The sequence below is a fragment of the Roseisalinus antarcticus genome, assembly GCF_900172355.1.
GTDB lineage: Bacteria > Pseudomonadota > Alphaproteobacteria > Rhodobacterales > Rhodobacteraceae > Oceanicola > Oceanicola antarcticus_A.
This window is the reverse complement of the sequence record NZ_FWFZ01000005.1, coordinates 55,205-109,214: the sequence shown is the minus strand read 5'-3', so window position 1 is coordinate 109,214 and position 54,010 is coordinate 55,205. Positions and strand designations below refer to the sequence as shown.

Genomic DNA, 54,010 nt, shown 5'->3' with positions numbered 1-54,010 from the left:
GGGCCCAACCGCCCACGCCCGCCGCCTCGCACAGGGCCAGCTTGCGCTCGCGCAGCGCGGCATCGCCCAGGTCGGAGCGGTTGAGGGCAAGCAGCGCCTCGGCCAGCGCCGCGTCCGGCCCGCGGTTGCCGTGGCCGACGGGGACAAGCGCTTCCGTCAGCTCGGGCGGCAGGCCGAGCGGGGTCAGCAGGGCGCCGCCCGGGCCGCGGGGATCGGTTTGCGCCTCTTCGAGGGGCAGGGTTTGGACGGGCAGGGGGTCGAGGGCACCGGCGATCTCGGCGGCCACGGCCGTGAGGTCGGCCGCCCCGCGAAGGGTCTCGGCGAACTCGTCCCACCCGGCCGTCAGCCGCTGGCCGATCAGGTGGTGCCGCCACGCGCTCCAGAGCCAGCTTTCGGGGGCGCGTGTCGTGTAGATCAGCGTTGGGACATGGCCGGGGAACCGCTCTGCCAGATAGCCGGTCAGATAGCTGGCGGCGATCCGGGCGGCGCCGTAATCCGCGACGCCGGGCCAGCCGGGCAGGTGCCCCGACAGCCCCTCGCAGGTCAGCAGGATGTGCTTGTCTTCGGGTGTCTCGACGAGCGCGGCATTCAGCGCCTCGACCAGGTCGAGCAGCAGCAAGGGGTTGCCCGTGCGCGAAAACCCCATGCAAAGCTTGGCGGCATCGCGCAGATGGCGCAGCTGGTAGATCGTCACATGCGGCGCCAGAAGGGCGCGGTTGCGCCACAGCAGATGCTGGGCAGAGCTGGTTCCGGTCTTGTGGAAACCGGGGTGAAGCAGCAGCCGAGGCATCCTATCCGTGCGCCTTGCCCATCGCGGCCTTGGCCTGCGCAAGGGCGGGGCGGTCGCGGGTCTTCCTGTTCATGCTCAGATAGGCGGCCCGCAAGTCCGCCCCGTCGCCGCGATTGGTGACCGGCGCGCGGGGCAGCGCCGCCAGCCGCGCCTCGGGCAACCCCGCGATCATCAGCGCGGGGCCGGCCGGCCCCAGCCTGTGCCGGGCGGCCTCCTCCAGCATGATCTCGTGGACCGGGACCGGCAGGCCGGCCAGCAGGGCCGCAAGCGTCGGGCCGAGCGGGGCGAGGCGGTGGCGGAACCGCGCCTCATCCTCGGTCAGCCTGCGCGAGCGCAGGATATGACCATGCACGGACCGCGCCCAGGACGCCTGGTCCCGGGTGGTGTAGAGAAAGCTGACGCGGGTTTCGGGCCCGATCCCGCGCAGGGCCGCGTTCAGGATGGCCCGCGCCATGGGCAAGGCCATGCCATAGGTCCGGACGGTCCGGCCAAGGGCATCGCGGTGACCCGGCATCAGGCCGGCGAAACCCTCCCAACTCATGAACAGGGGACGGCCGTCGCGCGGCTGGCAGGCGAACCAGGCCGCCAGGGCCCGGCCAAAACGCCGACGGCGCCACGCCAGAGGGGCGCGGCCACAGGCCAGCCCGGCCGCGACCGGGCCCGCCATGTCCTCGGGCAGGGCGATGCGAAGATCGGCGGCAAGGCGGGCGCGGTGACGGCGCAGATAATCCTGAAGGCTCGACGTGCCGGTCTTGTGGAACCCGGCATGAACGAAGACCTCGCTCATGCGCCCCCGTCCGAAAAGAGCCCCTCCGGCGGGTCCGCGACGATCCGCCCGGCGGCAAGGTCGACGGTGGGCACGGCCGACCTGGTGAAGGGCACCAGCACCGTGGCGCTGCCCTGCGGCAGCTCGACCTCGAGCAGGTCGCCCGCGCCGTGGTCATGCACAGCCTTGACCCGGCCCAGCAGGGCGCCCCCGGTGTCATGCACCGGCAGGCCGATCAGGTCGGCATGGTAGAATTCATCGTCCGGAAGCGACGGCAGCCGGTCCCGGTCGGCATAAAGCACGGTGCCCTTCAGGGCGTCGGCCTGTTCTTTCGTGGTGATCGCGTCGACCCGGGCTGTGAACGCGCCCTTGGCCTCTCCGGTCAGGACGATCTGGGCGAAGATGCCGCCATCCTCGGTGAAGAGCGGGGCATAATCGGCGATCGCGGCGGGATCCGCGCAGAAACTCTTGAGCCGCACCTCTCCGTGGACGCCGAACGCCCCTCCGAGAGAGCCCACAACAACACGCGCCGCCATGGCAGAGCCTCCTGCATTACTTCGATGCGGCGCGGGGGCGGCCGCGGAGAGACCAGGGGGTCCCGGTCCGCGGCTACGCCCCGACCGGCAAGGGCCGGCCCGGGCGGGCCGGCCAGGGGGCGCAGCCTTACTCGGCGGTCTCTTCGGCCGGGGCGGCAGCGGCCTCTTCGGCGGCCTTGGCCTTTTCGGCGCGGGCGGTCGCGCGTTCCTGCGCGGCCTTGCCGGGGACGGCCTTCTTGGGGTTGGAGCGCTCTTTCTTCTCGACGACGCCGGCGGCCTCGAGGAAGCGGGCGACGCGGTCGGTCGGCAGGGCGCCCTGGCTCAGCCAGTATTGCACACGCTCGATGTCCATCTTGATCCGGTCTTCGCTGTCCTTGGCCAGCAGCGGGTTGTAGGTGCCCAGCTTCTCGATGAAGCGGCCGTCACGGGGCATCCGGCTGTCGGCGGCGACGATGGAATAAAACGGGCGCTTCTTGGAGCCGCCGCGTGCGAGACGAAGTTTCATGGCCATTTTGGTATCTCCTTTGAATGGCAGGGGTGACGGACCCAGGGGGCCGTCAGGATTTGATCTGTTCGTGGTGCTTGATGACTTCCTGGATAATGAAGCCCAGGAATTTCTTGGCAAACTCCGGGTCGAGATCGGCCCGGCGCGCAAGGTCGGTGAGCCGCGCGATCTGGCTTTCCTCGCGGATCGGATCGGCGGGGGGCAGGTCGTGTTCGGCCTTCAGTCGGCCCACGGCCTGGGTGTGCTTGAACCGCTCGCCCAGGGTGTAGACGAGGATCGCGTCGAGCCTGTCGATGCTTTCGCGGTGCTCGCGCAGCACGTCGGCGGCGCGGGTGGCGATGTCGGTCATTGCACGATCTCCTTGGGGGCCCCGGCCGGCGCCGGGTGGCGCCAGATGCCGAGGCGGCCATAGACGGGATGGTCGAATTCGCCCTCGAGGGTGCAGCCAAGCCGCTGCGCCAGCCGGACGGAGCGACTGTTGGACGGGGCCACGGCGCTCATCACCCGGGACCAGCCGAGCGTGCCGAATACATGGGCCCGCACCGCTATCGCGGCCTCCTGCGCGATGCCGCGCCCCTCGGCGCCATCGAACACGGTCCAGGCGATTTCGGGCTCGGGCCAGCCGTCGGGATAATGCAACCCGGCGAGGCCCAGGGCGGCGTCGCTCTCCCGGTCGGCGATGATCCAGCGCCCGAAGCCGCGCAACTGCCACTGGCCGGCAATGGCGCAGAGCCGAAAGTACGCCTCCTCGCGTGAGAACGGGCCACCGACCGTGGCGGACCGGTCCGAGGCGCAATAGGCCACGTAGGCGTCCAGGTCCCGCGCCTCGGGCGCACGCAGACGCAGGCGGGCGGTCTCGAGGACCGGCACCCGGAGCGGGCTCTCCGCCCGGCCCGTCGAGGTCTGGGGCGCGGTGCGAGCGGTCAGGTTCATCGCGCACCCTCCGGCCGGGGGTGGCGATAGACCAGGCAGGGCCGGTCCGGATGGGGCTGCGGCGCCTCCGGATCGAGTGTCGCGCCCAGCTTCTCGGCCAGCCGGACAGAGCGCGTGTTGCCCTTGGCGATGTAGCTGACGACCGTCTGCCAGCCGAGTGTCCGGAAGGCGTGGTCGACGGCGGCGCGGGCCGCTTCGGTGGCGATGCCGGAGCCTTCCAGATCCGGGTCCCAGATCATCCAGCCCACTTCGGTCTCGGGCCAGTCCGCCGGGTGCCATGGCCCGATCAGGCCGAGGGCGGTATCGTCGCCCGACCGCGTGACGGCCCACATCCCGTAGCCGCGAATCTGCCAATGCCCGAGCTCGGACGCGAAGATCCGCCAGGCCGTGCCTTCGGAATGGGGGCCGCCGACGCCGGCGGAGCGCTCTGACATGAAAAAGCCGCGCGCGGCCTCCCAATCGCCCGGGGCAGGGCGCCGCAGGACAAGGCGCTCGGTCGCAATCCAGTCCATCACGCGCCCTCCGGGTCGGGATGCCGCCAGACATCGAGAACGGTGCCCGCGGGCGTCGTCCAGGCCCCGTCGCGCAGCGCACCCAGCCGCCCGGCCAGGCGCGACGCCCGCCGGTTGGCCGCCGAGATGTAGCTGACGGCCGACCGCCAGCCGAGCACCCAATGGGCGAAGGCCCGCGCCGCGACGGTCGCTTCGAAGCCATAGCCGCGGCCCTCGTGCACCGGGTCCCAGATCATGAAGGCGATCTCGGGGTCGGGCTGGCTGTCGATATTCCAGGGCCCGAACACGCCGATCGCCTCGCCGCCGGCCTTCCTGACGGCCACGAACGGGCCATAGCCCAACAGCTCGTGGTGATTGAGCAGCGCGTCGAAATGGTCGGTCGCCTGCTCGGCCATGGCGACGTTGGATCGCGGCGACGCGCAGAACCCGTCGTGGGCGGCCTTGTGCGCGGCCCCGGGCAGCACGAGCCGCAGGCGCGGCGTCTCTGGCGGAAGTCGGGTCATGCGCGGGCCCCCCGCGATCCGGGTGCGCTGTGGCGATAGATCCGCGCGGGCACGGACTCGGGCTCGTGAAAGGGCGAGCCTGGCCGGTTGGCCACGCCTTCCGCCTCCGGATCGCGCACCGCGCCCAGCCGTTCGGCCACCCGCGCCGACCGCAGATTGTCGTCGTCGATCACCGAAATGGCCGAGCGCAGGCCGAGCGTCTCCCAGGACCACGGGATCAGGCGGTCCATCGCCTCGGCGACATAGCCCTGGCCCTCGTCGGCGCCGTCCCAGAGCGTCCAGGCGAATTCCGGCTCCGGCCAATCCATCGGATACCAGGCGCCGAAGAGCCCGATCGCCCGACCACTCTCCTTCAATGTTCCGACGAAAGAGGAATATCCGCGCAGAACCCAAAGCCCGGCGCAATGCCCGAAAGCCCGCGACACCGCCCGGCCGGTCATCGGACCGCCCAGGAAACGCGACCGCTCGCTCTCGAGAAACGCCCGGAACGGTCCCACGTCCTCGGCCCGCGGCGCCCGAAACACCAGCCGATCCGTCTCGAGATCCGGGATCGACAAGGTCAGCACGACACACCTCCGCAGGACCGGGCCAGGGGCTGCTCTTCATCTTGGCAGACAAACTCCGGGGGAGTCGCCCCGCAGGGCGACGGGGGCAGCGCCCCCGGCACGATATGACACCGGGCGAGGCTCATTTCTTCTTGCCGAACCCCGACAGCCCGGGCGGCAGACCGCCGCCCCCGCCCATACCGGGAAGATTGCCCATGCCCGGGGGCATGCCGCCCATCCGGCCCATCTCTGCCTGCGCCGCGGCCATGTCGGAATCCGACGGGCCGCCTTTGCCCATCATCCCCTTCATCATCTGGCGCAAGGCGCCGCCTTTGCCCATCTTGCCGATCTTCTTCATCATGTCCGACATCTGCCGATGCTGCTTCAGAAGCTTGTTCAGCTCGGACACTTCCAGCCCGGCCCCGGCCGCGATCCGCTTCTTGCGGCTCGCCTGCAGGATCTGCGGGTTGGCCCGCTCCACCTTGGTCATGGAATTGATCAGCGCGACCTGGCGGCGGATGATGCTGTCGTCTACCCCGGCCTCGGACATCTGCTTCTGCATCTTCTGGGCGCCCGGCATCATCGCCATCATGCCCTCCATGCCGCCCATCTTGACCATCTGTTCCAGCTGCATCTTCAGGTCGTTCATGTTGAACTGACCCTTCTGGAAGCGCTTCATCATCCGCTCGGCCTGCTCGGCCTCAAGAGTCTGCTGCGCCTTCTCCACAAGCGACACGATGTCGCCCATCCCGAGGATCCGGCCGGCGATCCGCTCAGCATGGAACTCCTCGATGGCGTCCATCTTCTCGCCGAGACCGACGAAGCGGATCGGCTTGCCCGTCACCGCCCGCATCGACAGCGCGGCGCCGCCGCGGCCGTCCCCGTCCATCCGCGTCAGCACGACGCCCGAGACCCCGATCTTGTCGTCGAACTCCTCGGCGACGTTCACCGCGTCCTGGCCGGTGAGGCCGTCCACCACCAGCAGCGTCTCGCGCGGGTTCGCCACATCGCGCACGGCGGCGGCCTGGGCAATCAGCTCGGCATCGATATGCAAACGGCCGGCGGTGTCCAGCATATAGACGTCATACCCGCCCAGCGAGGCCTGCGTCCGGGCGCGCCTGGCGATCGCCACCGGGTCCTCGCCCTTTACGATCGGCAGGGTATCGACCCCGATCTGCACCCCGAGGATCGCCAGCTGCTCCATCGCGGCGGGGCGGTTCACGTCGAGCGATGCCATCAGCACCCGCTTGCCCTCGCGGTCCTTCAGGCGCTTGGCGAGCTTGGCGGTCGTCGTCGTCTTGCCCGAGCCCTGCAGGCCGACCATCAGGATCGGCGCCGGCGGATTGTCGATCTTCAGCTTGCCGGGGTCCTCGCTGCCGGTCAGCACGTGCACCAGCTCGTCATGGACGATCTTGACCACCTGCTGGCCCGGCGTGACCGACTTGGTCACCGACTGGCCTGTCGCCTTCTTTTCCACCGCCTTGATGAAGTCCCGCGCCACCGGCAACGACACGTCCGCCTCCAGCAGCGCGACCCGGACCTCGCGCAGCGCGGTCGAGACGTCCTCGGCGGACAGGGCCCCCTGCTTGGTCAGCCGGTCAAAGACCCCAGAGAGGCGTTCTGAGAGATTTTCGAACATCGCGGCTCCTCGCGGCTGTGACTGGACAGGTCCGGTCTAGGGACCGGCGGACAAAACGACAAATGCCCCCGTGGGCGAACACTCGCTGACGGGGGGCGATCCCGGACAATCCGGGACCGGAAGCATGCGCACTTCCGGATTGCGCGTCCGATACAGCGCGACCGCCGCCCTGTCAATCCATCGCCCGGCGTGGCGCGACCGGCCGCGCACCCGACCGCGCCTGCGGCCAGACACCACGCCATGGGCCGTCCGCTGCAATCCTCGCGAAATGCCCCCGCGAGATATTGCAATATCGAACAGAAAGTGCATCTCTCCGCGTAGATGTGTCTCGGCGCACATAAGAAGGGAATGACCATGGTGAATTGGGATGAAATCCGCACAGCCTACCAGGTGGCCCGCCTCGGCACGGTCAGCGGCGCCGCCGAAGTGCTCGGCGTCCACCATGCCACGGTCATCCGCCATATCGACGCGCTCGAAGGGCGGCTGGGCGTCAAGCTCTTCCAGCGGCACGCGCGCGGCTACACGGCGACCGAGGCGGGGCAGGATCTGCTGATCGTGGCCCAGGCCACCGACGACCAGTTCACCCAGCTGGCCGGCCGGATCAAGGGGCTGGGCGAGGGCGTGACGGGCGACCTCACGGTCACCTCTCTCGCTTCGCTGGTGCCCCTGCTGACCCCGGTCCTCGCAGATTTCCGCAGCCAGAACGAGGGGCTCACCGTGCGCTATCTCACCGGCGACAGGCTCTATCGCCTGGAATACGGCGAGGCCCATGTGGCGATCCGCGCAGGCTCCGCCCCCGAGCAGCCCGACAACGTCGTCCAGCCCTTCCGCCCGCAGCGGATGCGCCTCGTCGCAACCGAGGCCTATATCCGGCGCAAGGGCAGGCCATCCGGCATCGAGGATTTCCCGAGCCACGATTTCGTCGGCCACGAGAACCGCGACAGCCGGGCGCCCTTCATGCAATGGCTCCGCTCCCATGTCCCCGAGGACCGCATCGTCTTTCGCACCATGGACAACCGGACCCAGGTCGACGCGATCCTGGCGGGGGCGGGCATCGGCTTCATGGCCGAATGGGAAGCGGCCAAGCATTCCGGCCTGGTCGAGGTGCTGCCCTCCGAAGACAGCTGGTCCGCGCCGCTCTGGATCGTCACCCATGTCGACCTGCACAGAACACCCAAGGTCCAGGCGTTCCTCAAGTTCCTCAAGGAGCGGTCGAAGTCCTGGACGTTTGAATGAGCCCAGCCGCCCGCGGCCACCTGGCGATGCTGGTCTTCTCCGGGTTGGTGGCGGGCAGTTTCTCGCTGGGTGCCCGGATCGCACATGACATCGACCCGGCCGCGCTCAACGCCCTGCGCTTCGCGATCGCCGCCGCTCTGCTGGGGCTCGCCACGGCGGCGACGACAGGCCTGTCCGCTGCGGCCCTGCGGGCGCCCTGGCGCTACGCCATAGTCGGCACGCTGATCTCTCTCTACTTCGTGCTGATGTTCGAGGGGCTGAAATCCGCCCCGGCGATCAGCTCCGCCGCGGTCTTCACCCTGTCGCCGCTGCTGGCCGCGGGGTTCGGCTGGCTCACCCTTCGCCAGCGCCTGACCCGGCAGATGGCCCTGGCGCTGGCGGTGGGCGGCGCCGGGGCGCTCTGGGTAATCTTCCGCGGCGACCTTCGCGCCCTGCTCGCCTTCCAGGTCGGCCCGGGCGAAAGGATCTTCTTCCTCGGCTGCGCGGCCTATGCGCTGCACTCCCCGCTCCTGCGCCGCCTGAACCGGGGAGAGCCCGCAGTGGTCTTCATCTTCCTGACCCTGGTGGCCGGGACGCTGGCGGTAACCCTCTACGGGTGGGGGGCGATCCGCGCGACGGACTGGGCGGCGCTTCCGGGGCGGGTCTGGGCGACGCTCCTCTATATCAGTGTCGCCTCCGGGGCGGCCACTTTCTTCCTGATGCAGTTCGCCTCGATGCGGCTGCCCTCGGCCAAGGTGATGGCCTATACATACCTGGTTCCGACCTGGGTCATCCTGTGGGAGCTGGCGCTGGGCGGCAGCCCGCCGCGCCCGGTCGTGGCGATCGGCGTCGCGATGTCGGTGATCGCCCTCCTTCTGCTGCTCCGCGATGACGCGGTCCGGGCCCCGGCCGGCAGCTGAGGCGTCAGGCGCCGGTCGGCGCGTCCGGCCCGTCCCCCAGCTGCCGGGCCAGGAACAGCTCGAACGCATCAAGCTCCACCGCCTCGAACTGGCCGAAGGACTGCATCCAGATGCTGGCTCCCCTCAGGCTGTCGGGCTGCAGCTTGCACCAGGTCACCCGCCCGCGGCGCTCCTGCTGGATCAGGCCCGCGGCTGTCAGCACCCGCAAGTGTTTCGAGATCGCGGCCAGCGACATCTCGAACGGCTCGGCCACGTCGGTCACGGCCATGTCGTCCTCCAGCAGCATCGACAGGATCGCCCGCCGCGTCGGGTCGCCCAGCGCCGAAAAGACCAGGTCCAGAGAATGTGCCATCCGCCGCATTGGCGGGCTCCGGATGCGAAAGTCAACCGGCAGGTTGAATATGCCGCTGCTCGCCGCGACATGCGCATCACCTTCATCTTGGCAGAAAAACTAAAATTTCCCAACGTCTTGAGGCCGCGACCGGCTTGCTTGACTCGCGGCGGTCCAGACCATACTCACAGTGGCGACATCCGAGGGGAGGTCTGGTTGAAAGAGCCCACCGACGCTGATCGCCTGAAAGCTCTTGAGGAGCGTATCCGGCAGGCCAAGGGCGCACCCGAAGCCAGACCGCATTCCGAGGAGCATTATTCCCAAGCCCAGCTTGCCTGGCGGATGGTGATCGAACTTGTGGCCGGTCTCGGGATCGGTTTCGGCATCGGATACGGTCTGGACAGCCTTCTGGGCACCAAGCCGATCCTCATGGTGCTGTTCATATTCCTCGGCTTCGCGGCCGGCGTGAAGACCATGATGCGGTCGGCACAGGAAGCGCAGGAAAAGCAACTGGCCGGCGAGGCCGGTAAAGATGGGGACGACAGACGTGGCGACTGAAACCGACGCGCATGGCGGAGAAGAGGGCGGGCTGGTTTTCCACCCGCTGGACCAGTTCATCGTGGAGCCGCTCTTCGGCGACGGCCCGATTCACTGGTACACGATCACCAATGTGACATTGTGGATGGCGCTGGCGGTGCTCTGCATCTTCGGGCTGCTCGTGCTGGGCACGTCGCGCCGTGCTACCATTCCCAGCCGGCTCCAGTCCGTGGCAGAGCTTGCCTACGGCTTCGTGCACAAGATGGTCGAGGACGTGACCGGCAAGGAGGGGCTGAAATACTTCCCCTATATCTTCACGCTGTTCCTGTTCATCGTCTTCGCCAATTTCCTCGGCCTGATCCCGACCAGTTTCGCGACCACGTCGCACATCGCCGTGACGGCCGTGCTTGCCCTGGCAGTCTTCCTGACGGTCTCGGTCCTTGGCTTCGTGCTGAACGGGGCGAAGTTCCTGTCGCTGTTCTGGGTCAGCTCGGCACCGCTTGCGCTGCGCCCGATCCTGGCGATCATCGAGCTCATCTCGTATTTCGTGCGCCCGGTCAGCCACTCCATTCGTCTTGGCGGCAACATCATGGCAGGCCACGCGGTGATGAAGGTCTTCGCGGGCTTTGCCGCGATCGCCGCCGTGGCGCCACTGTCGGTGGTCGCGATCACTGCGATCTACGGGCTGGAGGTGCTGGTGTCCTTCATCCAGGCCTACGTGTTCACCATTCTTACCTGCGTGTATCTTCGCGACGCACTGCACCCGCATCACTAACGACGGGGGTGCGCCAACGGTGCGCCCTCCGAAATCTCAGCCAATTCCATCGTAAGGAGACAATGTCATGGAAGGCGATATCGCAAGCATGGGTCAATTCATCGGTGCCGGTCTGGCCGGCATCGGGTCTGGCGCGGCCGCCATCGGTGTGGGTCACGTCGCCGGCAACTTCCTCGCCGGCGCCCTGCGCAACCCTTCGGCGGCTGCCTCGCAGACCGCGACCCTCTTCATCGGCATCGCGTTCGCAGAAGCGCTGGGGATCTTCTCGTTCCTCGTCGCGCTGCTGCTGATGTTCGCCGTCTGAGCCATCCTCGGCTGATCCTTACGGCCGGGTGGGCAGCGATGCCCGCCCGGTTCCCATAGAGGTTCCAGGGGGACGACATGGCGCAAACGACCGAAGCCGCAGAAGGCCTCGACCAGGCCGCGACCGGCGCCGAGGCGGCCGGTGGGCCCGGCATGCCGCAACTCGACTTTTCGACCTTCCCGAACCAGATCTTCTGGCTCGTGGTCACGTTGGTCGCGATTTATCTCGTGCTCAGCCGCGTGGCCCTGCCGCGTATCGGCGCCATCCTAGCCGAGCGTACGGGCACGATCTCGAACGACATCGCCGCGGCCGAAGATCTCAAGCTGCGCACGCAGGAGGCCGAAGCGGCCTACCAGCAGGCGCTGGCCGATGCCCGCTCCGAAGCGAACAAGATCGCCGAAGAGACACGCGCGACGATCCAGGCCGAGCTCGACAAGGAGCTTGCCACGGCCGATGAGCAGATCGGCGCCAAGACCGCCGAAAGCGAGAAGGCGATCGCCGAGATCCGCGCCGGCGCGATGGACGCGGTGCACGAAGTGGCGACCGACGTGGCCCGCGAGATCGTGACGGCGCTGGGCGGCGGCGCGGATGACGCGGCCATCGAGGCGGCCGTGACAGAGCGGATGAAGGGACAAGACAGATGAGAGCCATCCTGATCGCCATCGCCGCGACCCTCGCGGCGAGCCCGGCCTTCGCCGCGGGCGACGTGTTCTTTTCGCTGACGAACACCGACTTCGTGGTGCTTCTGGCCTTCATCCTGTTCATCGCGGTCCTGATCTACTTCAAGGTCCCAGGCATGCTCGCCAAGATGCTCGACGAGCGGGCGGACGGGATCTCGAAAGAGATCGACGAGGCCAAAGCGCTCCGCGAGGAGGCGCAGTCGCTTCTGGCTTCCTACGAGCGCAAGCAGAAAGAGGTGCAGGAGCAGGCCGATCGCATCGTCGAGAATGCGCGCGCCGAGGCCTCCCGCGCGGCGGACCAGGCCAAAGACGATATCAAGAGCTCCGTGGCGCGCCGTCTCGCGGCCGCCGAAGAGCAGATCGAAAGCGCCCAAGCCTCTGCTGTGCGCGACGTGCGCAACCAGGCTGTGAACGTCGCGGTCGCCGCCGCGCGTCAAGTAATCGCTGACCAGATGACAGCCAGCGAGAGCAACAAGCTGATCGACGCGGCCATCGACGAGGCCGACCGCAAGCTTCACTGATCCGGCGTTGCGACCATCCGACCGGTCCCAAGGGGCCGGCGATCAGGGGCTCCGCATCGCGGGGCCCCTTTTTCGATGTCGGCGCCGTTGCCCTGACGCTGGGCGCTAGCGCTGGGCCCTAGCGCTGGTTCTCGTGGTCCAGCCGCTTCGTCGCGATGGCCTCGTTCCGGTCGGTCCGGGCCTGTGACACCAACGCGCTTTCGACGAAGTCGAGATGCCGCTCGACCGCTGCCTTCGCCGCCGCGCTGTCTCGCAGCTGAAGCGCGTCGTTGATCGACCTATGCTGGTCGAGCAGCTGGTCCCGGGTCGCCCGCTGCCGAAACATCACCTGGCGATTGTAGAAGACGCCCTCGCGCAGCAGCTGATACATCGACCGCATCATGTGCAGCATCACCACGTTGTGGCTCGCCTCGATGATCGAGAGGTGGAAATCGGCATCCAGGCCGGCCTCTTCGGCTGGGTTCTTCTTGGCATGGGCGGCCTGCATCCGGGCGAAGACCTTGCCGATGACTTTCAAATCGGTGTCTGACCCGTGCTCTGCCGCGCGCCATGCCGCCAGCCCCTCCATGTCGCGCCGGAACGCCACGTAGTCGAAGACGGCTTGCTCATGCGACGAGAACAGCCGCACCAGCGCGGGAGAGAAGGCCGAGCCGAGCACATCGGCCACGAAGACCCCCGCGCCCGCCTTGGTGACCACGAGGCCGCCGGCCTGAAGCTCCGCGATGGCCTCCCGCAGGGACGGGCGCGAGACGCCAAGCCGTTCGGACAATTCCCGCTCCGGGGGCAGGCGATCGCCGGGGCGCAGGATGCCCCGCAGGATCAGAAGCTCGATCTGCCGCACGACACCGTGCGAAAGCCTGTCGGGCTGGATCTTCTCAAATGGCATGGCCGCCCCGCTTGATTGGTCAGATCATATGACCGGAGCGGGCGTTTCGCAATCCGCGCACCCGCCGAAGGCCATGGGATCGGGAGGGGGCGCACCCGGCCGGAAAGGGGCATCGGCGGGTGGTTGTCCGTGTCGCGGTCCGGGGGCCGCAGGTGATGCGGCGCCCCGGCGAACCTGAGGTCCGAGCCCTTGCGGCTCAGGCCGGCGGGTTGATGATGATCTCGACGCGCCGGTTCTGGCGGCGGCCCTCATCGGTCAGGTTGTCCGCGACCGGGGCTTCCTCGCCGCGGCCGATGGTGTTGATCCGGGCCGGCGCCACGCCGTTCGAGATCAGCACAGAGGTCACGGCCTGCGCCCGGCGGCGCGAGAGGTTCTGGTTGTAGGTCGCATCACCGGTGTTGTCGGTGTGCCCGATGACAGTGATTGTGGTGCCCGGATAGGTGTTCATGCTGTTGGCCAGCGCCGAGATATCGGACTGCAGCGCCCCGGTCAGCGTCGCGCTGTCGGTGGCAAAGAGGATATCCTGCGGCAGCGTCACGATAAGGTTGGAGCCGGTGTTGCGAATGTCGACCTGGCTGCCCATGGAACGGCGCAGCTCTGCCTCCTGCCGGTCGAGCGAGTAGCCCGTCGCGGCACCAAGCGCCCCGCCGATGGCCGCCCCGCCCAGGATCCGGCGGCGGCGCTCGTCGGCATCCTCGCCCGCCGAGGTCGCAGCACCCACCAGGCCGCCGAAGATCGCGCCGGCGGCGGCGCCGGTCTGGGTGTTGCGGTTCGGGTTGTCCGGGCTGCGCATGTCCGAGCAACCGGCGAGTGTCATCGCGCCCGCGGTCAGGGCGAGAGTGGTCTGTCTGATATTCATGTGTTGGCTTTCATGTTCCTGTCAGCGGGATTCGATCGCCCGTCTGACTTGGATATCGGCGATTTGGCCATGATATCCAATATCAGCGGCGATCGGGCTGGGAAATGAGCCATTCTGCGCCGGAATGCGCGGATCAAGGCCCGCCAGCGATCGCGTCCGCCCGGGCGGATTCCCAGGCGAGCATCGCCCGCTTGACCCCGACGCCCCAATGATACCCGCCCAGCGCCCCCGATTTGCGAAGGGCCCGGTGGCAGGGGATCAGGAACGAGATCGGATTGCGCCCCACCGCAGTGCCGACCGCGCGCACGGCCTTCGGGCTGTCGGTCGCGCGGGCGAGTTCCGTGTATGTTGTGACATGGCCCGAGGGGATGCGCAGCAGCGCCTCCCAGACCTTGATCTGCAGCGGCCGGCCGATGAGGAACAGCGGCACCTCACCGCGACCGCCAAACGCGACCTCGACCCAGCCGCGCAGCTTGTCGGGCGCCTCGACGAAGGATGCCTCGGGCCAGCGGGCACAGAGGTCGTCCATCGCGGCCTCGGGCCCGGTCTCGGCGGCGAAGGCCAGACCGCAGAGGCCTTTGTCCGTGCCCATGGCGAGCGCCGGGCCGAAGGGGCTGTCGAACCAGCCCCAGCGGATTTCCAGCCCGGCGCCCGCGCGGGCAAATTCCCCGGGGCTCATGGCTTCCCAGCGCAGGAACAGGTCGTGCAGCCGTCCCGAGCCGGACAGGCCCACGCCGTCTGCGGTGGCCAGCGTGCTGAACCGCTCGGCCAGAAGGCCCTTGGCGTGACCAAGGGTCAGGTATTGCTGATACCGCTTCGGGCTGACCCCGACCCATTGCGAGAAGACGCGTTGGAAATGCGCGGGGCTCATCGTCATCGCCCCGGCGAGTTGCTCGAGCGAGAGAGGCCCGTCGGCGGCGTCGATCATCCGGATCGCGCGGGCGACGACGGCATAGTGATACTGGTCTGACATATCCATGGTCGTGACTTTAGGGCCGCGCGGCCGGCTCCGCGACCCGGTTCCTGCGCATCCCGCCTTGCCGCCCCGATCGCCACGCGGCATATCGCGGGGGATGGTGAAACAGCTCCCCTATGCGACGGTCCGAGAGATCTTCACCCGGTTCCGCGCCGCCGAGGCCGAACCGAAGGGAGAGCTGCATCACGTCAACGCCTTCACGCTGGTGGTGGCCGTCGTCCTGTCGGCGCAGGCGACGGACGCTGGCGTCAACAAGGCCACGGCGAAACTCTTCGAGATCGCCGATACCCCCGAAAAGATGCTCGCCCTGGGCGAAGAGGGGCTGACCGCGCATATCAAGACCATCGGCCTCTTTCGCAACAAGGCCAGGAACGTCATCAAGCTGTCGCGCATCCTGGTGGAGGAATACGGCGGCGAGGTGCCCAATTCCCGCGCGGCGCTGATCTCTCTGCCGGGTGTCGGGCGCAAGACCGCGAACGTCGTGCTGAACATGTGGTGGCATTACCCGGCGCAGGCGGTGGACACGCATATCTTCCGCGTCGGCAACCGCTCGGGGGTCGCGCCGGGCAAGGACGTCGACGCCGTCGAGCGGGCGATCGAGGATAACGTCCCCGTAGACTTTCAACAGCACGCGCACCATTGGCTGATCCTGCACGGCCGCTACATCTGTGTCGCGCGCAAGCCCAAATGCGGGGCCTGCCTGATCCGCGACCTCTGTCAGTTCGAGGACAAGACCCTATGAAGAAGTATCAGGTTGCCGGGATCGGCAACGCCATCGTCGATGTCATCACCCGGACCGATGACAGCTTTCTCGACCACATGGGGATCGAGAAGGGCATCATGCAGCTCATCGAACGCGAGCGGGCGGAGGTCCTCTATGGCGCGATGGAACGTCGGACCCAGGCCCCCGGCGGCTCGGTCGCCAACACGTTGGCCGGGATCGGTAGCCTGGGCCTGCGCACCGCCTTCATCGGCCGGGTGCGGGATGATGCGCTGGGCCGCTTCTATGCCGAGGCCATGGCCGGCGACGGGACCGATTTCGTCAACCCGCCGGTGCCAGACGGTGAATTGCCGACCTCCCGGTCGATGATCTTCGTGTCGCCGGACGGCGAGCGGTCGATGAACACCTACCTCGGCATCTCGGCCGAGATCGGGCCCGACGACGTGTCCGAGGATGTGGCCGCCCATACCGAGGTGATGTTCCTCGAGGGCTACCTGTTCGACAAGGACAAGGGCAAGGAGGCCTTCATCAAGGCCGCCCGGACCTGTCGCGCCCATGGCGGCAAGGCCGGCATCGCCATCTCGGATCCGTTCTGCGTCGAGCGGCACCGCGAGGATTTCCAGCGCCTGATCGAGAACGAGCTCGACTTCGTCATCGGCAACGAGGACGAGATCCGCTCGCTCTACCAGAACGACGACCTGGAGGCCGACCTGCGGCGCGTGGCCGAGGCCTGTTCGCTGGTGGTCTGCACCCGGTCGGGCAATGGTGACACGATCATCCGCGAAGGCCACCGCACCGATGTGCCGGTGGACAAGATCGTGCCGATGGATACGACCGGCGCGGGCGACCAGTTCGCGGCCGGTTTCCTTTACGGGCTGGTCCTGGGGCACGACATGATGACCTGCGGCCGCATGGGCGGGATCGCCGCGCGCGAGGTGATCTCGCATTACGGTGCCCGGCCCGAGGCCGACCTCAAGGAATTGTTCCGCAATCACGGCCTGTGAGCAGGCGCAAAGGCCACCCTCGCAGCCTCTCCTCTCAGACCGCGGCTTCGGCCGGCGAGGCGAGCGTGCGAAGCCACAGCGCGTCGATCTCGTCGATGACGCGGGTGTCGAAACGCTCGGCTTCTTCCCAGTAGCGCCCCGAGGGCGCCATGTATCCGGCCGCCTGTTCCCGGTCGAGGGCACGGCGCACCGCGTGCGGGTCCCCCGCCAGGGGGCGCAGGCCGGTCAGCGCGTCAGGTGTCGCCCGGGGGAAGACAAGGCGGCTCTCGGCCCGCGACAGGTTCACCACCGCGCAGCCTTGCCGGGCGGCGACGGCCATCAGCCTCGCGGACTTGGCCTCCAGCGAGCGCAGCGTGATATCGGGACGCAGGGGATCCGCCGTGCCAGTGCCGTAGAAATGCGTCCGGGACCCGCCATAGACCATGTCGCAGCCCAGAAAGGCCATCACCCGGGGCCGCAGGGCGTCCAGCGCCCAGTAGCCCGCGGTGAAGGCCATCGTGCCGCCCGCGTAGACAAAGCCGCCCAGACGGTTCTGGGCGGGCACGAACCGGTCCGCCTCGATCAAGCGCTGGCCTTTTGACAGCGTGGCGGGGCGGTTCTCGTCGGGGAAATCCTCGGGGAAGATCAGGTCGTCCCAGTCGGGCCGCACGCGCCAGGCGTTGTTGATCGCGACCACGCGGTCGAATGGTGCGCGTGGCCAGCCTTGGCTCTCGATCACGTTGGGCCCGCTGCCCAGGATCAGGGCGATCACCCGACAGGCTCCCGCCCTGGGGTCAGCGCAATTCCTTGCGGATCACGAGTTTCAGTCCCGACCATATCTCATCCACCGCGCAGACCTTGGCATCCACGAGGCCCATGGGAAGCGCCACCTCGCGCACCACGTCCTCGGTGATTTCGGAAGGTAGCTTGGATGCCTTCTTTGGCCAGCTGATCCAGATCATTCCGTCCCGCGCCATGCGGGACAGCGCCATGGGCAATGTCTCGGCCAGCCTGTCACGCCGCGCGGTGAAGAGGTGCAGAAAGCCCATGCCGTCGCGCGGCGGGCCCCAGGTCGCGGCCGGGCCGCCCGCCAGAAGCTGCGCGTAATGGTCGGGCGGGTCGAGCACGGCCGCCGCCATCCCGTCTTTCAGGCCCAGCTTCTTCCACAACGGGGTGCCCGAATACCCCGCCATGTCATTCGCCGAGCTTCGCGTGGACCTCGTCGAGGTCGATCTCGCCGATCGGCATCTTGTTGGCGGGGTTCTCGAAATCGTATTTGAACAGATTGAAGTCGCGTTTGTAGATCTCGTAGACGAGGTGCATCGACAGATCGTCGAAGTAATCCTCGACCGGGTGGGCACGTTTCGGGCCGTGCCCCTCGCTCTCGTTGAAGCGGGGGATCTCGGACAGGACCACGTCATTGGCCCCGGGGATGTTGTCGAGCACGACCTGCATGCCTTCATTGAACATCTCGGTCCAGAAGATGTGGTCGTAGCGCCCGCCATTGACGATGAACGTCGAGATATGGCCCGACATGGCCGACCAGTGGATGTCAGGCTCCATCGGGCGGCGCCAGCGGATGGTGTCGCGGGCGAACAGCAGGAAGCGGCGGAACGATTTGACCTGGTCGAACTCGAACCCGTCCTCGGGGCTGCCGACCTCGATCCCGTATTTCTGCACCAGAAGCGGGACGAGGTTGCCCCGGTAGCGCTTGCCGTTGCGCTGGATGCCGCAGATCTTGTCGAAGAAGGATGACAGGATGCGGGTGTAGGGATTGCGCACGCAGGTGAAGGCATAGCTGCGATGCGCGGTCACGTTGTCGGTGATCACGGGCTGGCTGTCTTCCATCGCCCATTTGTGCAGGCCCTGCTCGGCGTCGTGGATATCGCCGTCGTAGAAACTGCCGTGATCGGAGTAATACATGATCTGGCCGATGGTGGAGCAGGCGCATTTCGGCACGACGCGGTAGACCACGCTCTCGCTCTGCGTCATCCAGGTGCCGGGAAAACCCATATTCGCTGCCTCATGTTTCACTGCCGACCTTGGTGCCGGCCGACCTCGATCGACCCGTCGTCACAAAATCGCAAACTACCCCTGTCTATTCAACGGCCCTTCACGTTATTAGGGCAGAACGGGGGCCTTATGATGGACGTATAGCAGGGCAAATGGCGAAAGTTGCCTTTATTCTTCTGTGTCACAAGAACCCGGACGGGATCATTCTGCAGGCGCGTCAGCTGACGGCGGTGGGCGACTACATCGCGATCCATTTCGATGCCAGCGCCTCGGCGCAGGCCCATCAGAAGATCCGCGATGCCCTGGCCGACAACCCGAACGTGACCTTCTCGCGGCGGCGCGTCAGATGCGGCTGGGGAGAGTGGAGCCTCGTGCAGGCCACGCTCAACGCGTTGGAGGCGGCGGTCGAGGCGTTTCCGCGGGCGACCCATTTCTACATGCTGTCGGGCGATTGCATGGCGATCAAGTCGGCGGCCTATGCCCACCGGTTTCTGGACGACCGCGACGTCGACTATATCGAAAGCTTCGATTTCTTCGAGAGCGACTGGATCAAGACCGGCATCAAGGAAGAGCGGCTGGCATACCGGCACTATTTCAACGAGCGCACGCACAAGAAGCTGTTCTACACCTCGTTCTGGATGCAGCGCAGGCTGGGGTTGAAGCGCGACGTGCCGGCGGACCTGCAGATCATGATCGGCAGCCAATGGTGGTGCCTGCGGCGCCGCACGATCGAGTGGATCCTGGATTTCACCCGCCAGCGGCGCGACGTGATGCGCTTTTTCAAGACCACCTGGATCCCGGACGAGACGTTCTTTCAGACTCTGGTGCGCCACCTGGTGCCCGAGCCCGAGATCATCACGCGGACGCTGACCTTCCTGATGTTCTCGGACTACGGGATGCCGGTGACCTTCTACAACGATCAATACGACCTGCTGCTGAGCCAGGACGCGCTTTTCGCGCGCAAGATCAGCCCCGAGGCCTCCGATCTGCGGCGCCGGCTGGGGATGCTCTATGCCTCCGACCAGCAGGATTTCACGGTTTCGAACGAGGGGCGGCGGCTGTTTCAGTTCCTCACCGGACGAGGGCGTATCGGGCGGCGGTTCGCGCCCCGGTTCTGGGAGACGGAGACGTCGCTGGGCCGAGACAAGGAATTGCTGATCGTGGCCTGCAAGAAATGGCACGTGGCAAAGCGGCTGGTGGGGTCGATCAAGCATCACACCAACATTCCGGCCATCGAATATCTGTTCAACGAGGAGACCGCCTGGCTGCCGGACCTCGGCGGGATCCAGACGACGCTGGGCAAGCGGACCCGGCACAGGCGAGCGTTGATGCGGATGCTGTTCGAGTATTTCGACACGGACAGGCTGATTATCTGCCTCGACACCTCCTCCATCGACCTGATGCGCGATTTCTACTCGGATCGGTCGACCACGCGGCTGCTGGAGGTGCGCTGCACCTTCACCGACGAGTACCTGATCGGCCATGCCAAGAGGGTCGGGCTGGCCGGCGCCGGCGCCAGCCGGGAGACGATCGACCGGCTGCTGCCCACGATCCGCCACGACGTCGTCTACGAGAGTGAGCGGATTCGCGACGGCGGCTTCGCAAATCACGGCCGGATCGGGGAGACCTGGTCGATCGAGCAAAACGCCGGGGCGCTCCAGAGCTTTCTGACCGTATCGGACGAGGTCGCACGGGGCATCGCTGAGACCAACCATCTTTTTGTCGATTGAGGACACCCATGGAATTCACCTACGACCCCGAGAACATCTTCGCCAAGCTGCTGCGCGGCGAGATCCCCTGCGACAAGGTCCACGAGACCGAGCACAGCCTGGCGTTTCGCGATATCCGTCCGCAGGCGCCGGTGCATGTGCTGGTCATCCCGAAGGGCGCCTACATGACGCTGGACCATTTCCTGGCCGCCGCCCCTGACGGCGAGATCCTGGATTTCTGGCGCGCCGTCGGCGATGTCTGCGAGATGTCCGGGGTCGAAGGGGGATTCCGCGCCATCATGAACGCGCGCGAGGACGGGATGCAGGAAGTGCCCCATTTCCACGTCCATATCCTGGCCGGCCGTCCCCTGGGCCCGTTGCTGGGTTAGGGCGCCGGACCGGCCGACGGACGGATTGCGGGGTCGGAGCCTCCGGCGGGAGTTTTCGGCCAAGATGAAGGAGGGGGCCCGCCCGGGCGGTCAGGCGGCGGGCTTGTGGTGCGAGCCGCGCAGGACGAGGGGGCACTCCATCCGTTCCTGCGGCCGCTCCGTGCTGGTTGAGAGCAGGTAGTCGACGCTCCATTGACCGAGCTCGCGGTGGGGCAGCAGGACGGTGGAGAGGGCGGGGGAGAGGTGCTGGGCGATTTCCTGGTCGTCGTAGCCCATGACGGCGATGGTCTGCCCGACGGTTTCGCCCATTTCCTTGAGCACCTCGTAGCAGCCGATGGCCGTGAGATCGTTGGCGCAGAAGATCGCGTCGGGGCGGGCGGGGGCGGACATCAGCCGGAGCGTCGCCTCACGCCCGCCCGAGGGCAGGAAGTTTCCCTCGACGATCAGCGAAGGGTCGACCGGGATGCGGGCCTGGCGCAGGGCGCGCTCATAGCCCTCCATGCGCTGATCGGAGGCGTCCATCCAGGGCTCGCCCGAGATGAAGGCGATCCGGCGGTGCCCCTCGGCGATGAGGGCGGCGGTGGCGACTTCTCCGCCCCGCCGTTCGGCCGGAACGACCGAGGCGTAGCGTTCCTCGGGGTCGTGGCAATTGAGCAGGACCGCGCGGTGGCGGGCCAGCATCTCTGGGGGGCTGGCCTCGCGCGTGAGGATCGAGCCGTAGATGACGCCGACCACGTCGTCCTGAGCCCATTTCCGCAGGATCTCGTTCTCGTATGTCGCATCGCCACCCGTCATCGCGACCTCGAGCATCACGTTGTTTTTCCAGGCCTCTTCCTGCGCTCCCTCGACGGAGATCGCGGCGAAGGGGCTGGTTGCGACCTCGTCGAAGATCATGCCGATCACGCCGCGACCGACGGTCCTGGGCGGCCGGCCGGCGCCGCGGGGGCGATAGCCCAGCTCCGCGACCGCGGCCATCACGCGCTTGCGGGTCTCGCGGCTGATGCGCATGTCCTCGAGCCCGTTGAGAACGAAGGACACAGTGGATTGCGACACGCCGGCCTGCAGGGCCACGTCCTTCATCGTGACCCGGGCCTTCTGCGGTTTTCCCTTGTATTTCATTATACTGTGTTGATTTCCACCAGGGCTTGCCTTTTGGTAATAAATATTGCTAATAATATTACCACAAGCAGAATCGTGTTTGGAATATCGGCATTGGATCGGGGAGGGGACGATACGTGAGGCGATCCGGAGGCAATTGAGCCAGAGGCAGGCTGCATGGCTCTTGCTGGCGCCGTTCCTGGCCACTTACGCCTTGTTCCTGGTCTATCCGTTCTTTCGCGGGGTCTGGATCAGCCTGCACGACTGGAACCTGCTCGCCGTCGCGTTCAACCCCGACGCCAAGGAATTCGTGGGGCTGCGCAACTACGAGCGGGTCATGTGGGGCCGCAACATCACCTGGGGGCTGCTGTCGGCGCCTTTCTGGCAGATCCTGGGCCTGATCGGCCTTGCACTTTCCGTCCTGCTTCGCCGAGCGGACCGACTTGGCCGCTTCAATGCCATCGCTCTGGGGGTGGCGTCGCTGCTTCTGGTGATCATCCCCGGTTTCCATCCCGGCGAAGAGGGACGCTGGTACGACCGGCGGTTCTGGCCGACCGTGGGCAACACGCTGGTCTTCGTGGGGCTGGCCGTGCCGGGGGTGACCGCATCTGCGCTGGTGCTGGCCGCCGCGATGAACCGCGAGACCCGGGCCATGGGCATCCTGCGAACGCTGTTTTTCCTCAGCCAGGTACTGTCGGTGACGGTCGTGACCCTGATCTGGCAGATCATGTTCTCGCCCCGTCAGGGCCTGATCGCCAACATCACCGAGACGCTCGGCGGCACACCGATCAACTGGTTGACCGATCAGCAATTCGCCATGGCGGCCATCGTGATCGCCACGATCTGGTGGTCGCTTGGGATCGCGATGATCCTGTTCCTCGCCGGGCTCCAGGATATCTCCAAGGACATCTACGAGGCGGCGGCGCTGGACAATGCGCGGGGGGTGCGAGCGTTCTGGTATGTCACGCTGCCCAACCTCAAGCGCACGATCACGTTGGTCGTGGTCCTGCAGATCATCCTGCATTTCCAGGTCTTCGGCCAGGCGCATCTGATGACGCAGGGCGGGCCGAACGACAGCACCCAGGTGCTTGTCCGCTACATCTACCAGACCGGGTTCCGCGACAGCGACCTTGGGCGGGCAAGCGCCATGGCTGTCTTCCTCTTTGTCATCATGGGCACCTTTTCGGTGATCCAGTTCATCGTCGGACGGGAGAAGAGCTGATGAATCGCGGATATTACTGGCTGGTCCTTGGCCTCTCCATTCCGGCCTTCCTGTGGCTGGTGCCGACGATCTGGATGGTCTCGCTGTCGTTCCAGCCCAACGAGGTGCTGGCGCGGACGACCTCGACCACCGCGTTCGGTCTGATCCCGCTTCCGTTCACCGCCGAGAACTATGCCGCGCTCTTTGCCTTCGGGCAGACGCCCTGGTGGTTCCTGAATTCGGTGATCGTGGCGCTGGGCATGACGCTTGGGGTGCTCGCCGTATCGACCACCGCGGGCTATGCCCTGGCGCGGCTGGACTTTCCGTTCAAGACGACGATCACGATCATCTGCCTGATTGGGCTGATGGTGCCCGAGCAGGCCGTGTTCATCCCGCTTTATACGATGTTTGCCGATTTCGGCTGGCACAATTCCTATCACGCGCTGATCCTGCCGCGGATGGCCGTGCCGATCGGCGTGTTTCTGATGATGCAGTTCTTTCGGGCGATCCCCAAGGACATCGAAGAGGCGGCCCGGCTGGACGGCGTCGGCTGGCTCAAGATTTTCTGGTACGTGATGCTGCCGCTCGCCCGGCCCGCGATGATGACGCTGGCGATCCTCACATTTCTCTATGCGTGGAATGACTACCTCTGGCCGCTCGTAAGCGCCCAGCAGCGGGAATATTTCACCATCACGCTGGGCCTCGCCAGCATCCAGTCGAACTTTGCACAATCGGAAGGGCTGGGCCGCGTTATGGCCTCGGGCGTCATCGCCTCGCTTCCGGTCGTGATCCTGTTCCTGATTTTCCAGCGATACGTGGTCCAGGCCATGACCGCCGGCGGATCCAAGGGCTGAAATCCAAGACACCAAGGGAGGAAGACCATGAAACATATCCTTTTGACCGCGGCCGCCGCCGCGTCCTTCGCCACCGGAGGCGTGGCGCAAGAGATCACGCTCGGCCGCTTCTTCGGAGCCTGCGAGGATGCCGGCACCGACACCACCACCAGCACGGGCGAGCCCTGCATCATCCAGTCGATCATCAACGCCGCCGATGCCGAGATCGAGGGCGTGACGATCAACACGCTGCCCACCGACTGGGGCAATTACTATGACCAGATCAAGGCGGCCTATGCCGGCGGCACCCCGCCGGACGTCCACGTCATGCACCGTCACCGGATCCCGGAATTCGCGGGCCTCGGTGCGCTGGCCGAGATCTCGGGCGACCTCGAGTCGGCGGGGATCGACCCCTCCGACTGGTCCCCGGCGGCGCTGGACGCGGTCAGCTACGACGGCGGGATCTACGGCGTTCCGATGGATTTCCACGCCAACCTCTGGCACGTGAACATGGACCTGATGGCCGAGGCGGGCCTGGTCGAGGATGGCCGCCCCGTGCTGCCCAGCTCCCCCGAAGAGATGCTGGAACACGCGCAGATGGTGAAAGAGGCGACAGGCCAGGATTACCTCGCCGCAGACTTCGCGCAATTCCCGATCGGGGTGCGGCTGGTGCTGGCGCTGATGTGGCAGCAGAACGCCAACATCTTCACCGAGGACGGCACCGCCACCATCGACAACGAGGCGGCGCGCAACGCGGTCACCGCGATCACGCAGCTGTTTGATGCGGATCTTGCCAATCCGCAGCTGAATTATGCCGACAGTCAGCAGGCGTTCCTGAACGGAGAGGCCGCGATCCTGGTCAATGGCACCTGGGTGGTGGACTTCTACGACGCGCAGGCCGCGGATCCCGAGGTGGCGCTGTCCGACTACTATGTCGCCGACTTCCCGACCCTGTTCGAGACCGGTGCCACATGGGCCGACAGCCACATGTGGGCGATCCCGTCGACGCTGGAGGGCGACAAGAGGACAGCCGCGCTGGAGGTGCTGGCCTTCATCAACGACCACAACATCGACTGGGCGCGCACCGGCCACATGTCCGTCCGCCAGTCGGTGGTGGACAGCGAGGCCTACCAGTCGCTGCCGCACCGCGATGAATACACCGGCACCGCCGCCATCGCCAAGGACACCCCGCCGTCGCCCCGCTACGGCGCGATCCAGGACGTGCTGAACCGCGAGCTTCAGGCGATCTGGCTGACCGGCAAGTCGGTGGACGACGCGCTGGCCGATGCCGAGATCGAGGTGCAGGACCTGCTGGACCGTTGACCGTTCCGGCCTCGCCGGGGGACCGGCGGGGCCGCTTTCTTGTGACGCACAACCCGGTGGGGGCCCATATGGACCGCTGGACCGAAGCAGAGGCAAGAAACTGGTGGCAGGCGCGGCCCTGGATCTGCGGCCTGAACTTCCTGCCCTCGACCGCCGTCAATTTCATCGAGATGTGGCATGGCGATACCTTCGACGCCGCCACCATTGACCGAGAGCTCGGTTGGGCCGCCGATGCCGGCTTCAACGCTGTCCGGGTCAACCTGCCGTTCCTCGGCTGGGTGCACGACCGCGACGGGCTGATCGGCCGGATCGACCGGATGATGGACCTTGCCGCAGGGCACGGGATCGACACGGTGCTGTGCCTCTTCGACGATTGCGGCTTTGGCGGAGAGGAACCCGTCTGGGGCCCGCAGCCCGACCCGGTGCCCGGCATCCACAACAGCCGCGCCGTGGCCTCGCCCGGGCGCGCGGCGGTGATGGACCACACCCTTCGCCCCCAACTTGAGGCCTATGTCTGCGACATCGTCGCCCGTTTCCGCGACGACCGGCGCATCCTGTTCTGGGATCTCTACAACGAGCCCGGCAACCGGATGGATTTCGACAAGACCGCCTATTCGCAATTCGATGCCGACCTGGAGGCCGCCGCCCTGTCCCTGATGGAAAGCTGCTTTGCCTGGGCGCGGGACGAGGCGCCGCTGCAGCCGCTTACCGTTGCTGCCTGGACGACTCCGCTGCCCGACGAGGACGCGCATCCCTACCAGACAGAGATCGACCGCAGCGCCCTGCGGCAGTCCGACATCGTGACCTTTCACGCCTATTGGAACCGCGACCGCGTCGCGCACTTCATCGACTATCTCTCCGCTCTGGACCGACCGGTGATCTGCACCGAATGGATGGCCCGCGCGGTGGACAGCCGGATCCCGGACCAGATGATCCTGTTCCACGAACGCGGGGTGGGCTGCTTTCAATGGGGCCTGGTCAAGGGCCGCACCCAGACCTGGCTTCCCTGGCCGGACGAGCTCGTCCGCGCCCACGGCGGGACCCCGGACCGAAGCAAGTGGTTCCACGACCTGCTGCACGAAGACGGCAGCCCCTACGACCCGGCCGAGATCGCCACGATCGCGACCCTGACGGGCAAGGACGCCCCCCAAGGACAGAAGGAGACCGGCTGATGTCCGGAGTGATGCTTTCCGATGTGATCAAGCGCTATGGCAGCACGCAGGTGATCCACGGGATCGACCTGCAGATCGAGGACGGCGAATTCTGCGTCTTCGTCGGCCCCTCGGGCTGCGGCAAGTCCACCCTGCTGCGCATGGTAGCGGGGCTCGAAGAGACAACCGATGGCAAGATCTCCATCGGCAAGCGCGATGTCACGCGGCTCGACCCGTCGGAACGGGGGGTGGCGATGGTGTTCCAGACCTACGCGCTCTATCCGCACATGACGGTCAAGGAAAACATGGGCTTCGGCCTTAAGATGAACAAGCATCCCAAGGCCGAGATCGACGCCAAGGTGGCCGAGGCGAGCCGCATCCTGAAGCTGGACGAATACCTCGCCCGCAAGCCCGCGGCCCTCTCCGGCGGTCAGCGGCAGCGGGTGTCCATCGGGCGGGCCATCGTGCGGGGGCCGGAGGTGTTCCTGTTCGACGAGCCGCTGTCGAACCTCGATGCCGAGCTGCGGGTGGAGATGCGGGTGGAGATCGCCCGCCTGCACAAGGAGATCGGCGCGACGATGATCTACGTCACCCATGACCAGGTCGAGGCGATGACCCTCGCCGACAAGATCGTGGTGCTGCGCAAGGGCGTGATCGAGCAGGTCGGGGCGCCGCTCGACCTCTACCGCGACCCGAACAACCGCTTTGTGGCGGGCTTCATCGGCTCCCCGGCCATGAACTTCCTCGAAGGCACGGTGAAGGGCGGCGCCGTCGAGGTGCCGGACTTCGCCCGCAGCCTCTCCCCCGATGTGACCCTGCCGGCGGAGGGGCGCCGCGTCAGCGTCGGGCTGCGGCCCGAGCATTTGACGCTCGACCCGGACGGCGCGACCCACACCGTCGACCTGACGGAGGCGCTTGGCGGGGTAAGCTACGCCTACCTCATCGGGCCGCAGGGTGAGCGGGTCGTCGTGGAGGAGCGCGGCGACATCCGCAGCAGGGAGGGCGAGACCGTCGGGCTGTCGTTCGATCCGGCGCGGATCTTCGTCTTCGATGCCGAGACGGGTGAGCGGATCCGCAAGGAAAGGGCGCCAGAGCCGGCCTGAGGCCCGCGCCGTCAGCTCGCGCGGGTAAGATCGAGGAACACGTCCTCCAGGTTCGCCTGCTCGGTCTTCACGTCGCGGATGCGGATACCGGCATTGTGGACCGCCGCCAGGACGGTTTCGGCCGAGATCCGCGAACTTTGGTAGGTAAAGGCCAGCGCGCCGCCGGGCCGCTCCGCACAGGTGACGCCCTCGGGCATGGCGGGGGGGCCGGTGGGCTTGTCGGGCTGCACGACCATGGTCTTGCCGTCCAGCCGCGACAGCAGGTTGGCCGTCGTGTCGCGGATCGTCACCTCGCCGTTGTTGATGATCGCGATCTCGTCGCACATCTCCTCGGCCTCTTCGAGGTAATGGGTGGTCAGGATGATCGTCATCCCGTCCTCGTTGAGGCGCCGCACGTTCTGCCAAAGCATGTTGCGCAGCTCGATGTCGACGCCGGCCGTGGGCTCGTCCAGCACGAGGATCTGCGGCGAATGCACCAGCGCCTTGCCCAGCAGCAACCGCCGCCGCATGCCCCCCGAGAGCGAGCGGGCATAGGCGTCGGCCTTGTCGCTGAGGCCGATGATCTCGAGAATCTCGTCGGTCCGGCGCTGCCCGCGCGGCACGCCGTAAAGCCCGGCCTGAACCTCCAGCGAGGCGCGCGGCGTAAAGAACGGATCGAGCGTCAATTCCTGTGGCATCACGCCGATGGCGGCGCGGGACTGGCGCGGATTGCGGTCCTGATCGAAGCCCCAGATCTTGACCGAGCCTGCCGTTTTCGTCACCAGCCCGGCCAGGATATTGATCAGCGTGGATTTGCCTGCGCCGTTCGGCCCGAGCAAGCCGAAGATCGAGCCCTGCGGAATCGCGAGGTCGATTCCCTTCAGCGCCTCCTTGGCCTCGGACCCGGACGTGGCGCCGTAGGTCTTGCGCAATCCTGTGATTTCGATGGCGTTGCCGGTCATGCTCGTTCCTCCTCGCGCCTTGACAGCGCCTGCCTGCGATGTAAGCCCGAGTGCACGAAGTCGCAACCAGACGAGGCACCTCCCATGAGCATCCCCGCCCCCGAGACCAAGATCGTGTCCGACTGGCGCGTTGCCTGCGACGGCGGCGACGGTGCGCTGGGGCACCCGCGCGTCTGGTACTCGATCCCGCACGACAAGGGCTACGTCGAGTGCGGCTATTGCGACGCGCGGTTCATCCACGAAAGTTTCAAGGACAAGGTCACCTCCGAGACCTGACCGCGCTGGCCCCCCGCCGCCTTTCATGCCAGAACCGGGAGGTCTGAAAAGAGGGGCCAACATGGCATTCGGCAAGGGCTGTCACCTGCATCTGATCGACGGATCGGCCTTCATCTTCCGCGCCTACCACGCGCTGCCACCGCTGACGCGAAAATCCGACGGGCTGCCGATCGGCGCTGTCTCGGGCTTCTGCAACATGCTGCAGCGCTACGTCGAGGGGAACGCCGGGTCCGATGTGACCCATGTGGCGGTGATCTTCGACAAGGGCAGCCACACGTTCCGCAACGACCTCTACGATCTCTACAAGGCCAACCGCGACGAGATGCCCGAGGACCTGCGTCCGCAGATCCCGCTGACCCGCCGCGCGACCGAGGCGTTCAACATCGCCTGCAAGGAGATCGAAAACTACGAGGCCGACGACATCATCGCGACGCTGGCCTGCCAGGCGCGCGAGGCCGGGGGGCGGGTGACCATCATCTCGTCGGACAAGGACCTGATGCAGCTTGTGGGCGATGGCGTCGTGATGCTCGACGCGATGAAGAACAAGGTGATCGACGTCGAGGGCGTCGAAGAGAAATTCGGCGTCGGCCCCGACCGCGTTGTCGACGTTCAGGCGTTGGCCGGCGATTCGGTCGACAACGTGCCGGGCGCCCCCGGGATCGGGATCAAGACCGCCGCGCTTCTGATCAACGAATACGGCTCGCTCGAAGAGCTTCTGGACCGCGCCGAAGACATCAAGCAGCCCAAGCGCCGCCAGACCCTGATCGACCACCGCGAGCAGATCGAGCTGTCCAAGAAGCTGGTGCAGCTCGATTGCGAGACGCCGCTGGACTTCACGCTCGACGACCTGGAAGTGCGCGAGCCGGAGCCCGACACCCTGCTGGGTTTTCTGGCCGAGATGGAGTTCCGCACGATCTCCAAACGCATCGCCGACAGGCTGGGGGTCGAGCCACCCGTCGTGCCCGAGCCTACGCCCGACGCAGACGCCCCCGATAGGCCCGAGGCGCCGGCGATCGACCCCGAAGCCTATGAATGCGTGGCCGACGCGGCGACGCTGCAGGTCTGGATCGACCGCATCCGCGCCCGCGGCCACGTTGCGATCGACACCGAGACCACGGGCCTGAACGAGATGCTCTGCGATCTGGTCGGCATCTCGCTGGCGGTGGAGCCGGGTCAGGCGTGCTACATCCCGCTCGCCCACCGGGCCGAGGCTGAGGATGACCTCTTCGGCTCCGACGCCATGGCCGAAGGGCAGATGGACATGGAAGAGGCGCTCGGGATGCTGCAGCCGGTGCTGGCCGACGACAGCATCCTGAAGATCGGCCAGAACCTGAAGTATGACATGAAGGTGCTCTCGCGCTACGGCTGCCAATTCGCCTCCATCGACGACACGATGCTGCTCAGCTACGCGCTGAACGCGGGGCTGCACAACCACGGCATGGATGCCCTGTCGGAACGCTATCTGTCGCACCGGCCCATCGAGATCAAGTCGCTGCTGGGCACGGGGAAATCGCAGAAGACCTTCGACCGGGTGCCCTTGGCCGACGCGGTGAAATACGCCGCCGAAGACGCCGATATCACCCTGCGCCTGTGGCAGACCTTCCGTCCGCAATTGCACCAGACCCGGGTCACCACGGTCTACGAGACCCTCGAACGCCCGCTGATCCCGGTTCTGGCGCAGATGGAGCGCACCGGCATCAAGGTCGACCGCGATACGCTGTCGCGCATGTCCAACGCCTTCAGCCAGAAGATGGCCGGGCTCGAGGAAGAGATCTATGGGCTGGCGGGGCGCAAGTTCAACGTGGGCTCTCCCAAGCAACTGGGCGAGATCCTGTTCGACGAGATGAGCCTGTCCATGCCCGACGGCAAGGCGCCGAAAAAGGGCAAGACGGGCGCCTACGGCACCGGGGCCGACGTGCTCGAGGACTTGGCGACGCTGCACGACCTGCCCCGGCGCATCCTCGACTGGCGGCAGCTCTCCAAGCTGAAATCAACCTATACCGACGCGCTGCAGGAACACATCAATCCCGATACGGGCCGGGTGCACACCAGCTATTCTCAGGCCGGCGCGAACACCGGCCGCCTCGCCTCCACCGACCCGAACCTGCAGAACATTCCCGTGCGCAGCGAAGAGGGGCGGCGGATTCGCGAGGCGTTCGTGGCCGAAGAGGGCAAGGTTCTCGTCTCGCTGGACTATTCGCAGATCGAGCTGCGGATCCTCGCCCATGTGGCCGGAATCGAGGCCCTGCGCGACGCCTTCCGGGACGGGCAGGACATCCACGCGGCCACGGCATCGGAGATGTTCGGCGTGCCGCTGGACGAGATGACCCCGGACGTGCGGCGCCAGGCGAAGGCGATCAATTTCGGCGTCATCTACGGGATTTCCGGCTTCGGCCTGGCGCGAAATCTGCGCATTCCGCGGGACGAGGCCCAGGGCTTCATCGACCGCTATTTCGAGCGGTTTCCCGGCATTCGTACCTACATGGACGAGACGGTGGCCTTCGCCAAGGAGCATGGCTTCGTCCAGACGCTGTTCGGCCGCAAGATCCACACGCCAGAGATCAACGCCAAGGGGCCTGGGGCCGGTTTCGCCCGACGTGCCGCGATCAACGCGCCGATCCAGGGCACCGCGGCCGATGTGATCCGTCGGGCGATGATCCGGATGCCGGATGCCATCGCCGAGCTGCCCGCGCGGATGCTGCTGCAGGTCCATGACGAATTGCTGTTCGAAGTCGATGAAGACGCGGCGGACCGCCTGACAGAGGTCGCGCGCGAGGTCATGGAACAGGCCTCTCTTCCCGCAGTCCGGTTTTCGATTCCGATGATCGTCGACGCGGGGACGGGGTCAAGCTGGGCGGCGGCACATTGAACCCGCCCGCCTCGCCGCGACGAAGCCGGGCGACGGGCGTGGCACCCGGAGACGGTGCCGTCATGGACCGCGGACCTCGGCAGACCGTCGAGGGGCTGGACGTGGCTTCATCCCACCGGGCCGTCCGAACGCGGGGCCCATGACTGCCAGGGGGCGCCTTGGCTTGAAACGGCGCGAATGCCGGATGCCGGTCTGAGCCGTGAAGGGCGGCGCCCGGCTTCATCTGAAGGATGCCTCCGGCGGGGATATTGCAAGGCAATGAAGGAATAACCGTTACGACTCGTCCCCTGCCGTCGTCACGTCGGACCGGCACCAAGAGGGGACGCGGTCCTTCATCGCCTGCGGTCATCGGTTCCCACCTGTACCGCAAGACTATTGTGGCAGACATTGGTTAACAGGAGGTGATCGTCTTCATTGCCTTCCCATATCCTCGGGGGTGAATTGGCCGAAGGCCAAGAGGGGGCAGAAAGCCCCCGACGTGCATGACCTGGCGATGGTGCCTGAACAATGCGAGGGACGTTATTGTCCCTGCCGCGCACGTGTTCCGTCGGCCCGTCAGGGGCGCGGGATCCTGCGGTCAAAAAGGGCCGGGAAGATCCCCGGCCCTTGACCATCTGGCGCGTTCCGCTTGATGCCTAGTTGACGGTGGTCTGGTCCACGACGTCGGTCGTCTCGGCTGCGGGCGCTTTCGAGATCTCTATGCGGCGGGGCTTGAGCGCCTCGGGCACTTCACGCTTGAGCTCGATGTGCAGCATCCCGTCGGCGTGGCTGGCGCCGGTCACGCGGACATGGTCGGCGAGGTGGAACCGACGCTCGAACGCGCGGGTCGCGATGCCGCGATACAGGTATTTGCGCTCGCCTTCCGCCTCTGCCTTCCGGCCGGTGACGAGCAGCGCGTTCTGCCTGACTTCGATGCCGAGATCGTCGCCCGAGAACCCGGCGACGGCGATCGAGATCCGCCAGCCGTCATCGGCCGTCTTCTCGATATTGTACGGGGGGTAGGTCTGGTTGCCGGGGTCGTTGGTCAGGACCCGGTCCATCAGGTCGGCGACCTGGTCGAAACCGACTGTTGCCCGGTAAAGGGGTGCAAGGTCGAATGTACGCATGGGGTTACCTCCATAGAGCGATACCATGATATGTTTCGGCCCTCCCGAACGGGACGGGCCATCGTCACAGGACCCGTTATCGGCGTCCTGTGGGAAATCTGGGAATGCGATTTTGCGGTTTCAAGTCCCCGCCCGCCGATCAGGGCCGGAGAAATTTCGCGCCCGTCTCGCGGGTGTCGCCCTCGCCGGGCCGCAGCACGCGGATAGAGGTTCGGGCGATCCCCGAGAACCGCCCGCCGCCGTCCTCCATGATGCCGCGGATCCGGGCGTTTGGCGCCGCGATCGGCATGCCGAGCGCCACCCGCCCCGTGTCGATCTCGGCCTTCGCGGCGACCAGGGACACGATCCGCGCCTGTCCACCCGCGAGCGAGAAGATCGGCGCACCGGACGAGCCATAGTTCACGTCGCAGGACATCACCAGAACCTCGGACTGAAAGCCGAGGATTGTGCAGACCTCCTGAAGGGAGGGCACCTCCGCCCGTTCCTGGGCATAGGACACGATCCCGACCGCTTCGCCGGCCTGGGGTTCCGCGCCCATCTCGAAGGGGATGATCTGGGTGCTGCGGATCGGCTGGTCAAGCTCAAGCAGGGCCACGTCGGAGGCGATATTGCCGATATCCGCGGTGTCTCCCAGGACATAGTCCGGGTGGGCCACCGCCTGCCGGATGCCGCGATAGGCCATCGCCTGCCCGTCGCGCAGCCCGGCCAGGAACTGCATCCGGGCGGGGTCGACGCGATCGCCGGTCTCGCTGTCAAAAAGGCAGTGGGCCGCCGTCATGACGGTCTGTTCGTCGATCAGCGAGGCGGTGCAGAACCCTTTGCCGTCGATATCCAGCCGTCCCACCGCTTCCCAGCCACGCACCGCATCGCGGGTGACGAGCGACTCGAGACCGGTGTCCTCGGCCGCGGCCCCTGTCGCGCCTGTGGCGATGCAGAGAAGAGACGCGATCATGAACCGACGCATATGGCTGTCCTTGGTCAACAAAGCCTGATCGGGCTACTGCCGAATTGCGGCGGAAATGGGGCAGTCACCGAAGAACCGGCACCGCCACATGGGCCTGGTCCAGCGATGGCGGCTTGGGCCCGCCCGTCGCCCAGTCCAGCAATTCGACCGTATGGACGACGGGCACGTTCGTCCCGCCGCCGATCTGCATCATGCAGCCGATGTTGCCGGCGGCGATCACGTCGGGCGACCGGGCCTCCAGCGTCCGGACCTTGCGTTCCTTGAGCTGGGCCGAGATCTCGGGCTGCATCAGGTTGTAGGTCCCCGCCGATCCGCAGCAGAGGTGGCTGTCGGCGGGTTCCACCACGGTGAAGCCGGCATCGCGCAGCAGGGTCTTGGGGTGGGACGTGATCTTCTGGCCGTGCTGAAGCGAGCAGGCCGCGTGGTAGGCCACGGTCAGCGGCTCGGGCGCCGTGCCGCCCGGCGCCAGATCCGCCAGCACCTCGGAGACGTCGCGCGCGATCGCCGCGACGCGGGCTGCGTCCGCCGACAACGGCGTGGTGCGGAACATGTGGCCGTAATCCTTGACGGTCGTGCCGCAGCCGCTGGTGTTGATCACGATCGCATCGAGGCCGGCGCCATCCATCTCGCGGATCCAGGCGCGGATGTTCCTGGCGGCGGTCGCGTGCGCTTCGTCCTCGCGGCCCATGTGGTGGGTCAGGGCGCCGCAGCAGCCCGCGCCCTCGGCCACGACGACTTCGCAGCCCAGCCGGGTCAGAAGGCGGATCGTCGCGTCGTTGATATCCGTGTTCAGCGCCTTCTGGGCACAGCCCGTCATCAGCGCGACCCGTTTGCGGGCCGCGCCCTGCGGGGCGAAGCTCTGGGGGTCGTCGTTGCGGCTGACCGGGGGGATCCGCTTCGGCGCAATCTCCAGCATGGCCCGCAGGCGGGCATCGGGGACCAGCCGCTTGAACGGCCGCCCGATCTTGGCCGCCAGCAACGCCAGCCGAAACCGCCCCGGATAGGGCAGGATCCGTGCCAGCAGCCAGCGCAGGGCACGGTCGCGCCAGGGCCTCTCGTAGTGCTTGTCGATATAGGCGCGGGCATGGTCGACGAGATGCATGTAGTGCACACCCGAGGGGCAGGTCGTCATGCAGGCGAGGCACGAGAGGCAGCGGTCGATATGGGTCACGGTCTTTTCGTCCGGCACCCGCTCGTTCTCGAGCATGTCCTTGATCAGGTAGATCCGCCCGCGCGGGCTGTCGAGCTCGTCGCCGAGCACCTGGTAGGTCGGGCAGGTGGCGGTGCAAAACCCGCAATGGACGCAAGAGCGCAGGATCTGATTGGCCCGCGCCGTGCCCGGGTCCGCCAGTTGCGCCTCGGTGAAGGTTGTCTGCATGGTCTCTCCGTCCGTGCGCCCGGTTCCGCGGGTCGCGTCGCCTTAATCCATCAGCCCCGGGTTCAGGATGCCCCGGGGGTCGAATTTCGCCCGGATCGCCCTGTCCAGCGCCGCCACGCCGTTCGATTGCGGCTGAAAGACCGGGAGGGCGGCGCGGGTCGCCGGCGCCGCCCGGACCAGCGTGGCATGACCGCCGAGGGCCGCCACCTGCGCCCGGATCGCGGCCGCACCGGCATCGCCGTCCTCGGCCACCAGCAGCCAGACCAGCCCGCCGCCCCAATCATAAAGCGCCGCCTCGCCGATCCCCTGCGCCGCCAGCGCCGCGGTCAGGACCGGCCCGTCCGAGGGCTTGACCGAGATCCGCCAGACCGCGCCTGACCGGGCCGCCAGGGGCGCCACGTCGCGCACCTCGGTCCAGAGCACAGCGCTCTCGTCGTCGCGGACCACGTCCCACCCCGCACAGGGCCCGGCCCGAAGCGCGTCGATGCGGTAGGCCACCGAGCCGGGCATGCCCTCAATCCGGACGCGCGTCTCGGACCTGCCCTCTTCGACGGCCAGATGCGCCGCGCCGGTCACGTCAAAGGGCGATGTCAGCGCCGCCGACAGCGCGGCGACGCCTGCGGCCGCATCCTTGCCCGTCGCGACCAAGGTGGCTTCTGTCGCCGGCCGGGCCAGGACCTTGAGCGAGACTTCCGTCAACACGCCCAGACAGCCCCAGGAACCGGCCATCAGCTTGACCAGATCGTAGCCGGTGACGTTCTTCATCACCCGCCCGCCGTTCTTGACGATGGTGCCGCTGCCGTCCACGAACCGGACGCCCAGCAGGAAGTCCCGGCAGGCCCCGACAGCGATCCGGCGCGGCCCCGACACGTTCGCCGCCACCACGCCGCCGATTGTCGGAGCGCCGCCGGTGCCCAGCAGGACCCGGTGATCCATCGGCTCGAAGGCGAGCCTCTGGCCATGGGCGTCGAGCGCGGCCTCCACCTCGGAAAGCGGGGTGCCCGCACGGACCACGAGGGTCAGCGCCCCGGGTTCGTGCAGCTCGATGCCGGTCAGCCCGCCGGTTTCCAGCAGGTCGCCGACCACGGGCCGGCCCACGTCCCGGGTGCCGCCGCCGCGCACCCGCAGCGGTGCAGTGGCCTCGGCCAGGGCGCCTGCCAGATCTTCTTCGCTCTGGGGTCTCATCATCTGGGGTCCCATGCCATGGCGCCGGCGGGCCGCGCGGCTCTCATTGCGCCGCCATCCTGCGGGTTTCGCTCGCCGCGAGCGGAAACACCTTGGCCGGGTTCAACAGCCAGGCCGGGTCGAACACGTCCTTCACCGCCATCTGCGCCTCGAGGTCGGCGGGCGCGAATTGCTTCGACATCAGGTCCCGCTTTTCGATCCCCACGCCATGCTCTCCGGTCAGGCAGCCTCCCACCTCCACGCAGAGCGTCAGGATCTCGGCCCCCATCTCCTCGGCCTTCTCGAGATCGCCGGCGAGATTGGCGTCGAACAGGATCAGCGGGTGCATGTTGCCGTCGCCCGCGTGGAACACATTGGCCACCTGCAGCCCGTATTTGGCCGACAGCTCGCCTATTCCGCGCAGCACCTGCGGCAGCTTCGACACCGGGATCGTCCCGTCGAGGCAGATGTAATCGTTGATCTGCCCCATCGCGCCGAAGGCCGACTTGCGGCCCAGCCAGATCCGCGCCGCCTCGTCGGCATCCGCGGCTTCGCGCAGCTCCACCGGGTCGTGCCGCCGGGCGATCTCGAGGATGACAGCCAGCTGTTCGGCGATCTCCTCGGCCGCGCCTTCGACCTCGACGATCAGCAATGCCTCGCAATCGGGATAGCCCGCGCCGGCGAAGGCCTCGCAGGCCCGGATGCAGGGCCGGTCCATGAATTCGATGGCCACGGGCAAGACGCCGGCCTTGATGATGTCCGACACGCAGGCCCCGGCGACCTCATTCGAGGCAAAACCCATCAGCACGGGCTTGGCACCCTCGGGCTTGCGCAGGATCCGCAGGGTCGCCTCGGTCACGACGCCCAGTTGCCCCTCGGAGCCGCAGACAACCCCCAGCAGGTCGAGCCCCCCGGCATCGAGATATGCGCCACCCAACTCCACCACCGTGCCGTCGATCAGCACCATGGTCACGCCCAGCAGGTTGTTCGTGGTCACCCCGTATTTCAGGCAATGCGCCCCGCCGGAATTCATCGCGATATTGCCGGCGATCGCACAGGCCAGCTGCGACGACGGGTCGGGCGCGTAAAAGAAACCGTCTTCCTCGACCGCGCCGGTCACGCTCAGGTTCGTGCGCCCGGTCTGCACCCGCACGAAGCGGTTGGCGTAATCCGTCTCGAGCACCGCGTTCATCCGCGCCACGCCCAGGATCACGCAGTCTTCGGTGGGCAGGGCCCCGCCCGCAAGCGACGTGCCCGACCCCCGCGGCACCACCGGCACCCCCTCAGCGTGGCAGACCCGCAGGATTGCTGCGACCTCTTCGGTCGAGGCGGGCAGCACGGCGCAAAGCGGCGGGCATTTGTAGGCGGTCAGCGCGTCGCATTCATAGGCCCGCGTCTCCGCCGGGTCCGAGATCACGGCGCCCTTGGGCAGGATTTCCTGCAGCCGCGCCACGACCTTGTCGCGCTTTGCCATGACCGTCTGGTTCGGCGTCGGCATTTCCATGGCGCGGGCCTCCATCCCTTGTGATTGGTAAGATCATATGAGCAATTCGACCCTGTTGCAATCTCCCATCGCGGGGCTGGCCGCCAAGGCCCTTGTGCCCGCCGCTGCATCGCGGCACAGCTTGGTCATGGATTGGGTCAAGGTCATACACCTGCTGTGCGTCATGGGCTGGATGACGGGGATCTTCGCCGTGCCCCGTGCGCTCATCTTCTGGAAACGCGAACACGCGGCGACCGGGGCCTTCGGTCCGACGGGCGACCTCACCATCCGTCTGTTCCGGTTTTCCGCCGGCCTCGGCGTGATCGCGATCGGCACCGGGCTGTGGCTGGCCTGGGCCTGGGGCTTTCCGGCCTGGGTCTGGACCAAGCTGGCGCTGGTGGCGCTGCTGATCGCGCATTACGTCTGGACGGGGATGCTGGTGATCCGCGCCCGGCGCGGCACGTTCGAGGAAACCGACCGCTACCTGCGTATCTACAACGAGGTCAGCGTCCTGGTGGTCATCGCGATCCTCTGGGTCGTGGTGTTCAAACCGTTCTGATGCCCATCGACGATCTTCTCGCGCTGCTGTGGCCCTGGGACCTCGCCGCCCTGGCGTTGACCTTCGCCTGCGCCGGCTTGACGGGCTTCGTGATCGAGCATCCGCCGGCCCGGCGACCCTCCGTCTCGACGCTGATGGCAGAGTATCGCCGCGACTGGATGCGCAGCTTCGCCGCCCGCGACGTGCGCATCTTCGACAGCCAGATCCTGTCGTCCCTGCGGCAGGGAACGAATTTCTTCGCCTCCACCTGCATCCTCGCGATCGGCGGCGTTCTGGCCCTGGTGGGCAACACCGATCCGCTCTCCGGTCTGGCCGAGGATCTGACGACCGAACACGCGCCGACCCTGCTGTGGCAGATCAAGCTGCTGGTGGTGGCGCTCTTTCTCTCGCAGGGGTTCCTGCGGTTCGTCTGGGCCAACCGGGTCTTCGGCTATTGCGCCGTGGTCATGGCGGCTGTCCCGAACGACCCCGAAGACGTGAATGTCCTGCCCCTGGCCGCCCGCGCGGCAGAGCTCAACATCCGCGCGGCGATCAACTTCAACCGGGGCCTGCGGGCGGTCTATTTCGCGCTGGCCGTGGTCGCCTGGTTTCTCGGGCCCGCCGCGCTGGCCGCGGCCGCCATCGCCGCCACCTGGGTCGTTCTGAGCCGCGAATTCGCCTCCCAGCCGCGCAGCATCATCCTGCGTTGAGGCAGCTGACGCAAAGGTGACCGGCCGCCGTGTGAACCGATGCTACCCTCCTGCCCATGCGCCTGGTCCTCCCGATAATCCTCGCGGCCCCCGCCGCCTTCGCCGATCCGCCAGAAATCACCGCCGTGACGGTCGAACAGACCGGCGCCGGCTGGCAGGTCTCGGTTACCCTGCTGCACCCGGACACCGGCTGGGAGCACTACGCCGACGCCTGGCGGCTCGAGGCGCCCGACGGCACCCCCCTCGGCACCCGAGAGCTCCTGCACCCCCATGAAACTGAACAGCCCTTCACCCGCAGCCTGACCGGCGTCACGATCCCCCCTGACCTGGCCGAGGTCCACATCCGCGCCCGCTGCAACACCGACGGCTGGAACACCGGGACGACGATGGTCCCGCTGGACCAGACGACGCGTTGACAGCCCCGGGCGAGACCGCCCCCTTCATCTTGGCCGGAAAACTCCCGCCGGGGGCTCCTGTCCGCAGACACATGCGCTACCGGCGGCCCTCGCGCAGCCAAGCCCCGATCACGAGCCCGGCCGCCAGCAGCAGGAACAGCCAGGCCGGCAGCAGCGGCGTGATCGTGATATCGGCCGTCAGGTAAGCCCCACTCGGGGTGATCCCAAGCCAGCCACGTCCCGCCGCCGGCCGGCCTTCGCGCACCTGCCGCACGTCCATGGCGCCGTCCTCCATCGAGACCACCCCGCCGCGGGTGCCCTCCACGAAGGGGGCAAGCTCTTCGCCGCTGGCGATCGTCTGCTCGAATTCCGCCGGCGCGGACGGGCCAAGGGCGATCACGCTGTCGAGTTCCCCGTCCGTCAGCCGGTAAAGCCCCATCTCCGGCGCTTCCCAGATTGTCTCGAACCGGCCAGGGCTGACCTCCTCCAGGCTCAGCACGGTCTCGCTGCCGTCGGGATGGGTCACCGTCACGTCGCCGACCGTTTCGGACAGCGACCGCCGGACCACCCGCATCGTCTGGCCGTTGGGCTCGACCCACAGCGCCTCTTCCTCCAGCTGCGGTTCCTTCATCATCCAGTGCGCCAGCCGGCGCAACAGCTCCAACTGCGGCCCGCCGCTCTCGAACCCACGGTTCCAGAGCCAGATCTGGTCGGACGCCATCAGCGCCACGCGCCCCTCGCCGTAGCGGTCGAGCATCAGCAGCGGGCGGTCGTCGATCCCGGTCATCAGCACCTGCGAGCGGGGCAGGGCCTCGACCTCGATCTGCCGGAACCACCGGCCCCAGCCGGGGGCGTTTTCGCCCTCGGCCGTCTCCAGCCCCTCGGTCACGGGGTGGCGCTGGCCGAGGGCGGACAGCAGCGGCATGAACCCCTCCTCATAGACCCGGGCGGTGGGCGCGCCGGGCAGCATCTCGCCCAGCGGCGAGCGATAGAGCGAATCCGCGCTGGCGAAATCGGGCCCCGCCGCGACCAGGACCGCCCCGCCGGTCTCGACGTAGGAGCGGATGTTGTCGAGATAGATCGCCGGCAGGATCCCGCGCCGCTTGTAGCGGTCGAAGATGATCAGGTCGAATTCGTCGATCTTCTCCAGGAACAGCTCGCGCGTCGGGAAGGCGATGAGCGAGAGCTCGTCCACCGGCACCCCGTCCTGCTTTTCGGGCGGGCGCAGGATGGTGAAATGCACCAGGTCGACCGAGGAATCCGACTTCAGCAGGTTGCGCCAGGTCCGCTCGCCGGGATGCGGCTCGCCCGAGACCAGCAGCACCCGCAGGCGGTCCCGGACCCCGTTGATCTGCAGGACGGCCGCGTTGTTGCGGCCGGTCAACTCGCTGTCGAGGACCGGGGTCGCGAATTGCAGCACGTTCATCCCGCCATGGGGCAGGGTCACGGGCAGCTCCATATCCTCGTTCAGAGGCACGTCGAAACTCATCGGCGTGTCGCCGTCGATCGCGATGGTCAGCGGAACGGTCTCGGCCTCCGGCGCCGCGCCCTGGTCCTCGATCCGCAGCGTCAGCGTGACCGGCTCGCCCAGGATCCCGAACGCCGGTGCGTTCTTCAGCACCAGCCGCCGGTCCCAATCGCCGTCGCGCCCCGACAGCACGGCATGCAGCGGCGCCGGAAAGCCGTCGGGGGCGCGGCCCGCGTCATGCAGCCGACCGTCGGTCAGCAGGAAGATCCCCGCGACCCGCGCCTGCGGCTCCTCTGCCAGCGCCTCGGAGAGTGCCGTCATCAGAAGCGTCCCACCATCGCCCTCGGCATCCCCGAGCGGGACGACGCGAAGCTCGGTGTTCTCCAGCCGGTCGACCTCCGCCTCAAGCGATGCCAGCGCCGCGGCGGTCTGCTCGGACCGGTCGCCGATCCGCTGGCTCGCGCTCTGGTCCACCACGGCCAGCACTATGTCGGAGAGGGCGTCGCGCTCCTCCCGTTGCAGCGAGGGGTTGGCGATCGCCGCGAGCAGGGCGATGGCCGCAAGCCCGCGCAGCCACCAGCCCGCCAGCCGCCGCCAGATCGCGAACGCCACGAGCAAAAGCGCCAGCGCACCGACGGCGGCCAGAAGCCAGGTTGGCACGAGAGGGTCGAGGATCACGGTTCCGGTCAAGATATCTCCAACGCTGTCAGGCAGCGGTCACTGCGTCGCGGTCTCACTGGCCCAGCCGGTCCAGCAGGGCGGGCACGTGCACCTGGTCCGATTTGTAGTTCCCGGTCAGCACATGCATCACTAGGTTGACGCCGAATCTGTAGGCCAGCTCCCGTTGCCGCTCTCCGGCCATGCCGCGCCCGACCGGCAGCAGGTAGGCGCCGGTCTCGTCGACGGCCCAGGCGGCGGCCCAGTCATTGCCGCCGATCACCACCGGCGTCACCCCGTCGTTGAGGTCGCGGAACGGCATTCCCTCCACCAGCTCGGCATCCGGTGGCGCCGCCTCGACCCAAAGCTCCCGGCCGGCATGACGCCCGGGGAAATCCTGCAGCAGGTAGAAGGTCCGGGTCAGCACGTGGTCCGGCGGCAGCGGCTCCAGCTGCGGGATGTCCAGCGGACGCGCGAGGGCCTGAAGGCGCCGACCTTCCGGCGTGGCAGAGCCGAACCCGGCAAGATCCGCGTCGCGGGTGTCGAAGACGATCATCCCGCCCGAGCGCAGGTAGCGGTTCAGCTTGTCATAGGCCTGCGAGGACGGGATCTGCTGATCGGTGGTCACCGGCCAGTAGAGCAGCGGGAAGAAGGCCAGCTCGTCGGTTTCGATATTCACGCCAAGCGGCGCGGCGGGCTCGATCGAGGTGCGCTGGAAGAGGACGTTCGACAGGCCGCGCAGCCCGGCCGCGGCCACGCTGTCGACGGTCTCGTCCCCGGTCAGGACATGGGCGAGCACCACCTCGGAGGTGGAGCGAACCGCCAGCCGGTCGGCCTCGGACTGGGCCCGGGCGCCGTCTGGGACGCCCGCCAGGACCAGGAGCGCGGCAAGCCCGGCCGCCGCCGCGCGGGGCCCGCGCAGCCGGCCCGACAGGGCCAGCGACGCCAGGATGTCCACCAGAAGCAACGCAAGAGCGCCCGCCAGGAGCCACCCCTTGAGCACGGTTTCGCGTGTCACGTTCAATCCCTCCACGACGATCCGGGCGGGCCAGGAGGCTGCGGTCAGCGTCCGCTCCGCGTCGATCACGTTGACCGCGATCGACCGGCCGTCGCTGGCATAGAGCCCGGGCGGCAGGTCCGGTCCGGGCCCGCCCTCGGCCAGACGCTCTCCGGCGACGCCGGGCAGATCGTCTGCGTTTTCGATCCGGCCGAAGGCGCTCAGGACCTCGCGGGGCTGCCAGGTGGTTCCGGTCAGTTCCTCGGCGTCGGGGCTTGTCGGGCGGGTCGAGACGGCCAGTCTCTCAAGCATCCGGACGAAGAGACCGGACAGCGGCAGCGTCGACCATTCCGCGTTGGCGGTGACATGGAACAGCACGACCTGCCCGTTGCCGACCGGCTTGCGGGTGACCAGCGGCGTGCCGTCGGCAAGCTGGGCGATCACCCGGTCCGCCAGCGACGGGTCGGGCTGCGCCATCACCTGCGCATTGACCGTCACGTCCTCGGGCACCGGAAGGCCGACAAAGGGCGACTCGTCGGCAAAGGCGTCAAGGGTCTTGGGCTCTCCCCAGCTCATCGCGCCGCCGACCGACCGGCCGCCGGCCCGCAGCCGCACCGGCATCAACGGGTCCTCTTCGGTGATGCTGATGTCGGAGGCAGCCAGCCGCGGCCCGGCAAAGCGCAGCAGCATCCCGCCGTTCTCGACCCAGGAGAGCACGTCTGCCGCCTCTCCGGGTGCGAGCACGGCCACGTCGGCGAAAACGATCACATCCGGGTTCGCCAAAAGCACATCCGTCAGGTCGCCCGCCACCAGGTCGGCTGTCGGCTCCAGCGCCTCGCGCAGGTAGTGCAGCGGGTCAAGAAGCTCCAGCGCCTCGCGGCCTTCGCGGCCGGCGATCAGGGCGACCTCGCGCCGGCGCAGGGCGTCATCGGCGAGCGTCACCGCCCCGGCAGAGCGCACGCCGGCGATCTCGAACCGGGTGATCCGGTTGCGCAATTCGGGCGGCAGGGACAATTGCACCTCGGCCTCTGCCGCGTCGGCCGGCCAGGTGATCGGCACCCCGGCAAGCCGCCGTTCGACGCCCGCAGGGTCAAGCCCCATGGCGGCGAGGTCCGCCTCGCGCACCGCGCCGGTGTCGGTGCGCAGGGCGGTGACGGCGACCGCGTCCTCCTCGAAACGGACGGGCCGCAGGGCCATCAGCGCCCGCGGGCTCTCGAACACGGTGACTGTGCCGTGGGTCTCCAGCGCACCCAGCAGGTCGTCGCGGCCGTCGCGGGCAAGCCCGTCGGACAGCCAGAACGTGCCGAACGACCCCTCAAGGCCCGCGGCCCAGTCGGCGACGGCCTCGGGGTCGGGCTCCCACGCGGCGGGCTCCAGCGAGGGCAGCCGGGCAGAGACCGCATCGGCCGCCTGGAACGACAGGCCCCCGGGGGGCAGGTCGGTCAGCGAGACCAGAGCCGCGCTGCGCCCCTCGCGCGAGGCATCGCCCAGCGCGGCGGCCACCCGGTCGGTCCGCCGCTCCCAGTCGCGGGCATCGGCCCAGGTGCCGTCCACCAGCACCAGAAGTGGCCCCGATCCCGGCCGGTCGACCTGCGGGTTCAGCACCGGGCCGGCGAAGCCCAGGATCACCGCGGCCACGGCCAGCATCCGCAGCAGCAGCAGCCACCAGGGCGTGCGGTCCGTCTGGGTTTCGCTGTCGGCGAGGCCCAGAAGCAGCGCGACCCCCGGAAAGCGCCGCCGTATCGGCGCCGGCGGCACCGCGCGCAGCAGCAGCCACAGCACCGGCAAGACCACCAGCCCCAGCAACAGCCAGGGCGCGGCGAAGCCCAGAGATCCCACGGTCCACATCAGCTCCGCCGCTCCATCGCGCCATGGATCCACAAGAGCGCCGCGGCGCCGCTGTCCCCGGTGTGATGGGTGCTGAACTGCCACCCAGTGCGCCGGGCCAGCGTGTCGAGCCTGTCCTTGCGTTCGGCCAGCCGCGCCAGATAACGGTCCTTGAGGTCACGGGCCTTCAGCGTCTCGTGCCGCAGGCTGCCCGACATGCTTTCGAAGATCGTGCGGCCCTCGAACGGAAAGGCCTCCTCCTGCGGGTCGAGGACCTGCAGCAGGGCGCCCCGGACCCCGCGATCGGCGGCCTTGGTCAGTGCCGCCTCGACCGGGGCGATGTCGCCGAGGAAATCCGAGACGAACAGCGCCCGCGAATGGGGCAGCATGCCGCCGGCCTCGGGGGCGCCGTAGTCGACGTCATGGTCCTCGGACAGCAGGGCCGCCATGCGCAGCAACTGCCCCTCGCCGCTGCGCGGAGGCAGGCGCAGACCGGTCAGGCCAACCCGTTCGCCCGCCCGCAGCATCAGCACCGCGGCCGCCAGCGCCAGCACCTTCGCGCGGTGGCCCTTGGTCGGCCCGTCGGTGCGCGAGCCGAAGGACATCGACGCGCTCTGATCGACCCAGAGGATCACCGATTGCGCGATCTGCCACTCGCGCTCGCGCACGAAGGCGGTATCGGCGCGGCCCGAGCGGCGCCAGTCGATCATCCGCGCCTCGTCGAACGGCAGCGCAGGGCGGTATTGCCAGAAATCGTCGCCGAGCCCGGCCCGCCGGCGGCCGTGCTCGCCCAGCAGAACCGTGGTCGCCAGATGCTCGGCCTCTACCAGAAGGGCCGGGAACGGCGCGGCGATCTCCTCCGCGCCCTGTCTGAGGAGGTGCGGATCGCTCACGCAGCGGCCTCGACGCGGGTGACACTGTCGGCGACCTGGCGGATCACCGCGTCCAGAGTCTCGCCCCGGGCGCGGGCGGCGAAGGACAACGCCATCCGGTGCGACAGCACTGGCCCGGCCATGGCGCGGACATCCTCGGCCGAGGGGGCCAGCCGGCCATGGGTCAGCGCCTCGGCCCGGGCGGTCAGCATCAGCGACTGGGCGGCGCGCGGGCCGGGGCCCCAGCTGACGGAGGCCTTGACCACGTCGGGGGCGGAGCTGTCCTGTGGCCGGCAGGCCCGGACCAGATCCAGGATCATCTCGACCACACCGTCGCCCACGGGCATCCGCCGCAGCAGCGTTTGCGCGTCCAGAAGCTCCTGCGCGGTGAACACCTGTTCGGAATGGGCGTCCGACGCGCCGGTGGTGGCGATCAGAATGTCGCGCTCGGTGTCGCGGGTCGGATAAGGCACGTCGATCTGCACCAGGAACCGGTCCAGCTGCGCTTCGGGCAGCGGATAGGTGCCCTCCTGCTCGATCGGGTTCTGGGTGGCGAGCACGTGGAACGGCTTGCCCAGCGGACGATGCTCGCCGCCGACGGTCACCTCCTTCTCCTGCATCGCCTGCAGCAGGGCCGACTGGGTCCGCGGGCTGGCGCGGTTGATCTCGTCGGCCATCAGCAGCTGGCAGAAGACGGGCCCCTCGATGAAGCGGAAGGCGCGGCTGCCATCGGCCGAGGTCTCGAGCACTTCTGAGCCGAGGATGTCCGCCGGCATCAGATCGGGGGTGAACTGGATCCGGCTGCTGTCGAGCCCCATGACCGTCGAGACCGTTCCGACCAGCCGCGTCTTGCCCAGCCCCGGCAGGCCGATCAACAGACCGTGCCCGCCCGAGACCAGCGTGGCCAGCGTCAGGTCCACGACCCGCTCCTGACCGATGAACCGCTTGGCGATGCTGCTGCGCGCGTGAATGAGCTTTTCACCCAGTGCTTCGATGTGACCAACTAGGTCTGCGTCGGCGGTCATGGCAATGTCTCCTCGAAAGCCCTAGGTCTTGGGGTATGGAACCAGATATTCTGACTGACCCCAATGGCAAAAGGGGATGCGACACATGGACGTGACTATTTCCGCCGAAAGCCTGGCGACGTCCGCCCGGGCTGCCGCCAAAAGTGGCCTTCCGCCGGTCGAGGACTGGGACCCGCCCGATTGCGGTGCGCTCGACATCCGCATCGCGCGGGACGGCACCTGGTTCTACCTCGGCACGCCAATCGGGCGGCCGGAACTGGTGCGGCTCTTCTCGACCATCCTGCGCAAGGACGGTGACGACTATGCTCTTGTCACGCCGGTGGAAAAGGTCCGCATCACGGTCGAGGACGCGCCCTTCGTGGCTGTCGATTTCGACGTCCGCCCCGAGGGTCTGCTGTTCACCACCAACGTCGGCGATACCGCGCTCGCAGGCGCCGATCACCCCATCCGGGTGGAGCGCGACCCCGAAACCGGAGAGCCCAGCCCCTACATCCTCGTCCGCCGCAATCTCGAGGCGCTGATCGACCGCAAGAGCTTTTACCGGCTTGTTGACATCGGCGTGACCGAGCCGCACGAGGGTCAGGATTGGTTTGGCCTGCGGTCTGCCGGCGTCTTCTTTCCGATCATTCCCGCTGCCGATCTGGGCTGACTGAGATCCGGCTCTGGCGGGCCGGGATTGCGACTCCGACCGGGGCGGGCCATACATCCTACCATGCTCCGTGTCTGCGCGAACCTGTCGATGCTGTTCACCGAACGCCCGATGATGGAGCGGTTCGCCGCGGCCGCGCAGGCCGGTTTCGAAGCGGTCGAGATCCATGATCCGGCCGAGGCGGACGAGGCCCCGATCGCCGCCGCCCTGTCCCGGCACGGCCTGGCCCTGGCGTCGATCACCTGCCCGCCCGCTGACGGGGCCGACCCCTCCAGCCTGCAGGCCTCCGCGGCGCTGCCGGGCGCCGAGGCGCGGTTCCGCACGGACTGGACCCGGGCCTGCCGGTCCGCCCGGGCGCTGGGCGCCGAACGCATGCATCTGGTCGCCGGTGTCGGGGAAGGGCCGGAGGCCGGCGAGACCTTCGCCCGAAACGTCGCCTGGGCCGCCTCCCAGGATCCCGCCGTCCAGCTGACCATCGAGCCGGTCTGCGGCGACGACCTGCCCGGCGCCTTTCTCGACGACTACTCCGTCGCGCTCGCTGTGCTCGAGGATGTCGCGGCCCCCAACCTGTCGCTTCGGTTCGACACCTATCATGCGCACCGGATGACCGGCGACGTGATCGGCACCTGGGCCGCCGTGCGGGCCCATGTGGGCCACGTCCAGATCGCGCACCACCACGGCCGGCAGGAACCCGGCAGGGGCGAGATCGACTTTCCGGCCTTCTTGGCCAGGCTGGACATGGATGGCTACGCGGGGTGGGTGTGCGCCGAATATGTCCCCTCCGGCGAACCCGCGGCAAGCCTTGGCTGGAGGGGCGAGTCCTGACAGGCTGCTGACATCAGGCTGTCAGCAGGGGTATGAGAAGGATGCCTGCATCGTCAACGCAAAAGGAGAAGCGACCGATGCCCGACAATTCTGCCCTCGTCGTCTGGACAGAAATCCCGGTGACCAACCTCGCCGCCGCGTCCGAGTTCTATTCGGACGTTTTCGGCTGGACCATGACCGTGGACGACACTGGTCCCAACCCAATGGCAAGCTTCAATTCCGATAGCACGGCGATCGGCGGCCACCTCTATCCCGGGACGCCCTCCCGCGGTGGGGTCGGCCCGACGATCCACCTCGCGGTGCCGGATACGGTCGAAGCCGCGGCCGGCCGCTGCACTGCGGCCGGAGGCCAGGTCATGGGGCCGATCATCCCGATTCCGCCTGGCCGATTCCAGTATGCGACCGACCCGGATGGCAATTCCATCGGCCTGTTCGAACCGTCGCGGACGTGATGCCATGCGCCGCGCCGATCGTCTCTTCCAGATCGTCCAATACCTCCGAGGCGGACGGCTGACGACGGCGCGGGCCTTGGCCGAGAAACTCGAGGTCACGCCCCGGACGATCTACCGGGACGTGGCCGACCTCATCGGCTCCGGCGTGCCCATCGAGGGGGAGGCTGGCGTCGGCTACATCATGCGGGCCGGCTACGATCTGCCGCCGCTGATGTTCACGAGCCAGGAAATCGTGGCACTGGTCGCCGGCGCCCGGATGCTGCGGGCCTGGGGCGGGGCCGAGATGGCCGCCGCCGCCGAAGAGGCACTGGTGAAGATCGAGGCAGTCCTGCCTGATGCGGCCCGCACCCGCGCGGCGGGCGTGCCGATCCACGCCTACGCGATGCCCGACCTCGCCCCCGAGGTGCGTCTCCTGATCGACCGGATCGAGGCGGCCACGGACAACCGCCTTCGTCTGTCCCTGAGCTATGCCGATGCCGCGGGCCAGGTGACGACGCGCACGATCCGCCCGCTGGGCCTGCGCCTTGCGCCGGAAGCATGGGCAAGGCGCAGGCGGCGCCCGCCCTATTGCGAGAGCGACTGGGCCAGCCGCATCAGCCGGACCGCTTCGCTGCGGTAGCCGAAGGTATCTGCGCCCTGGTTCGCACCCGCCAGCTCGATGGCTGCGGCGTAGCTCCAGTCCCCGAGGTAATCCGAGCCGCGGAGGAGTTCGCCGAAGCCGGCGATGGCGGCTGCGAAGGAGGCGTTCTCGTCCGCAGACAGCTCCGACGGGATCGGTGTCTCGATCAAGCGCGACTCGTCCTCGCCCGGCACCTTGTATCGGAGCCGGAGGAACCCGTATTCGTCGCTTGCATCGGTGCCCTTCGCCTCGGCGGGCGCATAGCGCAGGGGGTCGGTCAGCCGGGCGTCGGATCCGACGGGGGTGATCTCGTAAAGCGCCGTGACGGAATGCCCGGCGCCGAGTTCCCCGGCGTCCACCGCGTCGTTGTTGAAATCTTCGCGGCGCAAGGCGCGCGTCTCGTAGCCGATCAGCCGGTATTCGGCCACGGTGGCTGGATTGAACTCCACCTGGATCTTCACGTCGTCGGCAATCGGGAATAGGGCGCCCGAGAGCTGGTCGACAAGCACTTTCTGCGCTTCGTTGAGCGTGTCGATATAGGCAGCCGTGCCGTTGCCGTTCTGTGCGAGGGCCTGCATGGTCGCGTCATCCAGGTTCCCGCGCCCGAAGCCCAGCACCGAGAGATACGTGCCCGTCCGGCGTTTTTCCCCAACATAATCCGTAAGCGCGGAGGGGTCGGACAGGCCCACGTTGAAGTCGCCGTCGGTCGCAAGAAGGATCCGGCTGACCTCACCTTCGTCGGCCATGCCTTCGGCCACCGCGTAGGCCTGCTGGAGCCCGCCCTGGCCGTTGGTCGACCCGCCGGCCGACAGTCGGTCCAGCGCATCCAGAATGGCCTGGCGATCGCCCGCAGGCGTCGGATCGAGCACACGGCCCGCGGAGCCGGCGTAGGCGACGATGGCCACCTCGTCCTCGGGGCGCAGTTCCGACAGCATCAGGCGAAAGGACTGCCGAAGCAGCGGCAGCTTATCCGCGGCATCCATGGAGCCGGAGGTATCGATCAGGAACACGAGGTTCAGGGGAGGCCGGGCGTCGAGTTCGGGCAATTCCCCCTGCAGGCCGATGCGGACAAGCCGAGTTCCGGCGTTCCATGGGGTCTCGATCACGCCGAGTTCGGCGCGAAACGGTGCCCCATCCCCGGGGGCGGGATAGGCGTAGGGGAAGTAGTTGATCATCTCCTCTATGCGGACGGCCGCCGGCGGGGGCAGTTCACCACGCATCAAGGACGAACGGACAATCGACCAGGACGCGGTGTCGACATCGATGGAAAAGGTTGAGACCGGAGCCTCGGCCGTGATCTTCAGATCCGACGGCGCGGCGTTGGCGAAGGCTTCCGTATCGGGGGCGAGGGGCAGAGCCTCGCCCTCTGCCGTGGGCGCGTTGTCCCGGGCAAGTCCGCCGAAGTCGCTCTCGGCGGCGGCGGCCTCCGCGCTTCGCCCCGCGATTTCGGGCCGCACCGCCGGGGCGGGCGCCGCCAGCATGTTGTCCATCATGCCGCCATCAAGGTCGCTTTCCTCCTCGCTTTCGGCCATCCGCGTCGCGTTGAGCGGGTCAGGTGCGGTCACTGCGTCATCTGTCGGTTGCCCCGCCGTCGAGCCAGTCACCGGGCGATCCGTGGACGGTGCCGGGTCGCGGGTCTCTTCGGCATCCGGAGCGGGTTGCGGAGACGGCGGCTCGGCTTCGCCGCGCAGGAATGGGCCGGGGGTCAGGACCTCCCGCCCCTGGGGCGTGAGCACCAGAAGGCATCCGGCGAAGATTGCGGTTGTTGCGACAAGACCGCCGCGCGTCGTCATTCTAGAAAGCATGGTCATCACTCCTGTCAAAAGGCCCCTGTCGGGACCTGCAGACCTGTGACGGGTCGCGCCTTCAGTTCCTTGGCGGCTGTGGCTCTCTTTTGTGCGTGCCTGGGCGTGGGCGGCGAAATTTTCCCGCGCATGCCGCAGGTTCGCTGCCCTGCGCTCGGGGTCCGGACGCGGGGTGGCGGCGCTCAGGGCGGCCTTCAGATCGTCGATGTCGTCGGGGCGGGTCATTCCGCCTCCTCCTTTTCTTTCAGGGCGCGCAAGTGTTTTCGGACCTCGGACATCCGCCAGCTGATCGTGCCTTCGGAGACGCCCAGCACGTCGGCGGCCTCGGCATGTGTCAGGTCATCCAGCACCAACGCGAGCGTATCGCGCAAATCTTCGGACAGGGACGCCATGGCGCGGATCAGCCAATCCTGCCGTTGCGTCTCCGCCGCGCTGTCGGCGGCCCGTGCCTGCTCCCAGTCCCCCCAGCCTTCGGTCGCCTTCATGTAGCTCGCCCGCCGGCGCCTGCGATCGTGGGCCGCGTTGACGGCCACGCGATAGAGCCAGGTCGAGACCCGGGCCTGCCTGCGGTAGCTTGAGAGCTTCGCGGGCAGGGCCGCGCAGATATCCTGCGTGAGGTCTTCGGCCTCGGCGCGGCTTCCGGTCAGGCGAAAGCACAGACCGAAAAGCCGGTCATACTGCCGTTCCAGCAGCACGGCGAAGGCCTCGCCGTCGCCCGCGCCTGCCGCAAGGGCCAGATCCTCATCACTGACTTTCATCCGCATCACGGTCGTTGGACGCGGCCCCGCCGTCAATCCTTGGAAAAAACCGATCGGCGCGGGCGGCGCCCCCCCGGGGCTCTGCCCCGGACCCCGGAGTTTTCGGCCAAGATGAAGGATCGGGGCTTAATCTTGGCCAAAAAACTCCCGCCGGAGGCAAGGCATCCTGGCCAGGCGCCGGCTTCACAGACGAAGGGATGCAAGCGGATGACAAGGTCGGGCTGCCTTGGGCGTCCTCGCAGGGGGTCTCAGCCTAGGTAGATCTGGCCGCGCGGATAGCCGATCCTGGGGCTGCTGCGGGTCGCGAGGAAGAAGCCGAGGGTCAGGGGGCCGACGCGGCCGAGGAACATGATGCAAGCCACGATGACCTGGCCGATAATATCGAGGTCCGCCGTTGCGCCGCGGCTTAGCCCCACGGTGCCGAAAGCGGAGACGACCTCGAACAGCAGGTCGAACATCTCGCCCTCGTGGCCCGCGGCCAGCACGAACCAGGCCAGGAATACCATGCCCACACTGATCGTCGCGAGGGCCATGACCTTCATGACCTCATCGAGACCGATGGAGCGTCCGAAAGCCGACAGGGTATCGTGACGCAGGAAAAAGGCGCGGGTGGCGAGGATGAGCACCAGCGCCGTGGTGACCTTGATCCCGCCCGCGGTCGAGGTCGGGCCGCCGCCCACGAACATCAGGCCCATGACCAACACTGTGGAGGCGTCGGTCAGCGCGGCCGTGTCGAGGGCGTTGAACCCGGCGGTACGCGGCGTGGCCGACTGAAAGAACGCCGCCAGAAGCCTGTCGCCGCTGCCTTCCATGGCGCCAAGCGTGGCCGGGTTTCCCCATTCCAGCGCCCCGATCAGGGCCCAGCTGACAAGCAGCAGGGCCCCGGTCCCCGTCAACATCAGCTTGGAATGCAGCGACAGCTTGCTCCAGGCCCGCTTCTGCCAGATCTCGCCCAGCACGACGAAGCCGATACCGCCGATGATGAAGAGCGCCGCGATCGGCAGCAGGACCAGAGGTTCCGACCCATGGCGCACGAGGCTGTCGTCGAACAGGCTGAAGCCGGCGTTGTTGAAGGCCGAGACCGCGTGGAAAAGGGCCGACCAGGTGCCAGTGGCCCAGCCCATCTCGGGCACGAAGACAAGCATCAGCAGCGCCGTTCCCGCCACCTCTGCCACGACCGCCACCATCAGGATCAGCCGGGCGAGCCGCAGCAGATTGCGGAACCCGCCGGTCCCGAGCTCTTCGCCCATGATGATGCGCTGGGGCATGCCGATGCTGATCCCGAGGGTCACCAGCAACAGCGCCGCGAAGGTCATCAGGCCCAGCCCGCCCAGCTGGATCAGCACAGCAATCACCGCCTGGCCGAAGATTGTGAAGCTGGTGCCCGGGTCGACCACGATCAGGCCAGTGACAGTGACGGCCGAGGCGGAGGTGAAGAACGCCTCGTTCAACCTGACCGGCACGGCCTGCGCGGCCGGCAGCATCAGCAACCCTGTCCCCAGCAACACCAGCACCAGATAGAGCAGCGCCAGCAGCGACGGCGGCGGCAGCCGGCCGACCAGCCTCTGGAGGGGCCGCGCCAAGGCTCAGAGCCCTTCGGCGAAGCTGCGTAGCTTGGTGCGGGAGCCGAGCAGGATCAGCTTGTCATCCTCTGACAATGCGGTGTCGCAGGTCTCGCCGCCCAGCCAATCCGATCCGCGCATGACGCCGATGGCGCGGACCTCATGCCGGGACGGCAGGTCCAGGTCCTCGACACGCTTGCCGGCCAGGGACGGCGGCACGATGAAATTCACCACGTAATTGCCGTTCCCGAGCGATGCGAGATCGCGGATCAGCGGGTTGTGGATCATCTGGGCGATGGTGCGGCCCATCTCTTCCTCGGGGTGGATGACCCGATCGACCCCCAGCTTGGAGAGGATGCGATGGTGTGTGCGGCTCACGGCCTTGGCCCAGATCGTCCGAACGCCCAGCAGCTTGAGGTTCATGACCGAGAGGATGGAGACCTCGATATTCGTGGCCATCGCCACCACGGCCGCGTCGCAATCGGCGATGCCGGCCTCGCGCAGGGCGGCCTCGTCGCGGGCATCGAGGATCAGCGCCTGGCCGAGCTTGTCGGCCTGGTCCGAGACGATCCTGCGATCCACGTCGATGCCGATGACGTCATTGCCGAAGCGGGCGAGCTCGCTGGCGATGACCGCCCCGAAATTGCCGAGCCCCAGCACGGCGATCGTGCGGTTCCTCCTTGCCATGAGCCTCTCCCGCGATAACGAAGTCAGCAGATAAGACCCTGCCGCGGACGAGTGCAAGACCTGCCGGGCCGTTGGCGCGGCCCGCATGAGGGTGCGCCCCCGGGCCCGCAGGCCACGGGGGCGCGGGTCCGGGGCCTGCGGCCTAGATGCTGGTGCAGACGTATTTCATCTCGAGATAATCCTCGATCCCGTGGCGGCTGCCCTCGCGGCCGAGGCCGGATTGCTTGACGCCGCCGAAGGGCGCGACCTCGGTCGAGATGATGCCGGTGTTGATGCCGACGATCCCGTATTCCAGCGCTTCCTGCATCCGGGTCACCCGCCCGATGTCGCGGGCGTAGACGTAGGAGGCCAGACCGAAGATCGTGTCGTTGGCCAGCGCGATGACCTCGGCCTCGTCCTTGAAACGGAAGAGCGGCGCGAAGGGACCGAACGTCTCTTCGGTCGAGACCTTCATCTCCGGCGTCGCGTCGGTGACGATGGTCGGGTTCAGGAACTGGCCGCCCAGCGGATGCGGGTCCCCCCCGGTCAGAAGCTTGGCGCCCTTGGACAAGGCGTCCTGCAAGTGATCGAGGACCTTCTCGCTGGCCTTGGGCGCGATCAGCGGCCCAAGCTGGGTGCCATCGTCCAGCCCGTCGCCGACTTTCAGCGCCTCGACCGCTTTCTTCAGCTTGGCCGCGAATTCGTCGTAGACACCGTCCTGCACATAGATCCGGTTGGCGCAGACGC

58 protein-coding genes (2 of these 58 cut by a window edge) are annotated in these 54,010 nt (G+C 67.6%); 25 read left to right on the top strand and 33 right to left on the bottom strand.

Translation table 11 applies throughout. From position 1 onward, the window contains the following. From ROA7023_RS06790 to ffh, 10 genes are all read right to left on the bottom strand, one after another. Positions 1-790: the 5' portion of a hypothetical protein gene (locus tag ROA7023_RS06790; protein WP_085878262.1), read on the bottom strand. 14 nt of this gene lie to the left of the window's left edge; only the first 790 of its 804 coding nucleotides appear in the window; its start codon is at positions 788-790; its stop codon lies off the left edge, out of view. 1 nt (position 791) lies between these two features. Further along, positions 792-1,577 (bottom strand): hypothetical protein, encoded by a 786-nt coding sequence (locus tag ROA7023_RS06785; RefSeq protein ID WP_085878261.1) that lies wholly within the window; start codon positions 1,575-1,577, stop codon positions 792-794. Further along, the gene (rimM, locus tag ROA7023_RS06780; RefSeq protein ID WP_085878260.1) at positions 1,574-2,092 is read right to left on the bottom strand and encodes a ribosome maturation factor RimM; all 519 of its coding nucleotides are present in this window, start codon (positions 2,090-2,092) and stop codon (positions 1,574-1,576) included. The genes ROA7023_RS06785 and rimM overlap by 4 nt, the downstream gene beginning before the upstream one ends. A gap of 127 nt (positions 2,093-2,219) precedes the next feature. Beyond that, entirely contained in the window at positions 2,220-2,603 is a 384-nt protein-coding gene (gene rpsP, locus ROA7023_RS06775; RefSeq protein WP_085878259.1) for a 30S ribosomal protein S16, read from the bottom strand. Positions 2,604-2,649: 46 nt separating this feature from the next. Beyond that, positions 2,650-2,946 (bottom strand): chorismate mutase, encoded by a 297-nt coding sequence (locus tag ROA7023_RS06770; RefSeq protein WP_085878258.1) that lies wholly within the window; start codon positions 2,944-2,946, stop codon positions 2,650-2,652. After that, positions 2,943-3,530 (bottom strand): GNAT family N-acetyltransferase, encoded by a 588-nt coding sequence (locus ROA7023_RS06765; RefSeq protein ID WP_085878257.1) that lies wholly within the window; start codon positions 3,528-3,530, stop codon positions 2,943-2,945. Before ROA7023_RS06765 ends, ROA7023_RS06770 begins: the two co-directional genes overlap by 4 nt. Then, a complete protein-coding gene (locus ROA7023_RS06760) occupies positions 3,527-4,042 on the bottom strand; it encodes a GNAT family N-acetyltransferase (RefSeq protein ID WP_085878256.1) in 516 nt (171 codons plus the stop codon). Before ROA7023_RS06760 ends, ROA7023_RS06765 begins: the two co-directional genes overlap by 4 nt. Continuing rightward, entirely contained in the window at positions 4,042-4,545 is a 504-nt protein-coding gene (locus ROA7023_RS06755) for a GNAT family N-acetyltransferase (protein WP_085878255.1), read from the bottom strand. Before ROA7023_RS06755 ends, ROA7023_RS06760 begins: the two co-directional genes overlap by 1 nt. Beyond that, positions 4,542-5,111 carry a GNAT family N-acetyltransferase gene (locus ROA7023_RS06750; RefSeq protein ID WP_085878254.1) on the bottom strand — a complete coding sequence of 190 codons (570 nt, stop codon included), beginning with the start codon at positions 5,109-5,111 and terminating at the stop codon, positions 4,542-4,544. The genes ROA7023_RS06755 and ROA7023_RS06750 overlap by 4 nt, the downstream gene beginning before the upstream one ends. Positions 5,112-5,232: 121 nt before the next feature. Then, positions 5,233-6,729 carry a signal recognition particle protein gene (gene ffh / locus ROA7023_RS06745; protein ID WP_085878253.1) on the bottom strand — a complete coding sequence of 499 codons (1,497 nt, stop codon included), beginning with the start codon at positions 6,727-6,729 and terminating at the stop codon, positions 5,233-5,235. Positions 6,730-7,083: 354 nt separating this feature from the next. On the opposite strand from ffh, the gene ROA7023_RS06740 reads away from it, so the two are divergent. Then, positions 7,084-7,965: a LysR family transcriptional regulator gene (locus ROA7023_RS06740; protein WP_085878252.1), complete on the top strand. Its 882-nt coding sequence runs from the start codon at positions 7,084-7,086 to the stop codon at positions 7,963-7,965. Continuing rightward, the gene (locus ROA7023_RS06735) at positions 7,962-8,864 is read left to right on the top strand and encodes a DMT family transporter (protein WP_085878251.1); all 903 of its coding nucleotides are present in this window, start codon (positions 7,962-7,964) and stop codon (positions 8,862-8,864) included. The genes ROA7023_RS06740 and ROA7023_RS06735 overlap by 4 nt, the downstream gene beginning before the upstream one ends. A gap of 4 nt (positions 8,865-8,868) precedes the next feature. Here ROA7023_RS06735 and ROA7023_RS06730 read toward each other — a convergent pair whose 3' ends face one another. After that, entirely contained in the window at positions 8,869-9,216 is a 348-nt protein-coding gene (locus tag ROA7023_RS06730) for an ArsR/SmtB family transcription factor (RefSeq protein ID WP_085878365.1), read from the bottom strand. Positions 9,217-9,411: 195 nt separating this feature from the next. Between ROA7023_RS06730 and ROA7023_RS06725 the strand changes: the two genes are divergently transcribed. From ROA7023_RS06725 to ROA7023_RS06705, 5 genes are all read left to right on the top strand, one after another. Continuing rightward, on the top strand, positions 9,412-9,753 hold the full coding sequence (locus ROA7023_RS06725; protein ID WP_234992069.1) for an AtpZ/AtpI family protein: 342 nt from the start codon (positions 9,412-9,414) through the stop codon (positions 9,751-9,753). Continuing rightward, positions 9,728-10,507, top strand: coding sequence for a F0F1 ATP synthase subunit A (locus ROA7023_RS06720; protein ID WP_085878249.1), 780 nt, complete (start codon positions 9,728-9,730; stop codon positions 10,505-10,507). The genes ROA7023_RS06725 and ROA7023_RS06720 overlap by 26 nt, the downstream gene beginning before the upstream one ends. A gap of 67 nt (positions 10,508-10,574) precedes the next feature. Then, positions 10,575-10,811, top strand: coding sequence for a F0F1 ATP synthase subunit C (locus tag ROA7023_RS06715; protein ID WP_085878248.1), 237 nt, complete (start codon positions 10,575-10,577; stop codon positions 10,809-10,811). Positions 10,812-10,888: 77 nt separating this feature from the next. Then, positions 10,889-11,455: a F0F1 ATP synthase subunit B' gene (locus ROA7023_RS06710; protein ID WP_085878247.1), complete on the top strand. Its 567-nt coding sequence runs from the start codon at positions 10,889-10,891 to the stop codon at positions 11,453-11,455. Then, a complete protein-coding gene (locus ROA7023_RS06705) occupies positions 11,452-12,012 on the top strand; it encodes a F0F1 ATP synthase subunit B (protein ID WP_085878246.1) in 561 nt (186 codons plus the stop codon). The genes ROA7023_RS06710 and ROA7023_RS06705 overlap by 4 nt, the downstream gene beginning before the upstream one ends. A 118-nt stretch (positions 12,013-12,130) precedes the next feature. On the opposite strand, the gene ROA7023_RS06700 is transcribed toward ROA7023_RS06705, so the two are convergent. From ROA7023_RS06700 to ROA7023_RS06690, 3 genes are all read right to left on the bottom strand, one after another. Continuing rightward, entirely contained in the window at positions 12,131-12,898 is a 768-nt protein-coding gene (locus ROA7023_RS06700) for a FadR/GntR family transcriptional regulator (protein ID WP_085878245.1), read from the bottom strand. Positions 12,899-13,094: 196 nt separating this feature from the next. Beyond that, the gene (locus ROA7023_RS06695; RefSeq protein ID WP_085878244.1) at positions 13,095-13,757 is read right to left on the bottom strand and encodes a YiaD family glycine zipper/OmpA-like lipoprotein; all 663 of its coding nucleotides are present in this window, start codon (positions 13,755-13,757) and stop codon (positions 13,095-13,097) included. 133 nt (positions 13,758-13,890) lie between these two features. Further along, positions 13,891-14,736, bottom strand: coding sequence for a methylated-DNA--[protein]-cysteine S-methyltransferase (locus ROA7023_RS06690; RefSeq protein ID WP_085878243.1), 846 nt, complete (start codon positions 14,734-14,736; stop codon positions 13,891-13,893). Positions 14,737-14,830: 94 nt separating this feature from the next. Here ROA7023_RS06690 and nth point away from each other — a divergent pair, with 94 nt between their 5' ends. Continuing rightward, on the top strand, positions 14,831-15,475 hold the full coding sequence (gene nth / locus ROA7023_RS06685; RefSeq protein WP_085878242.1) for an endonuclease III: 645 nt from the start codon (positions 14,831-14,833) through the stop codon (positions 15,473-15,475). Beyond that, positions 15,472-16,458, top strand: a complete 987-nt coding sequence (locus tag ROA7023_RS06680) for an adenosine kinase (protein WP_085878241.1) — start codon at positions 15,472-15,474, stop codon at positions 16,456-16,458. Before nth ends, ROA7023_RS06680 begins: the two co-directional genes overlap by 4 nt. Positions 16,459-16,492: 34 nt before the next feature. On the opposite strand, the gene ROA7023_RS06675 is transcribed toward ROA7023_RS06680, so the two are convergent. From ROA7023_RS06675 to ROA7023_RS06665, 3 genes are read right to left on the bottom strand one after another with little or no spacing between them, the layout of a single operon-like run. After that, positions 16,493-17,209: a hypothetical protein gene (locus ROA7023_RS06675; protein ID WP_085878240.1), complete on the bottom strand. Its 717-nt coding sequence runs from the start codon at positions 17,207-17,209 to the stop codon at positions 16,493-16,495. Positions 17,210-17,231: 22 nt separating this feature from the next. Then, positions 17,232-17,630, bottom strand: a complete 399-nt coding sequence (locus tag ROA7023_RS06670; protein WP_085878239.1) for a DUF3052 family protein — start codon at positions 17,628-17,630, stop codon at positions 17,232-17,234. A 1-nt stretch (position 17,631) separates the two neighbouring features. Continuing rightward, the gene (locus tag ROA7023_RS06665) at positions 17,632-18,450 is read right to left on the bottom strand and encodes a sulfotransferase family protein (RefSeq protein WP_085878238.1); all 819 of its coding nucleotides are present in this window, start codon (positions 18,448-18,450) and stop codon (positions 17,632-17,634) included. Positions 18,451-18,602: 152 nt separating this feature from the next. Between ROA7023_RS06665 and ROA7023_RS06660 the strand changes: the two genes are divergently transcribed. Next, positions 18,603-20,180, top strand: coding sequence for a DUF5928 domain-containing protein (locus ROA7023_RS06660; protein ID WP_085878237.1), 1,578 nt, complete (start codon positions 18,603-18,605; stop codon positions 20,178-20,180). Positions 20,181-20,188: 8 nt separating this feature from the next. Next, entirely contained in the window at positions 20,189-20,548 is a 360-nt protein-coding gene (locus ROA7023_RS06655; protein ID WP_085878236.1) for an HIT domain-containing protein, read from the top strand. Between the two features lie 90 nt (positions 20,549-20,638). On the opposite strand, the gene ROA7023_RS06650 is transcribed toward ROA7023_RS06655, so the two are convergent. After that, on the bottom strand, positions 20,639-21,667 hold the full coding sequence (locus tag ROA7023_RS06650) for a LacI family DNA-binding transcriptional regulator (protein WP_085878235.1): 1,029 nt from the start codon (positions 21,665-21,667) through the stop codon (positions 20,639-20,641). Between the two features lie 136 nt (positions 21,668-21,803). Here ROA7023_RS06650 and ROA7023_RS06645 point away from each other — a divergent pair, with 136 nt between their 5' ends. The 5 genes from ROA7023_RS06645 (at position 21,804) to ROA7023_RS06625 (ending at position 27,257) form a co-directional block, all read left to right on the top strand. Next, entirely contained in the window at positions 21,804-22,868 is a 1,065-nt protein-coding gene (locus ROA7023_RS06645; protein ID WP_200812468.1) for a carbohydrate ABC transporter permease, read from the top strand. Next, entirely contained in the window at positions 22,868-23,701 is an 834-nt protein-coding gene (locus ROA7023_RS06640) for a carbohydrate ABC transporter permease (protein ID WP_085878234.1), read from the top strand. The genes ROA7023_RS06645 and ROA7023_RS06640 overlap by 1 nt, the downstream gene beginning before the upstream one ends. A gap of 27 nt (positions 23,702-23,728) precedes the next feature. Next, the gene (locus tag ROA7023_RS06635) at positions 23,729-25,003 is read left to right on the top strand and encodes an extracellular solute-binding protein (RefSeq protein WP_085878233.1); all 1,275 of its coding nucleotides are present in this window, start codon (positions 23,729-23,731) and stop codon (positions 25,001-25,003) included. A 68-nt stretch (positions 25,004-25,071) separates the two neighbouring features. Beyond that, positions 25,072-26,175: a cellulase family glycosylhydrolase gene (locus ROA7023_RS06630; RefSeq protein WP_085878363.1), complete on the top strand. Its 1,104-nt coding sequence runs from the start codon at positions 25,072-25,074 to the stop codon at positions 26,173-26,175. Then, a complete protein-coding gene (locus tag ROA7023_RS06625) occupies positions 26,175-27,257 on the top strand; it encodes an ABC transporter ATP-binding protein (protein ID WP_085878232.1) in 1,083 nt (360 codons plus the stop codon). Before ROA7023_RS06630 ends, ROA7023_RS06625 begins: the two co-directional genes overlap by 1 nt. A gap of 11 nt (positions 27,258-27,268) precedes the next feature. On the opposite strand, the gene ROA7023_RS06620 is transcribed toward ROA7023_RS06625, so the two are convergent. After that, the gene (locus ROA7023_RS06620) at positions 27,269-28,198 is read right to left on the bottom strand and encodes an ABC transporter ATP-binding protein (RefSeq protein ID WP_085878231.1); all 930 of its coding nucleotides are present in this window, start codon (positions 28,196-28,198) and stop codon (positions 27,269-27,271) included. A gap of 84 nt (positions 28,199-28,282) precedes the next feature. On the opposite strand from ROA7023_RS06620, the gene ROA7023_RS06615 reads away from it, so the two are divergent. Continuing rightward, complete coding sequence (locus ROA7023_RS06615; RefSeq protein ID WP_085878230.1) at positions 28,283-28,474, top strand: zinc-finger domain-containing protein; 192 nt, start codon at positions 28,283-28,285, stop codon at positions 28,472-28,474. A 61-nt stretch (positions 28,475-28,535) separates the two neighbouring features. Next, positions 28,536-31,343 (top strand): DNA polymerase I, encoded by a 2,808-nt coding sequence (gene polA / locus ROA7023_RS06610; RefSeq protein ID WP_085878229.1) that lies wholly within the window; start codon positions 28,536-28,538, stop codon positions 31,341-31,343. Positions 31,344-31,978: 635 nt separating this feature from the next. On the opposite strand, the gene ROA7023_RS06605 is transcribed toward polA, so the two are convergent. The 5 genes from ROA7023_RS06605 to ROA7023_RS06585 form a co-directional block, all read right to left on the bottom strand. Further along, on the bottom strand, positions 31,979-32,449 hold the full coding sequence (locus ROA7023_RS06605; protein WP_085878228.1) for an Hsp20 family protein: 471 nt from the start codon (positions 32,447-32,449) through the stop codon (positions 31,979-31,981). Between the two features lie 139 nt (positions 32,450-32,588). Beyond that, on the bottom strand, positions 32,589-33,401 hold the full coding sequence (locus ROA7023_RS06600; RefSeq protein WP_085878362.1) for a trypsin-like serine peptidase: 813 nt from the start codon (positions 33,399-33,401) through the stop codon (positions 32,589-32,591). Positions 33,402-33,477: 76 nt separating this feature from the next. Next, positions 33,478-34,791 carry a glycolate oxidase subunit GlcF gene (gene glcF / locus ROA7023_RS06595; protein WP_085878227.1) on the bottom strand — a complete coding sequence of 438 codons (1,314 nt, stop codon included), beginning with the start codon at positions 34,789-34,791 and terminating at the stop codon, positions 33,478-33,480. Positions 34,792-34,833: 42 nt separating this feature from the next. Further along, a complete protein-coding gene (locus ROA7023_RS06590; protein ID WP_085878361.1) occupies positions 34,834-35,976 on the bottom strand; it encodes an FAD-binding protein in 1,143 nt (380 codons plus the stop codon). Between the two features lie 43 nt (positions 35,977-36,019). Next, positions 36,020-37,459 carry an FAD-linked oxidase C-terminal domain-containing protein gene (locus ROA7023_RS06585; protein ID WP_085878360.1) on the bottom strand — a complete coding sequence of 480 codons (1,440 nt, stop codon included), beginning with the start codon at positions 37,457-37,459 and terminating at the stop codon, positions 36,020-36,022. Between the two features lie 127 nt (positions 37,460-37,586). Between ROA7023_RS06585 and ROA7023_RS06580 the strand changes: the two genes are divergently transcribed. From ROA7023_RS06580 to ROA7023_RS06570, 3 genes are read left to right on the top strand one after another with little or no spacing between them, the layout of a single operon-like run. After that, complete coding sequence (locus ROA7023_RS06580) at positions 37,587-37,997, top strand: CopD family protein (RefSeq protein WP_085878359.1); 411 nt, start codon at positions 37,587-37,589, stop codon at positions 37,995-37,997. Beyond that, entirely contained in the window at positions 37,997-38,686 is a 690-nt protein-coding gene (locus tag ROA7023_RS06575) for a DUF599 domain-containing protein (protein ID WP_085878226.1), read from the top strand. The genes ROA7023_RS06580 and ROA7023_RS06575 overlap by 1 nt, the downstream gene beginning before the upstream one ends. Positions 38,687-38,742: 56 nt before the next feature. Then, complete coding sequence (locus ROA7023_RS06570; RefSeq protein ID WP_085878225.1) at positions 38,743-39,102, top strand: hypothetical protein; 360 nt, start codon at positions 38,743-38,745, stop codon at positions 39,100-39,102. A gap of 76 nt (positions 39,103-39,178) precedes the next feature. Here the strand turns inward: ROA7023_RS06570 and ROA7023_RS06565 are convergent, their stop codons facing one another. From ROA7023_RS06565 to ROA7023_RS06550, 4 genes are read right to left on the bottom strand one after another with little or no spacing between them, the layout of a single operon-like run. Further along, a complete protein-coding gene (locus ROA7023_RS06565; RefSeq protein WP_085878224.1) occupies positions 39,179-41,239 on the bottom strand; it encodes a hypothetical protein in 2,061 nt (686 codons plus the stop codon). Positions 41,240-41,282: 43 nt separating this feature from the next. Beyond that, a complete protein-coding gene (locus ROA7023_RS06560; protein ID WP_085878223.1) occupies positions 41,283-44,051 on the bottom strand; it encodes a DUF4159 domain-containing protein in 2,769 nt (922 codons plus the stop codon). After that, on the bottom strand, positions 44,051-44,923 hold the full coding sequence (locus tag ROA7023_RS06555) for a DUF58 domain-containing protein (RefSeq protein ID WP_085878222.1): 873 nt from the start codon (positions 44,921-44,923) through the stop codon (positions 44,051-44,053). The genes ROA7023_RS06560 and ROA7023_RS06555 overlap by 1 nt, the downstream gene beginning before the upstream one ends. Next, positions 44,920-45,927, bottom strand: a complete 1,008-nt coding sequence (locus ROA7023_RS06550) for an AAA family ATPase (protein WP_085878221.1) — start codon at positions 45,925-45,927, stop codon at positions 44,920-44,922. The genes ROA7023_RS06555 and ROA7023_RS06550 overlap by 4 nt, the downstream gene beginning before the upstream one ends. 85 nt (positions 45,928-46,012) lie before the next feature. On the opposite strand from ROA7023_RS06550, the gene ROA7023_RS06545 reads away from it, so the two are divergent. From ROA7023_RS06545 to ROA7023_RS06530, 4 genes are all read left to right on the top strand, one after another. Continuing rightward, positions 46,013-46,576 (top strand): DUF1285 domain-containing protein, encoded by a 564-nt coding sequence (locus ROA7023_RS06545; protein WP_085878220.1) that lies wholly within the window; start codon positions 46,013-46,015, stop codon positions 46,574-46,576. A 63-nt stretch (positions 46,577-46,639) separates the two neighbouring features. Continuing rightward, complete coding sequence (locus ROA7023_RS06540) at positions 46,640-47,401, top strand: hydroxypyruvate isomerase family protein (protein ID WP_085878219.1); 762 nt, start codon at positions 46,640-46,642, stop codon at positions 47,399-47,401. A 77-nt stretch (positions 47,402-47,478) separates the two neighbouring features. Further along, positions 47,479-47,853 (top strand): VOC family protein, encoded by a 375-nt coding sequence (locus ROA7023_RS06535; RefSeq protein ID WP_085878218.1) that lies wholly within the window; start codon positions 47,479-47,481, stop codon positions 47,851-47,853. Between the two features lie 4 nt (positions 47,854-47,857). Next, on the top strand, positions 47,858-48,472 hold the full coding sequence (locus tag ROA7023_RS06530; protein ID WP_085878217.1) for a helix-turn-helix transcriptional regulator: 615 nt from the start codon (positions 47,858-47,860) through the stop codon (positions 48,470-48,472). Here the strand turns inward: ROA7023_RS06530 and ROA7023_RS06525 are convergent. The 5 genes from ROA7023_RS06525 to ROA7023_RS06505 all read right to left on the bottom strand — a co-directional run. Next, the gene (locus ROA7023_RS06525; protein ID WP_370739203.1) at positions 48,418-50,277 is read right to left on the bottom strand and encodes a vWA domain-containing protein; all 1,860 of its coding nucleotides are present in this window, start codon (positions 50,275-50,277) and stop codon (positions 48,418-48,420) included. The two genes, ROA7023_RS06530 and ROA7023_RS06525, sit on opposite strands and share 55 nt — an antisense overlap. Positions 50,278-50,498: 221 nt before the next feature. Continuing rightward, positions 50,499-51,035 carry an RNA polymerase sigma factor gene (locus tag ROA7023_RS06520; protein ID WP_085878358.1) on the bottom strand — a complete coding sequence of 179 codons (537 nt, stop codon included), beginning with the start codon at positions 51,033-51,035 and terminating at the stop codon, positions 50,499-50,501. Between the two features lie 248 nt (positions 51,036-51,283). Then, the gene (locus ROA7023_RS06515; RefSeq protein ID WP_234992061.1) at positions 51,284-52,618 is read right to left on the bottom strand and encodes a TrkH family potassium uptake protein; all 1,335 of its coding nucleotides are present in this window, start codon (positions 52,616-52,618) and stop codon (positions 51,284-51,286) included. 3 nt (positions 52,619-52,621) lie between these two features. Further along, complete coding sequence (locus ROA7023_RS06510) at positions 52,622-53,284, bottom strand: potassium channel family protein (RefSeq protein ID WP_085878215.1); 663 nt, start codon at positions 53,282-53,284, stop codon at positions 52,622-52,624. Positions 53,285-53,426: 142 nt separating this feature from the next. Further along, positions 53,427-54,010, bottom strand: the end of a protein-coding gene (locus tag ROA7023_RS06505) for an NAD-dependent succinate-semialdehyde dehydrogenase (RefSeq protein WP_085878214.1). 895 nt of this gene lie beyond the right edge of the window; the window shows 584 of its 1,479 coding nt (coding positions 896-1,479); the start codon falls outside the window, past its right edge; the stop codon is at positions 53,427-53,429.

What these genes read in the sequence shown, in the direction of transcription:
- ROA7023_RS06785 (WP_085878261.1), bottom strand. Translation starts at nt 1,577, where the DNA reads ATGAGCGAGGTCTTCGTTCATGCCGGGTTCCACAAGACCGGCACGTCG.
- rimM (WP_085878260.1), bottom strand. Translation starts at nt 2,092, where the DNA reads ATGGCGGCGCGTGTTGTTGTGGGCTCTCTCGGAGGGGCGTTCGGCGTC.
- rpsP (WP_085878259.1), bottom strand. Translation starts at nt 2,603, where the DNA reads ATGGCCATGAAACTTCGTCTCGCACGCGGCGGCTCCAAGAAGCGCCCG.
- ROA7023_RS06770 (WP_085878258.1), bottom strand. Translation starts at nt 2,946, where the DNA reads ATGACCGACATCGCCACCCGCGCCGCCGACGTGCTGCGCGAGCACCGC.
- ROA7023_RS06765 (WP_085878257.1), bottom strand. Translation starts at nt 3,530, where the DNA reads ATGAACCTGACCGCTCGCACCGCGCCCCAGACCTCGACGGGCCGGGCG.
- ROA7023_RS06760 (WP_085878256.1), bottom strand. Translation starts at nt 4,042, where the DNA reads ATGGACTGGATTGCGACCGAGCGCCTTGTCCTGCGGCGCCCTGCCCCG.
- ROA7023_RS06755 (WP_085878255.1), bottom strand. Translation starts at nt 4,545, where the DNA reads ATGACCCGACTTCCGCCAGAGACGCCGCGCCTGCGGCTCGTGCTGCCC.
- ffh (WP_085878253.1), bottom strand. Translation starts at nt 6,729, where the DNA reads ATGTTCGAAAATCTCTCAGAACGCCTCTCTGGGGTCTTTGACCGGCTG.
- ROA7023_RS06740 (WP_085878252.1), top strand. Translation starts at nt 7,084, where the DNA reads ATGGTGAATTGGGATGAAATCCGCACAGCCTACCAGGTGGCCCGCCTC.
- ROA7023_RS06735 (WP_085878251.1), top strand. Translation starts at nt 7,962, where the DNA reads ATGAGCCCAGCCGCCCGCGGCCACCTGGCGATGCTGGTCTTCTCCGGG.
- ROA7023_RS06730 (WP_085878365.1), bottom strand. Translation starts at nt 9,216, where the DNA reads ATGGCACATTCTCTGGACCTGGTCTTTTCGGCGCTGGGCGACCCGACG.
- ROA7023_RS06720 (WP_085878249.1), top strand. Translation starts at nt 9,728, where the DNA reads ATGGGGACGACAGACGTGGCGACTGAAACCGACGCGCATGGCGGAGAA.
- ROA7023_RS06715 (WP_085878248.1), top strand. Translation starts at nt 10,575, where the DNA reads ATGGAAGGCGATATCGCAAGCATGGGTCAATTCATCGGTGCCGGTCTG.
- ROA7023_RS06710 (WP_085878247.1), top strand. Translation starts at nt 10,889, where the DNA reads ATGGCGCAAACGACCGAAGCCGCAGAAGGCCTCGACCAGGCCGCGACC.
- ROA7023_RS06705 (WP_085878246.1), top strand. Translation starts at nt 11,452, where the DNA reads ATGAGAGCCATCCTGATCGCCATCGCCGCGACCCTCGCGGCGAGCCCG.
- ROA7023_RS06700 (WP_085878245.1), bottom strand. Translation starts at nt 12,898, where the DNA reads ATGCCATTTGAGAAGATCCAGCCCGACAGGCTTTCGCACGGTGTCGTG.
- ROA7023_RS06695 (WP_085878244.1), bottom strand. Translation starts at nt 13,757, where the DNA reads ATGAATATCAGACAGACCACTCTCGCCCTGACCGCGGGCGCGATGACA.
- ROA7023_RS06690 (WP_085878243.1), bottom strand. Translation starts at nt 14,736, where the DNA reads ATGGATATGTCAGACCAGTATCACTATGCCGTCGTCGCCCGCGCGATC.
- nth (WP_085878242.1), top strand. Translation starts at nt 14,831, where the DNA reads ATGGTGAAACAGCTCCCCTATGCGACGGTCCGAGAGATCTTCACCCGG.
- ROA7023_RS06680 (WP_085878241.1), top strand. Translation starts at nt 15,472, where the DNA reads ATGAAGAAGTATCAGGTTGCCGGGATCGGCAACGCCATCGTCGATGTC.
- ROA7023_RS06670 (WP_085878239.1), bottom strand. Translation starts at nt 17,630, where the DNA reads ATGGCGGGGTATTCGGGCACCCCGTTGTGGAAGAAGCTGGGCCTGAAA.
- ROA7023_RS06665 (WP_085878238.1), bottom strand. Translation starts at nt 18,450, where the DNA reads ATGGGTTTTCCCGGCACCTGGATGACGCAGAGCGAGAGCGTGGTCTAC.
- ROA7023_RS06660 (WP_085878237.1), top strand. Translation starts at nt 18,603, where the DNA reads ATGGCGAAAGTTGCCTTTATTCTTCTGTGTCACAAGAACCCGGACGGG.
- ROA7023_RS06655 (WP_085878236.1), top strand. Translation starts at nt 20,189, where the DNA reads ATGGAATTCACCTACGACCCCGAGAACATCTTCGCCAAGCTGCTGCGC.
- ROA7023_RS06650 (WP_085878235.1), bottom strand. Translation starts at nt 21,667, where the DNA reads ATGAAATACAAGGGAAAACCGCAGAAGGCCCGGGTCACGATGAAGGAC.
- ROA7023_RS06640 (WP_085878234.1), top strand. Translation starts at nt 22,868, where the DNA reads ATGAATCGCGGATATTACTGGCTGGTCCTTGGCCTCTCCATTCCGGCC.
- ROA7023_RS06635 (WP_085878233.1), top strand. Translation starts at nt 23,729, where the DNA reads ATGAAACATATCCTTTTGACCGCGGCCGCCGCCGCGTCCTTCGCCACC.
- ROA7023_RS06630 (WP_085878363.1), top strand. Translation starts at nt 25,072, where the DNA reads ATGGACCGCTGGACCGAAGCAGAGGCAAGAAACTGGTGGCAGGCGCGG.
- ROA7023_RS06625 (WP_085878232.1), top strand. Translation starts at nt 26,175, where the DNA reads ATGTCCGGAGTGATGCTTTCCGATGTGATCAAGCGCTATGGCAGCACG.
- ROA7023_RS06620 (WP_085878231.1), bottom strand. Translation starts at nt 28,198, where the DNA reads ATGACCGGCAACGCCATCGAAATCACAGGATTGCGCAAGACCTACGGC.
- ROA7023_RS06615 (WP_085878230.1), top strand. Translation starts at nt 28,283, where the DNA reads ATGAGCATCCCCGCCCCCGAGACCAAGATCGTGTCCGACTGGCGCGTT.
- polA (WP_085878229.1), top strand. Translation starts at nt 28,536, where the DNA reads ATGGCATTCGGCAAGGGCTGTCACCTGCATCTGATCGACGGATCGGCC.
- ROA7023_RS06605 (WP_085878228.1), bottom strand. Translation starts at nt 32,449, where the DNA reads ATGCGTACATTCGACCTTGCACCCCTTTACCGGGCAACAGTCGGTTTC.
- ROA7023_RS06600 (WP_085878362.1), bottom strand. Translation starts at nt 33,401, where the DNA reads ATGATCGCGTCTCTTCTCTGCATCGCCACAGGCGCGACAGGGGCCGCG.
- glcF (WP_085878227.1), bottom strand. Translation starts at nt 34,791, where the DNA reads ATGCAGACAACCTTCACCGAGGCGCAACTGGCGGACCCGGGCACGGCG.
- ROA7023_RS06590 (WP_085878361.1), bottom strand. Translation starts at nt 35,976, where the DNA reads ATGAGACCCCAGAGCGAAGAAGATCTGGCAGGCGCCCTGGCCGAGGCC.
- ROA7023_RS06585 (WP_085878360.1), bottom strand. Translation starts at nt 37,459, where the DNA reads ATGGAAATGCCGACGCCGAACCAGACGGTCATGGCAAAGCGCGACAAG.
- ROA7023_RS06580 (WP_085878359.1), top strand. Translation starts at nt 37,587, where the DNA reads ATGGATTGGGTCAAGGTCATACACCTGCTGTGCGTCATGGGCTGGATG.
- ROA7023_RS06575 (WP_085878226.1), top strand. Translation starts at nt 37,997, where the DNA reads ATGCCCATCGACGATCTTCTCGCGCTGCTGTGGCCCTGGGACCTCGCC.
- ROA7023_RS06570 (WP_085878225.1), top strand. Translation starts at nt 38,743, where the DNA reads ATGCGCCTGGTCCTCCCGATAATCCTCGCGGCCCCCGCCGCCTTCGCC.
- ROA7023_RS06560 (WP_085878223.1), bottom strand. Translation starts at nt 44,051, where the DNA reads ATGTGGACCGTGGGATCTCTGGGCTTCGCCGCGCCCTGGCTGTTGCTG.
- ROA7023_RS06550 (WP_085878221.1), bottom strand. Translation starts at nt 45,927, where the DNA reads ATGACCGCCGACGCAGACCTAGTTGGTCACATCGAAGCACTGGGTGAA.
- ROA7023_RS06545 (WP_085878220.1), top strand. Translation starts at nt 46,013, where the DNA reads ATGGACGTGACTATTTCCGCCGAAAGCCTGGCGACGTCCGCCCGGGCT.
- ROA7023_RS06540 (WP_085878219.1), top strand. Translation starts at nt 46,640, where the DNA reads ATGCTCCGTGTCTGCGCGAACCTGTCGATGCTGTTCACCGAACGCCCG.
- ROA7023_RS06535 (WP_085878218.1), top strand. Translation starts at nt 47,479, where the DNA reads ATGCCCGACAATTCTGCCCTCGTCGTCTGGACAGAAATCCCGGTGACC.
- ROA7023_RS06530 (WP_085878217.1), top strand. Translation starts at nt 47,858, where the DNA reads ATGCGCCGCGCCGATCGTCTCTTCCAGATCGTCCAATACCTCCGAGGC.
- ROA7023_RS06525 (WP_370739203.1), bottom strand. Translation starts at nt 50,277, where the DNA reads ATGCTTTCTAGAATGACGACGCGCGGCGGTCTTGTCGCAACAACCGCA.
- ROA7023_RS06520 (WP_085878358.1), bottom strand. Translation starts at nt 51,035, where the DNA reads ATGAAAGTCAGTGATGAGGATCTGGCCCTTGCGGCAGGCGCGGGCGAC.
- ROA7023_RS06510 (WP_085878215.1), bottom strand. Translation starts at nt 53,284, where the DNA reads ATGGCAAGGAGGAACCGCACGATCGCCGTGCTGGGGCTCGGCAATTTC.